The sequence below is a fragment of the Enterococcus sp. DIV1444a genome (assembly GCF_051712125.1).
Classification (GTDB): Bacteria; Bacillota; Bacilli; order Lactobacillales; family Enterococcaceae; genus Enterococcus; species Enterococcus faecalis.
Genome location: NZ_JBIOOG010000001.1, coordinates 440,515 through 498,185, shown reverse-complemented (window position 1 = coordinate 498,185; position 57,671 = coordinate 440,515). Strand labels below are relative to the sequence as shown.

Genomic DNA, 57,671 nt, shown 5'->3' with positions numbered 1-57,671 from the left:
ATTGATCAATTTATCGGGGTTCCTCAAGATCAATTAGCCAACTTAGGTAATTACAATGACGTAGCTAGCTGGTTTAACCAAATTGGTGGCGCAGCATTTGGCTTTATGTTACCTGTCTTAGCTGGTTTTATTGCTTCTAGTATTGGGGATCGTCCAGGCTTAGTTGCTGGTTTCGCCGCTGGTGCGTTAGCAAACGCTGGCGGAGCTGGGTTCCTTGGTGCCCTAATCGGTGGTTTCTTAGCTGGTTATGTAGTGGTTCTTTTACGTAAAGTCTTCAAAGGCTTGCCAAAATCATTAGATGGAATTAAAACCATTTTATTCTATCCAGTTTTTGGTTTGATTATTACGGGCTTATTAATGTTAGTCATTAACATCCCGATGAAAGCAATTAACGATGCGTTAAATCATTTCCTACTTGGCTTAGACGGCACAAATGCAGCTTTACTTGGTGCCTTATTAGCTGGTATGATGGCCATCGACTTAGGTGGACCAGTTAACAAAGCTGCTTATGTTTTCGGTACAGCTACGCTAGCAAGTACTGTCGCAGAAGGTGGCAGCGTGGTCATGGCTTCTGTAATGGCTGGCGGAATGGTTCCTCCATTAGCAATTTTCGTAGCAACTCGTTTATTTAAAAACAAATTTACAAAAGATCAACAAGACGCTGGCTTAACCAATATTGTAATGGGCCTTTCTTTTGTCACTGAAGGGGCAATTCCTTTTGCAGCAGCTGACCCATTACGTGTGATTCCAAGTTTCGTGGTAGGTTCTGTCTTTACTGGTGCGTTGGTTGGTGCGTTTGGTATCAAATTATTGGCGCCACATGGAGGAATCTTCGTTGTCTTCCTATTAAGTAATCCATTACTATATCTATTGTTCATCTTAATTGGTGCAATTATTTCAGGAATTGTCTACGGACTTTTGAAAAAACCTGTCGAAGTACCTGCTTAAAAAAACAGCAAAAAAGCGATTCAACCATGGTTGAATCGCTTTTTTATTATTTTCTCTTTATCGCATAATTTTCTAAATACTCAGGATTTCCTTTGCTTCTGATATACGTATACACGCCCATCACAAAGGCCCCAAGCGTATTGGTAAATAAATCCCCCATCGTATCCATCAAAGCAGCACGCCCAATAAATGGTTGGCCGTTGGACATATTATAGCGTTGTAAGTTCATGTTTCCTAATGAATCGCAGATAAATTCCCAGAATTCCCAGAAGACGCCACAAAGCCCTGCAAATGCAAACCCAAATAATAAAAATAACCACGGGGAAACATCGGCGTACTTCGTTTTCTTCAATAGGAAACCAGCAATACCATAACCAACAGCAGTTAACAGCATCGGACTAACAAAGTGTAAAATTTTATCCCAGAACGAAATGATTGAAATCATATGCAACGAGGTTCCTAGGAATACTGAAATAAATAAGAAAAACCAGTAAAAATAAACGATAGTCGGTGGCATAATAATTTTTAAAAATTTATTGACAAGATCCGGTAAAAAGATCAGACCAATTCCAAGTAAACATTCGATAACAAACGTCACACCTTGTTTTGTTGAATACTTAGCCGTAAAAAATTCCCAGAGATTGTACGTCAAGCATAAGATGCCAAACACCACTAATCCATATTTAATTTTCGAATAATTTTTATCCATTTTGACACATCCTTTCAAAAGTTATTTTATATGAAAAAAACTGTAGATGAAAGACACCTTCCATCTACAGTTTTAGAAAACTCTATCGAATGAAGAGCTTATTAAAAATGTTTATTTTTCAACAGCTGTTTCAGTAATTGTTTCAACAGCACGTTTCATACGAATATCGTGTTCTAACATGTCGTTGTTTAATACTTTACGTACTTGCGCTTCAGGCATGTTGTATTGTTCTGCTAAATCTTTCACTTCAGCATCGATGTCTTCTTGTGTTACTTCGATGTTTTCAGCTTTGGCAACTGCTTCAATCACTAAGTTTGTTTTTGTGCGTGTTTCTGCTTCGCCTTCAAATTGTTTGTGTAAATCTTCTTCTGTAGAACCAGTTAATTGGTAGTACATTTCAGGAGAAATTCCTTGACGTTGCATGTTGTTTAAGAATTCATCCATTGAACGGTGAACTTCGTCGTGAACCATGACGTGTGGTAATTCAACGATTTCAGCATTTTCAACAGCTAAACGAATCGCTTCTTCGTCTTTTGCTTCTTCAGCAGCTGCTTCTTTTGCTTCTGTTAATTCTTTACGGAATTTTTCTTTTAATTCGTCTAATGATTCTACTGAATCGTCAACGTCTTTTGCAAATTCATCATCCAATTCTGGTAATTCTTTTGCTTTTACTTCATGAACAGTAACTTTGAAGACTGCTTCTTTACCAGCTAAATCTTCTGCTTGGTAATCTTCAGGGAAAGTAACGTTTACTTCTACTTCTTCGCCAGCTTTTTTGCCAACTAATTGGTCTTCAAAGCCAGGGATGAATGAATTAGAACCTAGTTCTAATGAGTAATTTTCGCCTTTGCCGCCTTCAAATGCTTCGTCGCCTAAGAAGCCTTCAAAGTCGATAACTACAGTGTCGCCATTTTCAGCAGCGGCATCTTCTTTGATTACTAATTCAGCTTGAGATTCTTGTTCGCGTTTCAAACGTGCTTCCACGTCTTCATCTGTTACTTCACGGTCTTGTTTAGACACTGTTAAGTTTTTGTATTCACCTAATTTTACTTCAGGTTTGACAGTTACTTCAGCAGTGATAACCCAGTCTTCCCCTTTATTCATGCTTTCAACATCAATTTTTGGTTGTGCTACTGGTTCAATTCCTGCTTCTAATACAGCCGCTTCATATGCTTCTGGTAAAACAGCGTTTAACGCATCTTCGTATAACGCTTCTTCTCCATACATACGGTTAAAAACAGTACGTGATACTTTTCCTTTACGGAAACCAGGTACGTTTAAGTTTTTTTTCACTTTATTGAACGCTTGCGTTAATCCTTTTTCGATTACTGCTTGTTCGATTGAAAAAGTTAATACACCATCATTAGTGCCTTTTTTTTCCCATTTCGCAGACATTTGTTTCCCTCCGAATAACATTTAATTTTATACATCAAACTTTATTTATGCATACCTTTAAATAGTACACTATCCCTAGGAAAATGTAAATATTTTAAGTGCTAAGAAGTGAAAGAAAGACGCGATTTTTAGCAAACTATCAGTTTTTTAATTTTTTCGGATTAAAAAACATAGAATTTCGAGAAATTCCCTTCTTAAAATCCTAAAAGATTGTGAACAAAATATCTTGTTTCCTACCCGATGTAATCGCTTTACTTTATTGATGGACCATTATAGAATGTATGTACTCAATATTCACGTATTATATATTTTCATCATTATACATATAATATCAAAAAAGGAGGTGATGGTTTTGAATAAGTTCGTCTGGGGCATCTTTTCTTGCATCATATCATGGCTTTTTTTATTGCTGACTCAACCGTTGATTACTCATTCTGAAACACTGGACCCTGCAACTCATGCCTCTACTTTTAGTGAAACATTTACCTCAGTTTCAACAGAACAACAAACAACTCAAATAACCGATATTGCGAATCAAGAAACCGAGCAAACACACACTTCCTCTGAAAACGATGAACCTATAGCACCTGCGCCAGCTAGTGTTTCTGTTGGTAATAGCAGCTTGAAAAGTACCTTAAGCACGGGAACGTATAACCAAGATATTATCATGCTTTCGTATGAATACAGTGTGACACTTATCGGCTTAGCAATTAATGATCGGCCGATTATTGCTATTCAACTTCCTACAGAAATTTCAAACCAGTTAAATAACGACCCTCTAAAGCAACAAGATTTTCTGACTCTTTTAACAGGAACCGTCAGTTATCCAGGAACAGCCACTCAAGATATTCACAGTTCAACTAACGGTGTCAGCCTCTCTTATAGTAGCACGTATCATTCTGTTTATCTGACTTTTCCAAGTAGCACCTTGGTGTTGCTTCCCGGAACCAAATGGTCTGCCGCCATTTCGTTTGATGTCGGCGCACTTTATAAACGAGGAATTTCTATCCCTCCTGCTCTTAACGGCAAAGATTATCCGATTCGAGGGACCTTTACAGATGTCGGCACTGGATTAGGCGCAATTAATATTATTATTGGGAATAATACAAAAACAGGTGTGATTAGCAAAGCTCAACTTAGTTTAGGTAATTATCCCGTTCCTCAAGTCACACCAGCCAAACTAACTCAACCAAACCATCTGGAAACTACTGTAGCAGGAACCATTCAACAAGTCCAAGATCCAAACTATAGCTACTCTGTTCAATTAATCTTGAACCGCCATGATGGGACCACTACCCCCATTGTGGTAAAGGGGATTTCTGTTGAGGCAGCCGGAAATTTCTCGACCACTTTAGCTTCACCATTAGAATATGGCGACACGCTCTCTACAATTGTCTTTGCTCGTTCAAAAACGTCAACCGACTATATTCAAAGCAGCCCCTCAGCTGAACAAAGTGTCAATTGGTCAATCCAACCAGTCACAAATGTAGTCGCTAATGCCGGCTCAACTCAACTTTCAGGTAAAGCTTCTCAAGCATCTAACGGAACCTATCAAGTTAAAGTACAAATAAATGGTGGTTCTATTTACACAACGTCCTTAGATTCCAATGGCCATTTTCAATTTGCTAATTTACCTACTTTCCAAGGAGGAGAAACGGTCAGCTTGTGGATTCAAGGTCTCAGCAATCGCACTGGTCTGCCTTTGCTAACCAGTTCTACTGTTTCTCAAACAGTTGCTTATCCTGTGCCTCAGCTAGCGGTCACGCAAACCATTGAGCGGAAAAATGCACAAGGGCTCTGGGAAGCCGCAAACTCTGTCTTAAGTGGTCAAATCATTCGTTTTACGTTAACCACACGTTTAACCAATCAACCAGCAACGTGGATGAATCAGCAATTACGAGCAACGGTGCCTAAAGGACTGACCCAACTTTCAGCTGCTACATTAACAAAACAATCAGCAACAGGTTTAAGTACGCCAATAGCTGGGCTTCAACTTTTAACTGATAGTTCCACTGGTTTGCAGTATTGGAGTTATCATAATTCGCTGCCAGCAGATAATTTTACGGAAGCCAATACACAATTCACCTTGCAATATACAGCAACGGTTACAGAAGAATTGATAAACCAATTTCTTTTATTTTCTAGCACAGTTACTGGCAATGATGGTGGCGGAACACCAATTACACCAATCACTAAGGAACAGTCTCTACCCATCAAAAACGGTACCCTCCGTTTTGTGCAGATGCCAACTACAGTTTCCTTTAAAAATTTACCTTTTCCCAGCAAACGAACCATATACTCACCATCGACCATCAGCGCTCCTTTCCTCATTGCCGATGGTCGAGTTGCAAAAACACCGTGGCATTTGTTGGTAAGAGAAAGTCAGCCCATGCATTCAACTTCTACAAATAAAACGATCCAACAAGCTTTCATTTATCGAAAAAATGGCAGTGATTTTCCTATCACCTCTTTAGCAACCGATGTTTATCAATACACCGCAACGGACGATAACAATGTAGAAATTCCTTGGAACCAACAAAATGGACTTTTTTTAAGCGTTGCTCCTGACCTTAATTTAACGGTCAAAGAATCTTACACTGCCGAATTACAATGGATTCTTTCTGATACACCCCTCTAATTAGGATTTAGCTTTTTTAAAAGTTAAAAATAAACAAGAAAGAAGGAACAAAAATGAAAAAGATCGTGCGCATTTCAAGCATTTTGTTCGTTGCTACGCCTCTTATGCTTTTAAATAGTCCAAAAGTTGAAGCTGCTCAAGTCGCTTCTATTCAATCTAACGCTGATATTACTTTTGCTCTTGATAATACTGTCACGTCACCTGTCAGTCCGACGAACCCGTCTCAGCCTGTGACACCTAATCCTGCTGATCCTCATCAACCTGGTACAGCCGGACCCCTTAGTATTGACTATGTTTCAAATATCCATTTTGGGTCAAAACAAATTCAAGCCGGAACAGCAATCTTTTCGGCACAACTGGACCAAGTGCAAAATAGTACTGGCGATTTAATTAGCGTGCCAAACTATGTTCAAGTAACTGACAAACGTGGTCTAAATCTTGGCTGGAAATTATCAGTTAAACAGAGTGCGCAATTTGCTACAAGTGATTCAACACCCGCTGTTTTGGATAATGCGTCCTTGACCTTTTTAGCAGCAACACCCAATTCAACACAGTTACTTTCTTTGGCGCCATTAACGGTTCCAGTAACCTTGGATCCAACTGGTACCGCCACTTCTCCTGTGGCGACTGCCGCTCTTTCAACAGGAATGGGCACTTGGACATTAGCTTTTGGTAGCGGAGCGACCGCTGCTCAAGGCATTCAATTAACGGTTCCTGCGACAACAAAAAAAGTTGCAGCTAAACAATATAAAACAACGCTTACTTGGATTTTGGATGATACACCACTTTAAAAGAAGACAAACAAGGTATTGCATGAAACAACTTCGTGCAATACCTTCTTATAAAATATTGTCAAAAAGGAGTGCACACTATGAATCAGCAGCTTTTTAAATGGCTCCATGCTATTAGCGTCATCATTTTTTTATTTTTTATTGGCTCTTATTCTGTAGAAGCAAGCGAAATGACTTTTTCTATAAAAGCCATTTTACCCGACAATCAACGAACCAAAGAGACCAGTTATTTTGATTTACGTGTCGCTCCAAACCAAACACAAAAGCTACAAATCGAACTAACGAATCAAACAGCCAACGACATTACCGTGCTAGCTTCAGCCAATGCAGCGATTACTAATGATAATGGCTTGGCAGATTATTCTCATGCTAAAACAAAAAAAGACCCATCTGCACCTTTTACCTTTAATGAGATTGCACAATTACCAAAAGAAATCCACCTACCTAAACACTCAACAAAGATTGTTGAATGTCAGCTTACTTTACCGGAAAAACCATTTAATGGGTATATTTTAGGAGGACTCTACTTTGAACAAAAGTCAGATGAACAACCTGCTCACTCAGAAAACGGCGTGGCCATCAATAATCGTTTTTCTTATGTAGTCGGCGTCTTACTTAGTGAAACAGATGAACCTGTTCAGCCAGAATTATCTTTAAATGAAGTAAAAACCGATCAAGCTAACGGTCGTAACCGCGTATTAATGAATCTCCAAAACAAACAAGCGGCTATGATTAAAAAATTACAAGTCGATGCCTCTTTATATTATGAAAAAGAAACCAAACCTCGCTACGAAAATCACCAAGAGTCGTTAACAATGGCTCCTAATACAAATTTTAATTATCGGATTGACTTAAAGGAACAACCTTTTGTCCCTGGAAATTATACTGTAAAAATTAAAGCAAACGATGGTTATCAAGACTATTCATGGGAAAAACACTTGGTCATCCAAGAAAAAGAAGCTAAAAAATACAATGCTACCGCCGTCAACCTCCCACCCGAAAAGCACACCAATTTTCCTTGGAAACTGGTGAGTAGCATCACGCTGGTTTTTCTATTCATTTTGGGGAGCACGATTTATTATTTCAAGAAAAAAATACGTGAATCGCAACAATAAAAAAGCACATCGACAATTGTCGATGTGCTTTCATAATCACTTAATTATTTTGTATATTCTTCAACTAATGCAACGACTTCTTCCATCGTGTCGCATTCTTTTAATGCGCGGTCAGCAAGTTCAGCCATTTTAGTTGTGTCTAGACGTTTCATCAAGCTACGTGTTTTAAGGATAGATGTAGCACTCATTGAGAACTCATCTAAGCCCATACCCAATAGTAATGGAACAGCTGTTTGATCGCCCGCCATTTCACCACACATACCAGCCCATTTACCTTCAGCGTGTGCTGCATCAATTACATTTTTAATTAAACGTAAGATTGATGGGTTGTATGGTTGGTATAAGTAAGACACGCGTTCGTTCATGCGGTCTGCCGCCATTGTGTATTGGATTAAGTCGTTGGTTCCAACACTAAAGAAGTCAACTTCTTTGGCAAATTTATCAGCTAATACGGCAGCTGCTGGAATTTCAATCATAATACCTACTTGGATATCGTTTGAAACTTCAACACCTTCGTTGACTAATTTTTGTTTTTCGTCTTCAAAGATTGCTTTCGCTGCTCTAAATTCTTTCAAAGTAGCAACCATTGGGAACATGATACGTAAGTTACCGTGAACAGACGCACGTAATAATGCACGCATTTGTGTACGGAACATGCCGTCACCTAGTTCTGATAAGCTAATACGTAATGCACGGTAACCTAAGAATGGGTTCATTTCGTGTGGTAATGTTAGGTAAGGAAGCTCTTTGTCCCCACCGATATCCATTGTACGAACCACAACTGGTTTTCCTTCCATTCCTTCAAGAACTGCTTTATACGCTTGGTATTGGTCCTCTTCAGTTGGAAAGTCAGATGAATCCATGTATAAGAATTCTGTACGATATAAACCAACAGCTTCGCCGCCGTTTTTGTGTACGCCTTCTAAATCTTTTGGTGTACCAATGTTTGCAGCTAACTCAACATGTTTACCGTCAGCTGTCACTGTTTCTGCATTTTTTAGTTTATCCCATTCTGCTTTTTGATCTGCATAGGCTTTTGCTTCTGCTTCAAATTCAGATTTTTCAGCATCTGTTGGGTCAATAATAACATCCCCAATGATTCCGTTCACTGCTAAAATATCGCCTGCTTTTACTTTGTCAGTAATTTCTTTTGTACCAACGATTGCAGGGATTTCTAACGAACGAGCCATGATTGCTGAGTGAGAAGTACGTCCGCCGATGTCTGTCACAAAGGCTTTAACATACGTACGGTCTAATTGTGCAGTATCACTAGGTGTTAAGTCGTGGGCAACCACGATGACTTCTTCGTTAATCATTGAAGGATTTGGAAGAGTCACACCTAATAAATGTGCTAAGATACGTTTGGCAACGTCACGAATATCTGCTGCACGCTCTTGCATGTAAGCATTATCATCCATTGCTTCAAACATACCAATATACATATCCGTAACTTCTTTCAAGGCAGCTTCTGCATTGACTTTGTTATCTTGGATATTTTGTTTGATTTGACCAACCATTTCTGGGTCAGATAAAACCATTAAATGAGCATCGAAAACTTGCGCTTCTGCTTCACCAAGGCTTTGAGCTGCTTTGTCGCGAATTGCTTGCAACTCTTCAGTAGATTTTGCTAAAGCATCGTCTAAGCGAGTTGCTTCTGCTTCAGTATCTTCTACGGAAGTTTTGTTGAAAGACAAGTCAGGTTGAACTAGCAGGTAAGCTTTAGCAACAGCAACGCCATCACTTGCGGCAATCCCTTTTAGCATCTCAGACATTATTCAGCCAATCCTTCTTTTTGTAATGTTTCAACGATTGCTGCCATTCCTTCAGCTTCGTCAGCACCATCAACAGTGATTGTTACGTCAGAACCTTGACCAACGCCTAAAGACATAACACCCATGATTGATTTTAAGTTAACAGATTTACCTTTGTATTCTAAGTTAATATCTGAGTTAAATTTGCTTGCAGTTTGTACTAATAAAGTAGCTGGACGTGCGTGAATTCCTGTTTCTGCTACAATGTGAAATTCTTTCTTTTCCATATAAATCGGTCTCCTTCGTAAATAAAAAATTTTTATGTTAGGGTTTTCCTTTCTTGACACGCTAAAATCAAACGTCTACTCGAAAAAAGACCCTTTCAGTTTCTAAGATTACCATTTTTTTCTATCTTACACAACACTTTTTGCTTAAATTTCGTGATGTTTTGCACTGACTATTCTTCCTCTTTTTGGTAACGATAAATGATTCGTCCATTTAATCCCGCTTCTCCAACAATTTCCGCGCGATCAGGCAAAGAAATCCAAGCATCACGAAATTGGAAAAATTCATTTTGCTCCACGATTAATTCAGAGATTTCTCCAGCTTTTAATGAAGCAATTTTTTCTACAAAAGGATTTTCAGCCATTGATTTCACCACTCTTTCTCTTAAATATCAACTCTTACAGTTTACTTTAAAACGGCGCAATTGTCTGTAAAAAAATCGAATCTTTGCCTTTTTTTAAACAAGGTCTTTTACTTGATTCTCTTACAAAAAATGCTATAATAACCTCAAAGGTCAAAAATGGTCAAGTGGTTTTATAGACAGAATTTATTCCTGCTATCTAGTACTTGGCTGGTTTGAGGAAAAACGGTCTGTTTACTAGAAATAATAGAGCAAACAACTATTTTTCTGGCCTCAGTTATTTTGAAAGGATGTGTTTCATTCAATGATTTGTCAAAATTGTCAACAAAATGAAGCAACAATTCATTTATATGCAAATGTGAATGGTCAAAGAAAACAACTGGACTATTGCCAAAGCTGCTATCAAAAATTAAAAAATCAAGCAAATAATTCCCCTCAAAATATGGGACAAGACCCTTTTGGCTTTGGGAGTTTAGACGATTTATATCGCTCGCTTTCTCGTCAAATGCAACAAGGTAATCCTTATGAACAACAAACACCACCCACTCAATTTGGTGAGGGTGGCAATGGCGGTCAACCCCCTCGGGGAGGCGCTGGCGCTGGTCAAGGTTTACTAGGCGAGTATGGGATTAACATTACCGAAGCGGCACGCCAAGGAGATATCGATCCTGTGGTAGGACGTGACCAGGAAATTAAGCGGGTCATTGAAATCTTAAATCGCCGCACAAAAAACAATCCCGTTTTAATCGGTGAACCAGGTGTCGGTAAAACAGCCGTTGTCGAAGGTTTAGCCCAAAAAATTGTCGATGGCGATGTGCCCCAAAAATTATTGGACAAAGAAGTCATTCGTTTAGATGTGGTTTCACTTGTTCAAGGAACTGGTATTCGCGGACAATTTGAAGAACGGATGCAAAAATTGATTGAAGAAATCACTGAAGCTGAAAATGTCATTTTATTTATTGATGAAGTCCATGAAATTGTGGGTGCTGGCGCTGCTGGTGATGGCAATATGGATGCTGGCAATATTTTAAAACCAGCCTTAGCACGTGGTGAATTACAATTAGTCGGTGCCACAACTTTAAATGAGTACCGTATTATTGAAAAAGACGCTGCCTTAGAACGTCGGATGCAACCAGTCCAAGTCGATGAGCCAACCGTTGCCGAAACCATTACGATTTTACGTGGTCTGCAAAAACGTTATGAAGATTATCATCATGTCAAATATACAGATGAAGCGATTAACGCAGCAGCAAACTTATCCAACCGTTACATTCAAGATCGCTTTTTACCAGATAAAGCGATTGACTTGTTAGATGAATCTGGTTCTAAAATGAATCTAACCATTCAACTCGTCGATCCAAAAACAATTGATAAAAAATTAGCAGAAGCGGAACAACAAAAACAACAAGCTTCCGCAGAAGAAGATTTTGAAAAAGCGGCTTACTATCGTGATCAAATCAATAAATTACAAGCAATGAAAGAAAAACAAATCAGCGATGAAGAAACACCAGTCATCACTGAAAAAGATATTGAAGCCATTGTGGAACAAAAAACTGGTATTCCTGTTGGTGACTTAAAAGAAAAAGAACAAACCCAATTGAAAAATTTAGCTGTTGACTTAAAAGCTCACGTTGTCGGACAAGATGATGCCGTCGATAAAGTAGCTAAAGCGATTCGCCGCAATCGTGTAGGCTTAGGCAAGCAAAACCGTCCAATTGGTTCCTTCTTATTTGTAGGGCCAACAGGCGTTGGTAAAACAGAATTAGCGAAACAATTAGCCTTTGAGCTATTCGGTTCAGAAGATTCGATGGTTCGTTTCGATATGAGTGAGTATATGGAAAAACACAGTGTTTCTAAACTGATTGGTTCTCCTCCAGGCTATGTTGGGTATGACGAAGCTGGACAACTCACAGAAAAAGTCCGCCGTAATCCTTATAGTTTAATTTTATTGGATGAAATTGAAAAAGCGCATCCTGATGTTTTACACATGTTTTTACAAATTCTCGACGATGGTCGTTTAACAGATGCACAAGGTCGTACAGTCAGCTTTAAAGACACCATCATTATCATGACAAGTAATGCTGGAACAGGAGCTGTGGAAGCCAACGTTGGCTTCGGTGCTGCCCGTGAAGGTGTGACTAAATCTGTTTTAGGTCAATTGAACAACTTCTTCACCCCCGAATTCCTTAATCGTTTCGATGGTATCATCGAATTCAAAGCATTAAGTAAAGAAAACCTGATGAACATTGTCAGCTTGATGTTAGAAGAAGTAAATGGCTTATTAGCTAAACAAAAATTACACATTGAGGTTCCAACAGAAGTCAAAGAGAAACTCGTTGATTTAGGTTATGATCCTGCAATGGGCGCTCGTCCTTTACGTCGAACAATTCAAGAACAAATTGAAGACGGCATTGCTGAATACTATCTAGATCATCCTGAAAATCATCAATTAGTCGCAGCGTTAGATAACGAAGGTAAAATTATCGTAACTGGCGCACAAGAAGTGACTAAAACAGAAACTTCAACATCTGACCAAGCAGAATAATCAAAAATCCACACGCATTAATAACAATGCGTGCGGATTTTTTTTATGCTTTTCACTTTTTATTTTCATCAAAAAAAACTATAATAGAAGAAAGATCTTCGTATACTTGTTCCTCAGAGAAAAAATTCAATCTGGAACTCCTGTACATAATTGGAAACGCTCTTTTGCAGCACACAACTATAATGAGGTGATAAAATGAAATTAGTGAATGTGACCAATAGCTACAAACAATTAGTAAATAAACAATTGGAAAACACGGATGCTTACTTTGTAAAAGTCTACTCAGCAGGAAACACGACCGCTGTCTATTCGGAAGCAGCTCACCATGTGGAAGTTCTGATTATGAATAAAAATCGTCGTATTCGTCCGACAGAAGTAAAAGAAATTTTAGCAAAATTGTTAAAACGATTACCTAAAGAGGCTTATGACCCAGATGAAATTTCTATCATTGAGTTAAACCATGTGACCGAAGTGTCTGTTCCGTTAAAAGTTTCTCTCATGGAAAACTAAAAAACTGCCGAAGTTTCCCCACTTCGGCAGTTTTTTAATTTATTGTGACGTTATTTTTTTACAAGGCTTTGATAATTTTCCGACCAGGCTTCCTCATTTGTCGGACTGACTAATTTGTTTTCCTCAATTGCTTTTTTTCTTAAGTCATCCACTTCTTTTTTGAAATTTTCTCCCGATTTTTGAGCATAATCTTTTGAAAAATATTTTGATTGGCGGGAATAAGCCTTCAGTTTCGCATCTTTAATCTCTTCTTCTGTATCTGCAAAATATTCATCATAACGAAGATCTGTTATTTTCCCTGAATCTTTTAACGTAATAACAGTTAAACGTCCAGAAAGTCCCTCCCCAAAATCTTCTGTTAGACTTGTATAATGTTCTTTTGAGGGTTCTTTGATTTCCTTGGCTAAAGCCCTAGCAGCAGGAAGATAGCCATTATTAGCGCTATTGGATTGACCTTTGGCTGTCTGGAAGGCACCGTCTAGACGATTTTCGGCAACCATTTGATTTTCTAAAAAAGTCATCGTATTAACAACGGTTACTAACGATTGATCGGTTCGGGCGTTGTTCGCTTGAAAATTTGCATAGCCGGATAAACGTTTTGTCACTCCTGCCCATTCTTCAGAATAATAGTTTTTAGGTCCGCGTTCATCAAATTCCACGAACTGAATTTGTTGATCCTTAACAACTACATCAATTAAAGCCGTATAGCCGCCATCAAACACGACTTCATGATGATAATAATCCCCTTGAACTTCCCCGATTTCTGGACGACCTGACCAATACATCTTCTGGGCTTTTTCTTCTGGACTAATTCCTGATTGTCCATTATTAGCTTCTACTGTAGCGCCAGAAACAGCATCAACTTCAAAGGTATGTCCATTACGCTCATAACTCACTTTGGCAGCACTCTCCTTCGGTTGATTATTCGTATTTCCCTGCGCCTCCTGCTTTACAGAAGTGGCATTAGTGGCTGCCGAGGCACCACTCGTTACTTGGACTGCTTCTGCTTCAGTACTTTCTTTCATTATTTCAGTTTGTTGATCTGGTTGGCACCCCATTAAAATAATTATTGAACAAAATAACCCGACAGCTATCTTTTTAGTTTTCATTTGTCCTCCTTTTAAAACTCATTGAATTACCATTTAATTTTAATATAAGTAGGATGAAAAGTATAGCTACGCAATTGTTTTTTCTTCATATGGCGATAAACTTAACTGTCCAGATAAATATTCACCTAAATAGATTTCCTGTAATCTTTGGAAGCCTTGTTCTTGAATTTGCGTTAATAGCCAGTGCTCATCTTTTTTGATTAACTCCAGGACATCCATGTTGGCTTGACCGTCCACAATAATCGGGTAACGAATACTTTCATCGCCGTATTCGACGATCGTTAATTGACCGTTTTGTTCTAAAACCGCCCGTTTAACAAGCTGGACTTCATAAATACCATTTGCTCGTAGTTTAAACATCAGATCATTTGCAGAAATACCATTTTTCAAACATTCCTTCACCTCAACCTGTCCATCCTTAATTAAAGTAATGGGTTTACCATCCACAATTTGTTTCACATAGCGATTGTGTTCTTTTGCAAATTTTAAAATTAAAACTAATAATGTCCACAAAATTAACACTAATACAAATTGGAGTACCGTAATTGAATCATTATAAATGACACCACCAATAATGCCCCCCAATACATAGTTTTGCACTTGATCCATGGCCGATGTGGGCGCCAAATTGCCTTTTCCCATCAAATTAATTTGGACAATTAAACAAATAATACCCAAAGCAAATTTAATAATAATTGGACTATAAAACTGCATTAATTTTCCCTCACTTTACTTTATTATTTCAATCGTTGGCGTTAATAAATAGGTTTCTTGTAACGTATAAGACTGCTGGTCTGCACTTAAACTCATTTTATAAAACACTTCGTCAATTTTAACAATGGTTCCATCAGCCAATTGTGTACCATTGACATAAACTTTTTCTGGAGAAACCTTTTTTTCCTGTGCCACTTGTTCAACAAAATGTACCATTTGTGAAGATTGTGAATGCTGATTTTGGTTCAGTTGATAATTGGAATATTGAACTCCTAAAACAAATAACAATGATAAAAAAATAATAATACTTAATTCACGATATTTCGTTTGAATTTGATGTCGCACATAGAAACTAAACACAATGACTAGCCCGATTAACAAAGCAAAAATAAAAAAATACTTTAAGTAATCATTTAAATTAGATTGGCCTTTTAAATACTCGATGCCATAAAAATTCATGTTCTTGTCCACTCCTTGATAGGTTCGTTATAGTAATTATTCTATCTCAAAAAAAACAATCACGCTTGCTTTAGTGCTTTATAAGAAGAAAAAGCTCAGCGCAATCATCTTGAGAATGACTACGCCGAGCTTCAATCTTCTAAAGATTCAGCTACTGATTGATTACAAATTAATTTTACATCAAACTTTTCAGTTCAACATCTGGATATTTATCCGCAAACCAGCGTTCCGCAAATTGGTTTTCAAACAAGAACAATGGTTGGTCGAAACGGTCCCGTGCCAAAATGTTTCGGCTAGAGCTCATGCGTTCATCTAAATCTTCTGGATTAATCCAGCGGGCAATTTTAGAACCCATTGGCGTCATTACCACTTCGGCGTTATATTCATTAGACATTCGGTATTGGAAAACTTCAAACTGCAATTGACCTACCGCGCCAATGATGTATTCTTCCGTTAAATATGTTTTATATAATTGAATGGCTCCTTCTTGAACCAGTTGGTAAATGCCTTTGTGGAAAGATTTTTGTTTCATCACGTTTTTGGCAGTCACTTTCATGAATAATTCAGGGGTAAATGACGGTAACTCTTCATATTGAACATTCATTTTCCCTTCATACAAAGTATCGCCAATTTGGTAATTTCCCGTGTCGTACACGCCGATAATATCGCCTGCAACAGCTTCTGTGACGTTTTCGCGGGCATCCGCCATAAATTGCGTCACGTTACTTAATTTGACTTTTTTACCTGTTCTACCTAAGGTCACGTCCATGCCTCTTTCAAAAACACCTGAACAAATTCGAACAAAGGCAATTCGATCACGATGGGCTGGGTTCATATTCGCTTGAATTTTAAAGACAAAGCCTGAAAATTCTTTTTCGTAAGGACTTACTTCGCCGCCCTCTTCTGTTTTATGCGCATGTGGTGCAGGCGCAAATTGTAAGAAGGTTTCTAAAAATGTTTGAACCCCAAAGTTTGTCAAAGCAGAACCGAAGAAGACTGGCGTTTGATCACCGCGAGCGATTTTTTCCTCGCTAAATTCATCACCTGCTTCTACCAATAACTCAACATCTTCCAACACTTGTTGATAAACACTGTTATCGTGCAATGGTAAATCGCTTGGGATATCGCCATATTTTAAGGGAATAAAACGCTCCCCACCATTATTTTCTGGACGATATAATTCCACACGTTCATTATAAATATCGTATAGACCTTCTAGGCCTTTCCCCATACCAATTGGCCAGTTCATTGGATAAGATTCAATATCCAAAAGTTCTTCCAATTCTTCTAAAAGTTCCAATGGTTCCCGTCCGTCACGGTCCAATTTGTTAATAAAGGTAAAAATTGGAATACCACGTTTTTTAACAACTTGGAAAAGTTTTTTCGTTTGTGCTTCAATCCCTTTGGCACTATCAATAACCATTACAGCACTATCCACGGCCATTAATGTCCGATACGTATCCTCTGAGAAATCCTCATGCCCTGGGGTATCCAAGATATTAATCCGTTTGTCTTGATAGTCAAACTGCATCACAGAACTCGTTACCGAAATTCCCCGTTGTTTTTCAATTTCCATCCAGTCAGATTTGGCAAAGTTGCCTGTTTTTTTCCCTTTGACTGTTCCAGCTTGGCGGATGGCGCCCCCAAATAATAGTAATTGTTCAGTAATCGTTGTTTTCCCAGCATCCGGATGGGAAATAATCGCAAACGTACGGCGACTATCGACTGCTTCTTTTTGATTGATCGTCATAAAAATCTCCTTATCACTTGTGATGTCTATTTATTTATTTTCTTCAGCATAATTTTTGTTTAACCTTTGCTAGTATATCATGTCAAGCCTTGAGAATAAAGAGCGGCTATTGGCTGTTTTTTAAAAGGAAAACCTGCGACATTAGTCAAAATGACTGATGCCACAGGTTATTTTTAACGTCTTGGTTCGTCATCTTCCAACTCTTTACGGAAAAAACGACGATTTTCTTCTGGTTCTTCATCGACAGTTTCTTCATCATAGAAATAAACGCGTAAGACTAGCAAACGTGTGCCTTCCATTTCTTCAGCAGTTAACTTAATATTGCCCACTTCAAAAGAAGGTTTTTCTCCTTCATCAGGAATGGTTCCTAACGCTGTAATTAAGTAACCTGCCATCGTATCAACATCGCTCATGTGTAAATCTGTTTCGAATACTTCATTAAATTCGTCAATTAACATGCGCCCTTGAACCAAATATTCATTGTCATCTACTTGTGTATATAAATTTTCTACTTCATCTGTTTCATCATCAATTTCACCAACGATTTCTTCTAGTAAGTCTTCCAGTGTTGCTAAACCAACAACACCGCCATATTCATCTAGTAAAATCGCCATTTGGTTTTGTGTTCGTTTTAACTCATAAAGTAAATCATCAATAAAAATGGTTTCTGGAACAAATAATGGTTCTTGAATGATTGCGCCTAATTCAATGTTTTCAAAGCCTAAATTACGTGCAGCTTTTAATAACGTTTTGGTATGTAAAATACCAACAATTTTATCTTTGTCTTCACTATAAACAGGAATCCGAGAATAATTTTCTCCTAAAATTAAATTGATGTTTTCTTGGACATCATCTTGGATATCAACCATGAATGCGTCTGTCCGAGGAACCATTACTTCTCGTGCCACTTTTGTATCTAATGAAAAAACACCTTGTAGCATTTCTAGTTCTTCGTTTTCCAAAACACCTTCTGTTTCAAGCATGTAACGCATTTCATCTCGTGTCATCTTCGAATCAGCATCATCGAAAGTCATTGGTGTGATTTTAGATAATAAATCGGTCGAAGCCGATAGCAACCAAACGAAGGGACGCGCGATGACTCCTAAAAAGCGGACTGCACCAGAAGTCAATTGAGCGACTTCTTCTGATTTATTCATAGCAATTCGTTTAGGATATAATTCACCAAATACAATAGAAACGTACGTTAACAATGCTAAGATAATGATACTGGCAAGACTCTTAGCTGCGGCGCCACCACCTAATACAGGGGCCAAACGACTAGATAAAGTCTCTGCTAATGAAGCACCAGATAGGATATTAACCAAAGTAATCCCTACTTGGATTGTGGATAAAAAGTTATTGGGGTCTTGCAATACCTTAAGCAATTTTTGAGCTTTTGCGTCGCCGTCTTCCGCTTTTTGTTCCACACGATTCTTGTTAACAGATACGACTGCAATTTCCGCCGCTGCCAAAAAGGCATTGATAAACGTCAACACGACTAATAATAGAAGTTGCGCAATTAGCGACTGACTCTCAGGGTCAGCATTATTCATAATGTTCTCTCTCTCCTTAATTGTTGATAATTCTGAGGCTGTACTTTCGTACTCTTTTAACGTTCTTCCTCTTTTTATGGTTAGGCTTAGAAACAGACACAATCAGTATTATGACAGGTTATTTTCTATCCTAATCCATAAAATCATAGCACGAAAGATTAGCGGATTCAATCATTAACCGTTATTTTCTTTCGTATTTGTTTCATTCCCTAAAAGAACGGCATTGGTAACTTTTTCACTACGACCCGCTTTGACCATATCAATAACATAGTAGATAATGGTCCGGCAGATTGCGTAAAATGGGACACCGAGGAAAATACCTAGCAAACCTGCTAAATTTCCTGCTACCAATAAAATTAAAATAATCGTTAATGGATGGATTTTTAGAGATTTTCCAATAACGTTTGGATAAATAATATTTCCGTCCAATTGTTGAACCACTAGCACCACTAAACAACATAAGGCTGCTTTGACGGGTTCATTAAAGATGGTCACTAAGACAGCGGGCGCTAAGCCTAAATAAGGGCCTAGATAGGGAATCAAATTCGTAAAGCCGGCAATGACACCAAATAAAAAGGCATAACGAACGCCAAGTAATGAATACCCAATAATCGTAAATGTACCGACAAATAAACATTCAATCGCTTGTCCACTAATATAACTAGATAAAGTTTGGTTCAATTGTCCTAAAAGATCTACAATATCATCTTTTCTTTTCTCAGGTAAAAAACGCTGAATCGCTGGTACTAGCTTATCACCATCTTTTAACATATAAAATAAAATAAATGGCGCAGTGACCAAAACAATAGTGGTTGATGCCACCGTTGATACGATTGAACCTAAGCTACTTGATAAACTACTTAAAAATTGTTGGATAATGTTTGCATAAGAAATATCCATTTTTTCAATATAGCTTGTTAAATCAATTTGTTTAAAAATAGGTAACTCCGCAATCTCATAAATCCAGGTCTCCACTTGTTTAAAGAAATCCGGCATACTTGATGCTAAACTAGCTAGCTGATCTGCCAACTTAGGGATAATTGTTAATAAGATCAGAACTAAGGCGATGATTAGTAATAAGAATACCAGTAAGACGGCATAAATTCGTTTCATTTTCGTCTTCATTAGTAGATTGACCACAGGATTTAGTAAATAATACAAAAAGCCTGCTACTAAGACTGGGGCAAACAACGTTGAAAAGAATGTCCCAATCGGTGCAAATAAGAAATTAATTTTCGAAGCAATAAATAATAGCATGGCCACGACAAGTAATTCAACTGACCAGAAAAATAATTTCGATTCTTTAAATCGATTAATCACAGCGGCTCCTCCTTTATTTTTATTCAATTGTTGCTGTTTTATTTTATCACACCTTCCCCCCTCAGTCATTGAGAATACTTCATTGCTAGAACTTTTTCGTGGTATAATAAAATAGAAACAGATTCTGAACTTGGGGGTTTTTCTATGCATGTAGCTCAAACCAAAGATACCATGAGTGATCTTTATTTAGATGCTGTCCGGCTTCGCCAACGCGTATTCGTAGCGGAACAAGGGGTACCAGAAGAGATGGAAATCGATGAATATGAAGCACGTTGTATTCACTTTGTTTTGTATACAGATCATGTAGCTGTCGCAACTTGTCGCTTACTTCCACTAGAAAATGGCGTTATAAAATTACAACGAATGGCCGTTGAAAAAGCTTACCGTGGCGCCGACTATGGACGAGTGATTATGGAAGCGGCGGAAAATTTTGCCAAAGAACAAGGCTACCACAAGATTACACTAGGGGCACAAGTCACCGCTGTAGGCTTTTATGAACGTTTAGGCTATCAAAAAACAGGGGCGCCTTTTATGGATGCTGGCATTGAACACTACGAAATGAATAAAGAACTATAACATCATTTAAATCGGAAAATTTAGAGCTTGGAGCATTAGCCATTTTGGCTAATGCTCCAAGCTCCTTTTGTGGGCTGTTTACATCGGCTATTTTTTTGATAGCTGTTGATAACGTTGATACCAGATATCTACATATTCGGGCGAGAAGGGGCCTTTTTCGTTATTAATCCAATCCACTAAAGTCTTGACATTTTCTTTTAAAATGAAGTCAATATCTTCTGGATAATCCATTAGTTTACTATGAAATTCATATTCATCAACGTCTAGTAAACGTTTTTCACCATCTGGAAAAACCTTGATATCTAAATCATAATCAATATACTTCAACGCTTCGTCATCTAAAACATACGGCGAAGCCAGATTGCAGTAATACGAAACCCCCTTTTCTCTAATCATTGCTATTATATTGAACCAATATTTCTTGTGAAAATAAACAATGGCTGGTTCACGAGTCACCCACCGACGTCCGTCGGATTCCGTTACTAACGTGTGATCGTTCACACCAATTAAAGAATACTCGCTCGTTTTTAGTACCATCGTATCACGCCACGTTCGATGTAAATGTCCGTCATGTTTATAACTCTGAATGGTTACAAACTCGCCTTCTTTAGGAATTCCCATAATACCCCAACTTTCCCCAAATAAAGTAAAGCACTGTTACTTTTTGGGTGTTCATACATCGATATCGAAATAATTATATCATATCTTTTGAGTTTGCGTACATTGAGTTCACTTAAAGAAGACGATTTCTGAAAAAATTTAATTTAGATGACCAATTAGTTCAAATTCAGTAAATATTTTCAGCTTAATTATTGTATTTTTTCAAAGACTGATACTGCGTTCTCTCTTAAAACCTGATTTAATTCTTCAACATTTGTTTTACCTGTTGTTTCAAGCCACGCAATGGTTTCTTCAGCACCTTGTTGGACAAATGGAAGCACACCGTCTGCCCAAGTTGCGCGACCACATAAAACTCCATTAAACGAGGAACCTGCTTTTTTTGCAAATTTCAATGTTTCCTGAAACATCGTAGCACTAACCCCTGCACTCAAGAAAATAAATGGAAGTTGTGTTGCTTCACTTTGCATTTTGAAAAAAGCCTGCGCTTCATCTTGGCTATAAAGACTTTCAGTACCAAAACCTTCTACAAAATTCATGTTCACCGGAACTTCTACTTTTAAAACATCAACATTATAGCGATCTTTTGAAAATTCTTTCATCGCTTCAATTACTTTGTGCGGTTTTACTTTAGCATATTCTTTTGAAGCACTATCCGAATTGCTTGCATCATAAGAGACAATTTCTAAAAAGAATGGAATTTCTTCGGCTAAACACTCTGAACCAATCCGTTCTATATAAGCTTTCTTTCGTTCATTGATTGCTTCACTTTCGTCAACATCGTAGTAAAGTAAAAATTTACACGCGTCTGCGCCCGCTTCTTTTAAACGCTTAACCGACCAAACATCAAGACTATCGGGTAACCGTCCTGGTGTCGATGCATCGTAGCCCGTTTTTTCATACGCAAGTAACAAACCTGAAGTCTGTGCTCGATTTTCAGCAGCAGCTAAGCCATATTCTGGATCCAACAAAATTGCTGAAGTCTCTGGCGTTAAGCAACGAGATACTAATACTTTAAAGTCACTAATTTCTTGCGCAGTCACCTCTTTGTAATTTCCCATCATGCGTTTTAAGGCCCCACGTTGATCAATGGCTAGTGCTCCAATAATCCCTTGATTATCTACCAGATTTTCTAAATGTTTACGTTTTTGTTCACTAATTTTTTTCATTCTGTTCCCTCACTCAATTGATTATTTAGTAACGTAGCGATTTCAGCTGGCGAACTTGCTTGTTTCAGGCCAGAAGTAATTTCTTCTCTTAATAGGAGGCGCGCAACGGAAGAGAGTAATTTCAAATGTGTCGTGCCAGCTTCGGCATCAGGAATAAATAGCGCAATCACAAACTCCGTTAATTGGTTGTCAAGGCTCTGCCACTCAACACCTTGGTCCAAGGTAACAATGATAATGGCTGCTTGTTGAATCGTTGCTGCTTTTGCATGAGGTATCGCAAACCCATTCATCATCCCCGTTGTTCCTTCTTGTTCTCGCTCGTTCAGCTTATTGAAAACTTCCTGTGCGTCCTGAGCAACTTCCAATTCTGTTGACTTTTTTGCTAAAAAGCGAAAAATATCCTCTTGCGTTTGTAAATGTTGATTTAAAAAAATATGATTTTCTTTAATAAAAGCCATTCCACCCACTCCTAATTCCTGTTATTTCGTTTTTATGATAACGATTGCTCTTGTTTGGCGATTCTACTTTTTTGTACAAAGCCTAGCAATAAACCGCCTACCAATGAACCAGCTAAAATTGCTAGAACCCATTGAACAGCGTGAGTAACAACTGGTAAAACAAGAAATCCTCCATGAGGCGCTGGCACTTGTACCCCAAACATATACGTTAGGACTGCTGCAATTGAAGATCCGAGCATCATAATCGGTAAAACCTTCAATGGATCTTTTGCTGCAAACGGAATAGCGCCTTCTGTAATATGTGTAGAGCCTAAAATAAAGTTCACTAATCCCGCATTGCGTTCATTTGTGTCAAAGTATTTTCCAAAGAATAATGTTGCAAAGCCTGTAATTAGAGGTGGCGCTATGCAGGCAGCAGAAACTCCTGCCATAAAAGAAGTATTTCCTTGAGCTAAGAGAGCTGTCCCAGTAACATAGGCCGCTTTATTAACTGGACCTCCCATATCAAACGCGCACATACAACCCACAATAATTCCTAAAACCAATGGACTTGAGTTTTGGAAACTAGCTAAAAAGCTCATCATTCCTTCGTTAACAGCTTTCATCGGATCTGCTAATAAAGACATAGTGATACCAATCACTGCAACGCCAATAACTGGATAAAGGAAAATTGCTTTTAAACCATCTAATGATTTAGGCAAACCTTTAAATACTCTTTGTAATAACAGAATGAAATACCCAGCAAGGAAACCAGATAATATCCCTCCTAAAAAGCCTGTGCCACCAGTGTTAGCAATCAGACCACCGACAAAACCCACAACCAAACCAGGCCGTTTTGCAATCCCCTCTGCGATATACGCAGATAAAATCGGCACCATCATTCCCATTGAAGCATCGCCAATACTTTTTAACATAGCGGCGGTAGCATTATACTGACTACTTTCTGGATCAAATGAATAAATGCCCCAAATAGCAAAAGAAAGAGCAATTAAAACGCCACCTGCTACTACAAATGGCAACATGTGAGAGACACCATTCATTAAATTTTTATAAATACTATGTCCAACATTTCCTGAAGAAATCTGTGTTTCCTGTTCAAGTTCGTCCACTGCTTGATTTTCGGCCGCAATCGTTCCTTTGCCTGCGAGCGCTTCTTCAATTAAGCGATCTGCTTCTTTAATACCCACACTGACAGGGACATCAATGATTCGTTTCCCAGCAAAACGTTCTGCTTGAACGTCTTTGTCGGCGGCAATAATGACTGCCTCCGCTCCTTGGATTTCTGCAGGTGTTAACTCGTTTTCTATGCCAATCTGACCATGTGTTTCAACCTTAATCGTAATACCTTTACGCTTCGCAGCTTGTTCCAATGCCTCTTGTGCCATATACGTGTGCGCTATTCCCGTCGGACAACCTGTAGCAGCTATTAATTGATACGTAGCCATCTGTTTATTCCTCCTCTTGAATCCTTATTTGTTGCTCTAACTCCTGAACATCTGAAAAATCTGTCAATCCTTTGCGAAATGCTGTTGAACTACCTGCTGCAATACTTCTTTTTAAATTTTTTTCTAATGAAAGTCCTTGATGCCAGCCAGCTAAAAAGGTACCTAACATTGCATCCCCGGAACAAGCTGTATTCACGACCATTCCAGTTGGTGAATTACCTGAAAGGACCTTTTCATTATTCATAAATAGGGCCCCGTCACTACCTAAAGAAAGTAAAATGTTTTTGGCTCCCCGCTTCAGTAATTCTTGTCCGTAAAAAATGTAATCATCCTTAGTCTGCACTTCTGTATGAAACCACTCTTGAAGTTCTTCTTCATTTGGTTTCAATAAAAATGGTTGATATGGCAAACAATCTAAAATTTCTTCATAACTACTGTCTAAAATTAAGAACACCTGCTTTTCAAAACAAATTCGGCTAATTTCAATCAAAATACTTGGCGAAACCCCTTGTGGTAAACTTCCTGATACGCACAAATAATCCCCTTTACGTAACTCTGAAATTTTTTTCAAAAAACGCTGTACATGTTCTTCAGATAATTTTGGTCCCTTATTGACTAATTTGTATTCCTTTTGATCGTTGGTAACTTTTGTAAACACATTGATTCTCGTTGTGCCAGCGACTTCGATAAAGTCAGTGGTTATCTCTTTTTCTTTTAAATAATCCTCGACATAATTCCCAGTGAAACCAGCTTTGACTCCCAAAGCGGTATTATCAATCCCTAACATCTTTAAAATTAGGGAAACATTGACTCCTTTCCCGTTTGCTTGAATATCATCTTCCTTCGTGCGATTCACGACAAAAGGAACTAGCTCTTCTGTTTCGATAAATAAATCAATGGCTAAATTTAATGTACATGTATAAATAGTCACTGTAGTTCCTCCTTTCTCCTCTTTATTATGTCTCAAAATGCTATGTAAAGGTTTTCATTCTTTCGCAAAAATATAGAAAACATTTACAATTTCATAATTTCTCTAGCTTTTTTATTTTTTTTCATTAAAAATAGGCTTATAAATGTTTTTTTAGTGAAAGAAAGAAGGGCTGGCCATTATGGAACAAAAATTGAGTGAGTCAGAGCAATATCTCTGGCATTTTATCGAAACACATATTTTAGAAATCCCTGATTATTCCATTGTAAAATTAAGCGAACGAGCCAACGTATCAACTGCGACGATTGTAAGAACCATGAAAAAGAAAGGCTATGAAGGTTTCACATCCTTCAAGCATCACTTGAAAGATAAAGAAAACCAAAATATAAATTTTTCAGCATTAGAAAAAGTAGACCGAGGAATTCGGACGGCCATTTTAAAGAATGAAGAAGAAGTAACTCGTACGATTAACATGATTGAAATTGGTAATATCGAAGATGCGATCCAAAAAATCAAAGCTTCTCGACGGATTATTATCTTTGCTAGAGGGTTTTCAGAATTAATTGCTCAGGAAATGATGGTTAAGTTTCAATTGGCTGGCAAATACTGTGAACTGCATACGGACCCAGAAATTATTAAAAATATTAGTAAAAAGTTATCAAAAAAAGATGTGGCTCTTTTTGTTTCTTTAAACGGGGAAACCCAAGAATTAGTTGTCGCTGGTAAAAACTGTTACGACTCAGAAATTGGGACGATCCTTTTAACCGCAAGCAAACACTCTAGTTTAATGAAATACATTGAAATTCCGTTCGTGGGCTTCAAATCAGAAGGCTCCTTTTTCCCCGATTATGAAGTGCGTTCACGGTTACCATTATCTATTCTGGCAAGAATTTTATTGGACGCCTATGCTTTAAGAACGACAACTTAGGCTTTCTTAAATAATAAAAAACAAGCATTCCTTCACTTAAAATAAAGGAATGCTTGTTTTTATTTTGCAACAAAACGTGCTTCTACTCGATAAATTCGTTGACCACGACTAGAAAATTTTTCTTCATATTCTGTCATGATGTTGCCTTCAAACTCGCTATTATGCAAATCCAGCCACACACGTTCAATAATCATGCCATATTTAGAAAAGCTACTTAATGAGTATTCGAAGAGACCTTGATTATCCGTTTTAAAATGAATTTCTCCATTTGGTTTTAAAATAATTTCATCTGTCACTAAAAAGTTTTTATACGTTAAACGACGTTTTTCATGTTTTTTCTTTGGCCAAGGATCTGAAAAATTTAAATAGATTAAATCTACTTCATTTTCAGCAAAATATTCTGTTAATGCTTCGCCGTCTACTCGCAATAACTGTAGATTAGGTAACGGCTCGGCCACTAGCTTATCTAATGCAATCGATAAAATACTTAATTGCATATCGATACCAATATAATTAATTTCAGGATGTGCTTTAGCCATTTCATAAATAAAACGACCTTTACCTGAACCAATTTCAATGTGGATGGGATGATTATTGCCAAAACGTTCTTGCCATTTCCCTTGCCATTTTTCAGGACCTTCTACCACATATTGTGGATATTTTGCCATATATTCTGCTGCTCCGGGTCTATTTCTTACACGCATATTTAAAATTCCTTTCTTTTAAAAACAGACTGGTGAAATTCGCCAGCCTGTGTGGATGTTAAATGAATTAGTTTAACTACTAAACATTCGTTTTAATTGTAAAATTTCTGCAGTCATTGCTCTTCTTTCGCCCTCTTGGTGATGACGAACAATCTCTTGTAAAAAGCTAAATAAACCATACCAATAAATTCGTTGAACCGTACTTTCATTAGGAATTAAACCATAAGATAGTAACCATTGATTCCAACCGGAACGAGGCACATAATGACTCAAAATCATTCCTAAATCTACCGCTGGGTCCGCGACCATCACAGAATCCCAATCTACTAAATAGAGATAATTATTCGAGACTAACCAATTCCGATGATTCACATCGCCGTGGACAGCCACATAGCTAGTTTCTGGATATTCTGGTAAATGATTATATAAATAAGTGATTACTTCTTTTAAATAACTGTTTCGTTTTAATTCTTTAGGTAGTTGGCGCTTGTACTCTTTCAACATTGTTAGCGGGGTACAAACTTCACCACCAATTTTTTTCAACATGTCTTTCAGCAAATTGGAATGATGCAATTGGTATAAGACGTCAATCACGTCATTGCGTTTGCCAATTTCGTCCGCCTGTAATAAACGTCCTTCCAGCCATTCTTGGGCTGTTAGTACGTCGCCATTCGCTGTCCGCTTTGTCCAAATCATCTTCGGGGCTAACCCTTCTTTAGACAATGCTGCAAGAAGTGGAGAAGTGTTTCGTTTAATGAACACTTTCTCTGTTTCTTTTATTCCCATGTATGTTTGACCAGTTGCGCCCTTTATCGGCTGCAGACGCCAGTCTTTATCCAACTGAAATTCCATGGAAATTATCTCCTATCTCAACACAATTTTATTGCAATTTTTACAGCAATTACCATTTTAGTCGCCAAACCTTGCTTCGTCAAGCTTCTATGTGGTTCTTTTGTAAATTTTGCTTGGTTTTCTCATCTTTATAGCTTATTCAAGCGCATTGGAACATACATTTTAGTGAAAATCACAACTTCTACAATTAAGGCACCCAGAATGAGCAAGCTATTTTGCAAACTGCCTAAACGAAGGCAGACAATCCCACCAAAAATAATGGCCGCAACAGATAATGCGCCGCTAATTAACCGGCGAATCGCTGCTTGTTTTTTTTCTATTGAAATTGGATATAGCTGTGTCATCACCATATAATCAAATTGCGTATACATGGGAATCAACTGGAACCCGATTAAATAGATGAACAATAGAGCAACTACCAACGCAATCCAGAATTCTTGTAAAAAGAAGAGTAGCACGCCACCAACCAAAATCAAACGAAACAATAAGCCGCTATATTCGCTACCTCGTAAAAAGCTCCGAATGAATAAGTAAGCATACGTGTTCTCAGACGTTTTTTTGACTACTCCGAGGAGAGGATCTAAGTATTTACGACGTTTCACTGTACTACTCACTTCAGGAATATCTGTAAACAGCTGAATGAATTTATAAATTCTATGCATTCTATTTTGCTCTTTTTGAATCATTTTTTCCCAATCCAAGAAACTCTGTTTCATCTTATTTTGCCAAATATTCGATAAACAAACGGCCAGAACGATACCACCAATCACACCAACCCAAGGCGTCCAGTAAATGGCTCCCGTCATAATCAAGAGACTACTGATCAACCAAACGAACCACCAACTACGGTAAGTGGTTGGCGAAAGATGATAGAGCCCATAGCTTTGTAAACTAAGATGTGTATAAATCATACAAACTAGCATGACCAAAAATAAAAAGAAGGTTTGAAACGACCAACCTGTTGTCACTACAATCAACGGCATCAATAGGCCACTTCCTAGAAAGCTGACCACAATCGGTAAAAGTAAAGAGTAGCGCAGTGCTCGTTTCAGATAAGCAGCGAATTGTTTTTCTTTTGGTAATAAAAACACCTTGTCTGGCTCTTCTGTCAAAGTGGCCAACTTACCAACTTGAATGAGTAGCAGCCAACCCAACAGAATTAACGGCCTGCCCCAAACAAAATCACGAGGTAATTCTTTTAACAACTGGGAATAGTACAGACCTAATCCGCCTAATAAAAACATACAGACTAAAACAAAATGATCATTTAAAATATAGCGCAAGTACTTGGACATTTTTTGGAAATGCCGTGACAAACGTTGACTAAAAAATTCGCCCATGTTACCCCACCTTTTCTTCCTTCGTCAAGGCAAGATAAATATCATCTAAAGAAGACTCTGGTAAATTAAATTCTGCACGTAATTCAGCCATTGTGCCGTTTGCCCGTAATTTCCCTTCGTGTAGCACCACAAAGCGATCACAATATTTTTCAGCTGTTGCTAAAATATGCGTGGACATTAAAATCGCTGCCCCTTGCTTACGCATCGTATCCATTAACTCTAACAAAGCATGAATTGCTAAAGGATCTAAGCCTAGAAAAGGTTCATCAATAATATATAAACTCGGTTCAATTAAGAATGCACAAAGTACCATGACTTTTTGTTTCATGCCTTTTGAAAAATTAGCAGGAAACCATTCCAATTTATTGTCTAAACGGAACGTTTTTAGTAATGGTTCCGCTCGTTTGAATGCTTCTTCTAATGGAATATCATAAGCCAACGCCGTGACTTCGATATGCTCTTTCAATGTTAATTCTTCATATAAAGAAGGTGTTTCCGGAATATACCCGATTTTTTTGCGATATTCTTCGGGGGCTTGTTGCAATGTTTCCCCGTCAATCATAATTTTGCCTTTTTGCGGCGTAAGTAACCCAATAATATTTTTGATGGTAGTGCTTTTCCCCGCACCATTCAAGCCGATTAAACCAACCATTTCACCAGACTTGACGTCAAAATTAATATCTTTTAAGACAGGAATATGGCCGTAACCTCCTGTTAAATGTTCAATTGTTAAGCTCATTTCTTTTGCCTCCAACCTTTTCTCTCTACCATTATTAAACCCTAAGCGAACCAAGAATTCAAAAATTACTCCCTTAATTAAATGGATTTTTTTCTTTCTCTTATTATACACGAAATGAAACGAACTTTTTAGCGAACTCACGTACTTTTTCATCCACAGAGAAATCAACTTGTGGTAAAGTAAAGGAAAGAACCTAGAGAAAAGAGGAATTTTTCATGAATGATTGTATTTTTTGTAAAATTATCAACGGCGAAATCCCAAGTTATAAAGTCTATGAAGACGAGAAAGTCTACGCGTTTTTAGACATTACACAAGTGACCAAAGGGCATACCTTAATGATTCCAAAACAACACGTTGCTGATATTTTTGAATATAATGACGTTTTAGCAAGCGACGTCTTTGCTCGTATTCCTAAAGTAGCACGAGCATTAGAAAAAGCTTTTCCAGAAATGGAAGGATTAAACATTTTAAATAACAATAAGGAAGTGGCTTATCAATCCGTTTTCCATTCCCACGTTCATTTGATTCCCCGTTATTCAAAAGAAGATGATTTCTCTATTCATTTTGGCAATCATCAAGAGGACTACTCCGCCGAAGCGATGCAAGAAATTGCTGAGACCATTGCAAAGCAGGTGAACTAAATGAAAAAATTTATTAAAGGTCTCTTTTTTGGCGCAGCTGCTGGTACCATTGGCGGCTTGTTGGCAGCTCCAAGAAGTGGGAAAGAAACACGCCAACATTTAATCAATGAGCTAGAGGACTATCGTTCACTGAAAAATCAAGTCACGAATGACTGGGATCAAGTGCAACAAGATTTGGCAGTTGTCGAAGAAAACATTCCACTGGCAACTGAATTTTCAAAAGACCTGCAACAAGAAATCACTGATTTCAAATTCCAAGCGGAACCGCGGATTGCTCAAATTAAAGAACAAATTGCCAAAATCACGGCTGAATTACCTGACACACAAACTAACAAGCAAAAGTAAAGTCTTTGATGTTAATTATTTCTTTTATTATTAAAAAAATAAAAAGTGTGACGTAAATACGAATTTTGTTTGAAACTATGCCTGAGACTCTTTCTTTTTCAAAATAAGGTATGGTATAGTTATATCAGAAATAAAACTAAAAAAAACAGGAGTGCATAAGAGAATGAAGAAAAAACTAATCTTAGCTGCAGCGGGCGCAATGGCCGTTTTTAGTTTAGCAGCGTGTTCAAGCGGTTCAAAAGATATCGCAACAATGAAAGGTTCAACAATTACTGTTGATGATTTTTATAACCAAATTAAAGGGCAAAGCACGAGCCAACAAGCGTTTAGCCAAATGGTTATCTATAAAGTCTTTGAAGATAAATATGGTAATAAAGTCACTGATAAAGATGTTCAAAAGAAATTTGATGATGCTAAAGAGCAAATGGAAGCACAAGGTGCAAAATTCACTGATGCTTTAAAACAATACGGCTTAACTGAAAAAGATTTCAAAAAACAATTAAAACAAACTGCTGCTTTCCAAGAAGGTATGAAAGCACATCTTAAAATTACAGATGAAGACTTAAAAACAGCTTGGGCAAGCTTCCATCCAGAAGTAGAAGCACAAATTATCCAAGTTGCTTCAGAAGATGATGCCAAAGCTGTCAAGAAAGAGATCACTGACGGCGGCGATTTCGCAAAAATTGCCAAAGACAAATCAACCGATGCTGCAACGAAAAAAGACGGCGGTAAAATTAAATTTGATTCACAATCAACAACTGTTCCTGCCGAAGTTAAAGAAGCAGCCTTCAAACTAAAAGATGGCGAAGTATCAGAACCAATTGCTGCAACAAACGCACAAACGTACCAAACAACTTACTATGTAGTGAAAATGACGAAAAACAAAGCAAAAGGCAATGACATGAAACCTTATGAAAAAGAGATCAAGAAAATTGCTGAAGATACAAAATTAGCCGATCAAACATTCCAAGCAAAAGTTATTAGTGACGAATTAAAAGCGGCCAATGTGAAAATTAAAGATGATGCCTTCAAGAATGCTTTAGCAGGCTACATGCAAACTGAATCTTCAAGCGCTTCTTCAGAGAAAAAAGAATCAAAATCAAGTGATTCTAAAACAAGTGATACCAAAACAAGCGACTCTGAAAAAGCAACAGATTCTTCAAGTAAAACAACAGAATCTTCTTCTAAATAAACATACAAAAGGGAGTGGTCAATTGACCACCCCCTTTTTTTATTTATCTTTTGGAACATAGAAACTGCGATTGTCTAAACCAAAGATTCGTTCTGTATACTCCCCAGGCTGTGTTTGACGAATGGCCCCTAGCATCATTTGAATGGACGCATCCATGGTATCAATTTGATGTAAGATTTCCGCTTCCATAATTCTTGGTCGCACAGGTGAGCCATATTCCAATAACCCATGGTGGGCTAAGACCATGTGTCGCAGGACGACAACGTCTTCTTCTCGATCATCAATTTTCAAGGCCAAACACGCCTTGGTAATTTCCTCATCCACCAAAACTAAATGACCAATTAAGTTCCCTGCCACCGTATATTCTGTCGTAATAGCGCCAGATAACTCTAAAACTTTGCCTAAGTCATGTAAAATAATCCCCGCGTATAATAGTGACGTGTTAATTTCAGGATATTCCTTAGCAATTGCTTTGCCTAGGCGCAACATTGAGACAGTGTGGTAAGCTAAGCCATTTGCAAAGGCATGATGGTTCCGTTTGGCTGCAGGAAATTCATAAAATTCTTGTTGGTATTTCGTCATAAGATAGCGCACAATACGATTCCAATGAGCATTGGTAATCTCAAAAATTACTTGATTGATTTCCTCGACCATCTCTTCTTTTTTCAAAGGCGCTCGTTCCATATATAAACTTGGCTGGCTTGGTTCCTCTGCTGTCGCTAAACGCATGTGTAAAATTTTTACTTGGGGTTTATTTTGATAAACTTCTCGTTTTCCATTCAGTAAAACAACGTTCCCCGCAGTAAATCGTGTAATTTCATCCTCAGAGGCGTCCCAATATTTTCCGTCAATCGTGCCAGATGTGTCTTGAAAAGTAAAGGCAATAAACTTTTTCCCATTTTTAGCTACACGCACATCGGCATTTTTAATTAGAACAAATGATTCAAAAAGTTCTTCTACTGTTAATTCACGTAATTTTTTCACTTGACGCTTCCTCCTTCTAACGCAATTACTCTTTGTTGTAGGTCCTGATAATAGCTTACCATTTCTTGATCAGAAGAAAAACAAATGACTTGCTGTTTTTGACCAAACTTAGTAAATAATTCAGCTAATTGGGCTTTTCTTTGATGATCATAGTGTAACCAACCGTCATCAATGATAATTGGACAAATCAGTTGTTCGCCTTGAACTGCTAAAAAGGCAAAACGAACAGCCATCATCAATTGATCTTTAGTGCCAGTTGATAATTCATGTAAATAAAACATTTCTTGTTCTTTCGTTACCGCGACTAGTTGACCTTCGGCTACTTGGATTGATTGATAGCGTTGGTTTGTTAAAAGTGCAAAGTAGCTTGATGCATACTGTAATAAGCTGGGCAATTGTTGTTCCGAAAGCTCTGTTAATAAGTCCATTAACAGTTGTCCCGCTAGTTGATAACCCGACCAACGTTGAGCTAGTTCTTTGATTTCCGCTTTTAAAATTGCTTGGCGTTGATACAACTCATCTAAGGTACCATCCATCATTAATTGTTGTTTTTCATAAATCAGCGCTTGATACTGCTCTTGTAATTTATCTAACCGACTTTCTTCCAGTGCTTGTTGCTGCGCCAGTTGTAAAGAACGGTCTTTTAACGTTGCTTCTGTTACCGCTTCTGGAAACAGATTGCCTAATTGTGTCGCTAATTCTTGCCCACGACCAACTTGAGCTTGCTGAGTGGTCAGCTGTTGAATCCTCATTGGAACATCAGCGATTGATAGAATCCGATAACGAATCAGTAAAGGCTGAATTCGTGTTAATGCTTCTTGCTGTTTAGTTTTCAACTCTCGTAACTGCTGTTTGAGATAGCCATCTGCTTGATACTCCTGAGCAAAACGAACTTTCTCCATTTCTTCAGCAAATCCTTCTAAAAAGTGTAACTTTTCGGAAAGGCTCTTTCCTTGTAAGGGTAAATGCGTCATCAATGGGGCGACTTGCTCTTCAAATACTTGGCGTTTTTGTTGGTTTTCTTTCAATTGACTCATGAGTTCTTCATTTGTTTGAACAAGCAATAAATAGCGCGTAATCAATTCCCGCTGATTCATTAATGTATCAATTTGCTGCATTTTTCCTAATTGATGAAGGTGAGCTTGCTCCGCTACTGCTTGTTCAAGTTGTTCCACTTGCAGTTGTGCCTCACGTTCTTGATTCAGCGCTTGTTGGAACTGTTCATTTAAATAATCTAGTTGCGAAAGTTTCGTTTGCCATTCTTCTTTCACTTCATCAGAAGAAGCTTCTTTTCTAGTGGCGTAGCTAAGCACTTCTTTTACGATAAGACTAACTCCCACGAGAACTAGGCCCCATTTTAAAGGGCTTGGTAAAAAGAAACCGAGTAATGCAAGGATACTTCCTAGCAATAACCATAGTGGCTGTCTTGTTTTCTGCGCTTTTTGAGCACGTGTCGCTTCACCAAAAAATGCAGCGTGCTCTTTTTCAAAGTCCGTTAACTGGTCTTCCAGATTTTCAATTTGAGAAGCCAAGAATGCTTTTTGTTCTTGGCTTTTTTGAAAAGCCTGGGTATATGCAACTTGTTGTTGGCGCCACTTTTGAACGGTTTCGTTGTCATAAAAAAGCTGTGGTGGTCTTTCAGGCGACCATGACCATTCGTTCTCCAAAAGGACCATTTCTTGACGATTTTGATCAAAGGTTTGGGTCATCCATTCCGATTCGGTCATCAATTGTTGCATATCATAGCGTTGATTCAACAATTGTTGAATTAATGCTTCTTGTTCTAGGTAAAAAGCATAGCCTTCTGGAACATCGAGTGCTTCTGACTGAAGGGATAACTCTTTGGTCAAACGTTGTCGTTCTTTGTCTAGGTACATATATTCTTGAAAGGTTTCTTCTAATTGAACTTGGTCTTCTTTTACTAAAACAACGTTCTCTGTTTCTTCAGGTAGCGACTGCCATTCTTCGTACAAGGGAAAGTGACGTTGCTGTTCCGCAACCTGTAACAAGTCCTGTTGCGTTTCTTTTAGTTGCTGTTGCAGTGTCACTCGCTGTTGTTCTGTTTCACGAATCGTTTCTTCTAATTGTTGAAAAGTTTGTTGCTGCGCTTCTTTCTCTTGAATTTGTTCTTTTAATTCTTGATAAGCCGCCAACTTCTGATTAAGTAATGGCTGCTGCCCTTTGCCTTTAAAGATTTTTTGTGCTTCTTTAAAGTACGCATTTCGGTAAGTCAAAAGTTGTTGACTACCAGAAACACCAATGGCCAACAAGGATGTTTGCAGTTCCTCTTCTGTCAACTTATCACTCATAATCAATTGTTCTTGTTGAAAAGTAAAAACCTCTTGAAACAACTTTTTCGTTAGCGGATGTAACATTTGCTGTAATGTTTTTTCATCCCCCATTTGTTGTTGATAATAAATGATTGCTTGCCCTTTATTTTTTTCTTTAAAACGCTCGACTTGAACTTCCCCAAACACAGGATGTTCCAACCACAAACGACCACCATACGAACCACCATTTTTCGGTGCGTAATCGCGTTTTCTTTTGCCCTTTGTGGGAAAGCCAAACAGCATTGCTTGAATGAATTGATACAATGTGGACTTGCCAACTTCATTTGCGCCGTACAGCAATTGATTACCAGGTTCAAATGTAATTTTCTGTTGTTGCCATTTTCCAAAGCCCACAATCTCTACTGCGAGTAATTTCATAGTGGGTCCTCCTGAATAGTAAAGTCTTCATTAATTTGCTCATGTGCTAGGCGCAAGCTCTCTAATCGCCACTGCTCATCCATTGAAAAAATTCCCGCAAATTCTGGATAACGTGACAATTCCTTGGTGGTATCTTCAAAAATAACTGGATCTAAGTATGTTTTTTCTAATGCTGTTAATAAGTTGGGACTAGCGGCTAAATAGACCGGTTCTTTCGTTATTTCCTCTTCTTGCAATACTAGACGATAAACAAAAAAATCACCTTGCGTTTTTTGTAGAAGCTGCTGCTGTAAGTAGCTTAATAGTTCACCATTGACAATGGCTTGCACCACGGTCACATCCAAATGTTGCGTTTCTTTCAGTGTCAACTCCATCAATTGCTGTTGCTGATGCTCGTGCCACTTCGTCAGCAAACTGGTTTCAAGATAAGACAAAACGCTTTGGGTATCACGGCATTGCGCAAGAGATACTTCTTCATTCGTCCAATCTACTTCTGCGACTTTTTCAAATTGAACAGTCGCTTGATTTTGGGAAAGTGTGACCACTGCAACCCCTTGTAAAGACTGTTCTTTTTTCGTGTGCCCTTGAGGTGTTCCAGGATAAACAATTAGCGGTTGTTCACTAACAATTTGCGGCTGATGAATGTGGCCCAATGCCCAATAATTATAGCCAGTGGCTTTTAAATCCTTCCATGTAAACGGAGCATAATTTTGTTGCGCTTGCCGACTGGTGTCTCCATGATAAATCCCAATATGAATGTCAGAATCTGCTTGTTTGATAGGAAATTCTAATGCCTTATTTTCGTCAATCCAGGGATGCTCATAACTAAACCCTGAAACAGCCACTTGCTCGCCAGCTTTTGTTACAAAATACAGTGTCTCAACCGTTTCTTTTTCAAATAAAAAAACATTATCCGGAAAAGAAAACCAATAGCGGTCTTTTTTATAGTAATCATGATTCCCAAATGTTAAAATCACTGGGATTTCTGCTTGTTTCAACTGTTCTAATGCGGCCATTAATTGGGCTTGCATTGAAATAGAGGTCTGACTTTGATGAAACGTATCTCCTGCAAAAATAACCAAGTCCACCGCTTCTCGAATGGCAACTGTTACGATATTCATTAACAATTGTTGGTTAACTTCTCTTAAGCGCTTCGCTAATGTTGACGGGATCTTAGTTAACCCTTCAAAAGACCGATCCATGTGTAAATCAGCTGTATGCAATAGTTTCATCTTTTTCCCTCCTTTTCTCCTTCCTTTATCATATCATTTTCTGCTAGCTTGGTCAGTAAAAACATACGAAAATTTGTTCGTTTTTTTATTTTTAGTAAAAGAAAAACGAGCGTGGGACAAAAATCCAAAGTGATTTTTGTCCCACGCTCAAAAACTGATAAACGGCGGAAACAGAAGCAACTCCTTCTTATTTCTCGGAGTTAAACACTTCTGTCCCGACCTCTTCAATTACGTAAATTAATCGTTATGCATATCACGCACAGGTGTCATGATAATTCGGTTTAAATCATTGACAACTAAGCTAAACGCTTGTTCTTTTTGCATTAATTCGTTGATAACGGCTGTTTCTTGTACTTTTGTTGCAATGTTTTGTGCTTTTTCAGCATCTTCATCCGTGAATTCTTCGCCGCGCATTTGTTTTTCTTGTAGTCCTTGTTGGAATCCTTGGAATTCTTTAAACAATGTGTAAGCTGCTTCGTCTGCTTTTACTTCTTCATACGCTGCTTGTAATGCTTTAAATTCGTCTAACTCACGTAGTTCACGTTCAATCTGATTGGCTGTATCATAAATGTTACTCAATGGAATCCCTCTTTTCTCAATAGTTTCATCTTTATTGTACCATTTCTCTTAAGTTTTCCCAACTAATTTCCTAATAAGCCTCCGAAAATTCCTTCAATCTTGTCTTTGACTTTTTTTGCGCCGTCTTTAATTTGTCCTCCAACTTCATTCAATGTATCTCCGAAATTGCTAGCGCCATCTTGAACAGAGTTTCCAAAGTCTTTTAAGTTATCCCGCCAATTAGAATTGGCACCACCAGTTAAACTATCATTGCTATCAACAACTTTCCCACCTGTGGCATAAGCATCTGCGACAGGAAATTGTGCTTGTTTGACTTGTGGCAAGATGCCACTGGCTTGACTGTTGAACACCTGAGAGGCATATGTGGCGCTACTGCCTTCCAGATAATGGGTTTTACTGGTTTCTTGGAAGCCTAACCAAGTAGCAATGACAACTTCTGGTGTATAACCAATCACCCACTGATCGTTCGTTTTACTACTATCGAAGTTGGTTTCTGTCGTACCTGTTTTACCAGCCATTACGTAGCCTGCTGGTTGTGCGTTGACCCCGCTCCCAGAACTAAAGACCCCTAGCAGCATACTTGTAATCCCATCTGCAACATCTTTGGTAATGACTTGCTCTTTCTTGACTTTCGTATTATCAACTACAATTGCGCCAGTTGAGTCGACGATTTTTGTAATTAAATGCGTTTCAGTTTTATAACCTTCATTGGCAAAGGCACTATAAGCTCCCGCCATGGTTAGTGGCGAAACACCCGTTTGTAATCCCCCAAGGGCTAAACCATAGTACCGATCTTTTTCTGATAACGGAATGCCAAATTTCTCTGTTTTTTCATAGCCTTTATCTAAACCAATTTGATGTAATAACCACACCGCTGGTAAATTTAAGCTTTCTCCTAAGGCTTGATACATAGGAACTTCTCCACTGTACGTGCGGCTATAGTTTTGCGCTGGATAATAATCTTGTGGTTTATCTTCTAAAACAGAGTCTGATTTATAGCCAGCCTCTAAAGCTGGTGTATAGACAGAAATTGGTTTTAAGGACGAGCCTGGTGAACGTTTTGTTTGCGTTGCAAAGTTAAAGCCTCGATAAACGTGTTCCCCTCGACCGCCCACCAGTGCTTGCACGCCGCCGGTTTTCGGATCAATGGCTACAGAACCACTCTGAACCATGGCACCATCTTCTGCATTGGGTGGAAATAGTGCATCATTTTTATAAGTTGCATCCATCGCATCTTGATACCCCTGATTTAAAGAAGTGTAAATCTTGTAGCCTTTATTTAAAATATCTTCTTCTTTAAATTTATAACGATTGACCGCTTCATCAATTACCGCATCAAAATAATATGGATATTTGTAACTATTTTCGTCGCCAACATAGGTGTCATTTAATAGACTCGCTAAGTTAACATTCGCTTCTTGATTGGCTTCTTCTTGAGATAGTTTTTTATTGTCGACCATTAGTTGTAAAACGGTATTCCGTCGCGCTGTGGCATTGTCAATGTAATCAATTGGGTTATAAATTCCTGGCCCTTTTAACATGCCCGCTAGCGTTGCGGCTTCCCCCACTGTAACTTGGGATGCATCCACGCCAAAGTATTTACGAGCTGCATCTTGCACGCCCCAGACACCATTACCAAAATAAGAATTATTTAAATACATTGCTAAGATATCTTTTTTCGAATATTTCTTTTCGATTTCAATCGCTAAAAATAATTCTCTGGCTTTCCTATCTAACGTTTGCTCTTGCGTTAAGTAAGCATTTTTGGCTAATTGCTGCGTAATTGTACTTCCGCCACCACCGCCACCGATTTTCCCGAAGGTCAATTTGCCAACAACCGCACGGGCAATCCCTTTGATGGAATACCCTTTATGTTGATAAAACCCGCGATCTTCAGTTGAAATAACCGCGTCTTGAATATAAGGAGAAATATTATCCAGTTCCACAAAAGTCCCTTTTTGCCCGAATAACTTTCCGACTTCTTTTCCTGATTCATCATAAACGCGTGTTGATTCACTTAGCCCCGATTTTAGGGTCTCAACGTTTGCGGACTTGGCTAAGTAAAATAAATAAATACTGGCACCTAAAGCGACGACCAAACCAATTAACAAGAAAATTTTATTGATTTGATACTTTTTCCAAATCCGCTTTCTGGCTTGATGGAATTGTATTAAATAAGGCTTCATCCACGTCCAAAAATGACGTAATCCGACACCGACTTTACTAAAAAATTGTTTAAGATTGTCCATAGTACTCCCTCTGTTTACGTTTCTTGGCTAAGTCTACCATATTCTTGTGGGTACGACCTAGGTCTAAAGCATGAAAAATTCTTGAAAAACAATTTCAATGGTCTTTTCGCTGTAGCAAAGGAAATGTGGCCTTCACTAGAGGTAAATAATTGCTTACGCTTAGAAACGAGTCTTTATTTAGCCTCTATTCTATCATGCTTTTCTTCGTTTTTTATGTAAATTTGTTTAAGAATCTCTCAAGGAACTGCCTTTCTAACAAATTTCAGCTTTTTTCCCGTTCTGGCTTGACCTTTTGAGTAGCTTTGTTACACTAAATAGCGAATCAGTGAAAGGTGGGATTTGGTGGAATATTCAATGAGATTACCTGAAAATTTTTCAACAATGACTATAAAAGAACTATTAGAAAATGAGTGGCTAGTCCCTCGAAAAGTGCGCCATTTTTTACGCACGCGAAAAAATGTCAAAATCAACGGGGAAACAGCTGCTTTTCATTTTCCCGTCCAAGCTGGCGATTGTGTCACCTTAACGTTTGAAGAAACCGATTATGTACGTCCCGCTATTCATTGGGGGGAAGCAACGCGTGTGACGGTTTTATATGAAGATGAACATTTAATGATTGTAAATAAACCTTATGGCATTAAAACTCATCCAAATCAGCCACAGGAAACAGACACCTTGTTAAATCATGTTGCTGCCTATTTAGCTGAGAAAAATCAGGTCCCTTATGTCGTTCATCGATTAGATAAAGAAACCAGTGGTGCGATTGTCTTTGCTAAAAATCCTTTTGTCTTACCTATTTTAGGGCGTTTATTAGAAACAAAACAAATTTACCGTCAATATCAAGCGATTGTAGCTGGTCACTTTAACCAAAAAGAACAGACAATCAATCAGCCGATTGGTCGTGATCGGCATGATCGCCGGAAACGACGGATTGATCCTCAAAAAGGGGATTCAGCGATTACACATGTCCAAGTGGTCAAAGCTCTTTCTAATAATCAAACCGCAGTTACCTGTGTTTTAGAAACAGGTCGGACGCACCAAATTCGGGTCCATTTAGCTAGCGAAGGGCATCCAATTATTGGTGATCCGTTATACAACCCAAAATCGCAGGCAGCTCGTTTAATGCTCCATGCTTCACAACTTCATTTACGCCATCCGTTTACAAAAAAACAAATCGTTGTGACTGCAGCGCCTGGACTATGGTAAAAAAACAGAAGAAATCGGCGGCTACCGTCCAATTTCTTCTGTTTTTTGTTTTACCGCACATTCACTGTCGAGAACGGCATATCTGCGTTTGCTAGTGTCTTGGTGTTAAACAGTCCCTGAACTAACTCTCAGCCTTAACCATTTGTAGCCACTCTTTTTGTAAAATTCCGTAATTGTAGATATCCAGCCATTGGCCATCTTGAAATAATACTTCTCTATCAATTCCTTCTTTTTTGAAACCTACTTTTTCATAAACATGAATCGCTTTTGGATTGTTACTATTGACAGCTAATCTGATTTTGTGCAAACCCAGTTCATAAAAAGCAAATTTACAAATTAAAGACACCGCCTCAAAGCCATATCCTTGACCACGTTGCTCTTTTTGTAAAATAGCAATCCCTAAATTGGCCCCTCTATTTTTCAACTGTACATCAGACAACGAAACCCAACCAATAAATTCCTCTGTCGTATTTTCTAAAATAGCAAATAGAAATCGATCATCTTCTCCTTTATTAATTGTGAAATCTTTCCATTCTTCAAGCCCCCACGGATGTAAAGCATCCCAGCTCAAATGCCGAAGCAATTCATTATCCCATTGCTGTTTTGCAATATGTTCGATATATTCTTCTCTAAAATGAGAAAAGCCAACGTGTTTTCCTTTTAAAACATTTTCCATAAGAACACCTTTAATTTCCTAGATTATTTTTCTATTTGCTGACTATCTATTTCCTCGTATTTTTGTAAAAAAGTGGCAATTTTTTCGATGACACACGCATTTTTATCGCTTTGGTCATTCTCTACCTGAAGAACAAGCAACGGTTCATGCAGACTTAAGCGTAGCAAAAACCAACCACTGCCATATTGACCAGACACGTTTCCCCGAACACCTTCTTGATTTTCACGGTCCACAGCAAAGTCTGCTTGATTTTCTACAAACAATTCAAAGTCTCGCAAGACTTGTTGCCCATAACAAGTAACATCCTCCGCAGTAATTTTGAAGCGAAATTCGTTGGTTTCTGCCGGTTGCTTCAATGTAGCAATCAGATCACCTAACGTTTGAATGTTTTGTTTCAATTCTGGTAACAACATTAAAATTTTTGCCACGACATATGCACCATCATCCAGATTGTAGTTTTCTTGAAACGCTGCATGACCACTGGTTTCAATGGCTAACGGTGTCTGAAAGCCCCCATGATTCAATTCAATCATTTTATTAATGACATTTCGGTAACCAGAAATATAACGAATCTGTTGGCCGCCTTTTTCTTCAATAAATGTTTTTAAATGACTTGAGGTTGGCGAATTTGTCACAATATAACTACCGGGCGCTTCTTTTAAAACGATTGCCGCTAAAACAGCAATTAAATTATTTCGATTTAGTACCTCACCTGATTGGTCCACCACGGCCGAACGATCTACATCTGTATCAAAAATAATGCCCAAATCTGCCTGATTAGCTAAAACAGCCGTTTGAATACTTTTCATTGCTTCAGAATTATCTGGATTAGGTACATGATTAGGAAAATGCCCATCTGGTTCTAAAAACTGTGACCCCGTCGTATCAGCGCCCAAAACTTGAAGAACCTGCTCCGCAAAGAAGCCCCCAGCCCCATTACCTGCATCAACGATAATTCGAAAGCCCTGTAAAGGTTTCTCTTCTGGCGAATGAATTCCTTGGCGAATTTTTCCCACCAAATGCTCCGCATAAATTGGCAGTAACTCTTGCTTCATCAGGGTGCCATTTTCATTGGCTGTCAGCGGATCAGTATGAGATAAAATATACCGAATATCTTCTTTCTCTGCTCCACCTTCTGCTGTGAAGAACTTCAAGCCATTAAAGTAGTAAGGCAAATGGCTAGCTGTAATCATAATCGCTGCATCACATTGAAACGTTGGAAATTGAGTAGCCATAAACATAGCAGGCGTCGTAGCTAAACCAACATCAATCACCTGAATACCTAATGAAAGAAACGTATCTACTAATACTTGTTTAATTGGCTCCGCCGTTAGACGACTATCATGTCCGATTGCAATTGACAGGCGCTGTTGTGCCTTTCGTGGCAGCTGTTTTTTATCCTGTAACCAACGAACCACGCCCACCGCAATTTCGGCTACTGCTGTTGCGGTTAATGTTGCCGTTTGTTCTTCCGTATCCAAAGCAATTCCCCGAATATCCGAACCATTTTGTAGCGCTTTCAATTCTACCAAGAAAAAAACTCCCTTCTATTGATGCTTTCAATTTTAAAAAATCATATTTTCGATGCGTTCGATAAAGTGTTCCGCATCCTCTTCTGAACGTGTAATCACAATAATTGTATCCGCACCAGCCACGGTACCAGCCACTTCTGGATAAGCTACTTCATCTAAAAAGTTACTCACCACATCGGCATTTCCCATCTCTGTATGCAAGATGACAATAAATTGTACTCGCTCCATTCGAACAACGGAATCTTTCACTGATTCTCGTAATTTCTCTTCACTGCTTGTGCCGTGTGCTTGAGAAAAAATTGCATATTTGACACGACCATCTGCACCATGTGTTTTAACAATACTCATTTCACGGATATCTCTTGAAACAGTCGCTTGAGTGGCTCGGACGCCAAGTTCTTCCAAACGAGTGATTAATTCATCTTGTGTTTCAATTTCTTGTTGCATAATTAATTGTTTAATCAAACGTTGACGTTCTGCTTTTTTCATATAGACCACTCCTCTCCATTCATTTCTTTTATTATATCCAAAAATGAGTAAAAATACAGGTACTTTTCACATTAAACTCTTTATTTATCTGAAAAAGACTGGATAAACGTTTATATACCAGTCTTTTTCAGTAAAAAATACTTATTTAAGAAGATTCTTTTCTTTTAAATAGTCTTTCGCCACTAGGCTCGGATCTTGCCCTTCCACATTGACTTGATAATTCATTTCACTCATTTCTTCTTCGCTGATTTTCCCTGCCAATTTATTCAATATTTCTGCTAATTCTGGATATTTTTCCAACGTTGCTGTTTTAATAAGTGGTGCTCCTTGATAAGGCGGAAATAGCGCTTGATCATCTTCTAACGTTACTAAATCGTATTGTTTCAATTCACTATCCGTTGAATAGGCATCAATCACATTTACCTCACCATTATTAATCGCTTGGTAGCGTAACGCCGGTTCCATCGATTGGACATTCAGATTTAAATGATATTTTTCTTGTAATCCCTTATAGCCATCTTGCCGATCAATAAATTCTAACGTAAACCCCGCTTTTAGCTGATTGCTAATTTTCTGTAAATCACTAATCGTTTTTAATTGATGCGCTTTTGCAAATGAGCGCTTGACTGCGACGGCATACGTATTTTCATAGCGCATCGGTTTCAACAAAGTAAGGTTTTCTTGTTTTTTCAAGCCAGCGCGTGCCGCTTCATAGACTACTTGAGGTTGATTGTCTAGCTGAGGAGGATTTTTTAAAAAGGTTTCGATCACTGTTCCTGTAAATTCTGGATAAAGATCGATTTCATCTGATTTTAAGGCATTGTATAAAAAAGTAGTCTTGCCAAAGTTTGGCTTTAACGTCACCTGAATGTCGCTATTTTCTTCAATTAAGGCTTTATACATATTAATAATAATATCTGGTTCCGCCCCTAATTTCCCAGCAATTGTCAGCTGTTTTTCCTTTGAACTAGTTTGTTGATTCCAGAAAAATGAACCACCTAACAAAAGGCCTAAAATAGTGCCACCAATGATTAGTCGCCGTCCATTCGCTTTTTCCAACCAATGAATTCCATAATTAAATAAGACTGCTAGTGCAGCCGATGAAAGGGCTCCAATAAAAATCAACGATAAATTATTTCGATCAATTCCTAATAAAATGAAGGTCCCTAAACCACCTGCTCCAATTAACGCCGCCAACGTGGCCGTACCAATAATTAAAACGGTAGCCGTTCGAATCCCAGAAATAATAAATGGTAATGCCATTTGTAACTCAAACTTAAACAGTTTTTCTTTTTTACTCATCCCAAATGCTTCTGCGGCTTCTTCTAACGAAGGATCAATTTCCGTCAAACCAGTATAGGTGTTTTGTAAAATTGGGAATAAGGCATAAATCACTAGCGCAACAATTGCCGGTGGTCGACCAATACCAATTAACGGAATCAGTAAGCCTAGCAAAGCTAAAGAAGGGATTGTTTGGAAAATCCCAGTCACTTGTAACAGACTTTCCGCTAACTTACGATGGCTCGTTAAATAAATGGCTAAAGGAATTGCAATCAACGCAGCGAATAATAACGAGATAAAGGACAATTGCATATGCTCGATTAACGCTTGCAGATATTCTTCTTTTCGAGCGAAAAAAGTTTCAATCAATGTTTGCATCTACTGTCCCTCACTTTCCAACAGTTGTTCCATAAAACGAGTAATCGTTTTTGAAGTGATACACCCTAAAACTTGTTGTTTTTCTACTAAATTTGCTTTCTCTTGCGCATTAATGAGTTGGACAATCTCTTTTAAATTGGTTTCCATGAAAACAGTCGGCACTGGCTCAATCGTCTCATCCGCGGCTTCTAAAAATGCAGTCAAGTCAGCGCCACAATAGTTCGCTAGTTCTGGCGAAGATTGTTTGAAAAATTGACCGACAAAATTATTTTTCGGATGTTTTTGAATAGCTTCTGGCGTATCGACTTGAATAATTTTGCCAGCATCCATAATACAGATGCGCTCACCTAACAGTAAAGCTTCATTCATATCATGGGTCACAAAAACAATGGTACTCGCTAATTCCTGATGAAGTTCTTTCACCAAACGTTGAAGATGATGCCTTGAAATCGGATCTAGCGCGCTAAACGGTTCATCCATTAAAATCACTTCTGGTTCGGCTGCAATGGCACGTAAAATCCCGATACGTTGTTGCTCGCCTCCCGAAAGTGCTGCTGGCTTACGATGCAGATATTCCTCAGGATCCAGCTGAACTTTTTTCAATAGTTCAATGGTTCGCTCTCTGCGTTGCTCTTTGGGCCATTTTTTCATTTCAGGAATCAACTCAATATTTTCCGCCACGGTTAAGTTAGGAAATAAGGCAATTTGCTGAAGAACATAGCCAATTTTTAGTCGTAATTCTCGTAATGGGTAATTGGCTACCGCTTGTTCATTGAGAGCCACTTCACCTGTCGTTGGCTCAATGAGCCGATTAATCATTTTCAAGGTCGTCGTTTTTCCACTACCACTCGGCCCTACTAATACAAAAAATTCGCCTTGTTGGATTGTTAAATTCACATCGGACAAAACGGCATTTTCTTGATATACTTTTGAAACATTTTGAAATTTTATCATTTATTTTCACCGCATCTTTCACTTCTTAATAAACAAAATCTTTGGAGGATCGTCACTCTTTCAGTATAATTTAAGACTAACATCCTGCCTAATTTTTTGTTTTAAGCGCAAGTATGTGGGGGGGCTCATTTAATGGCTGCCGGTTCGTATCTACAATTATCTACTCAATGAATGGAAAAATTGTCCTCTTCTGCCTTAAACAAAAGTGAACTGTTTTCTACTAAAAGGAGTGATCATTATGGAAAACGACAAGCGAATTTACAAATGGGACAACGTGAAACTTTTTTTAATTTTCTTAGTGATTTTTGGGCATATTTTAGATCGTGAAGCTTCTCCTTCACGACTCATGGAAACGATCAACTTTTGGATCTATTCATTCCATATGCCAGCCTTTATTTTTGTCTCTGGACTCTTTAGTAAACATGCAATTAAACAACGAAAATATCTACGCTTACTTTCCTTTGTTTGGCTTTATCTCTTAGCGAAGTTGTTGATTACGCTTGCTAATTTCGCCTTTGCAAATAAAATGAATTTTGATTTACTGAATGAAACAGGCGTTCCTTGGTACTTACTTTCCTTAGCAAGCTTCTACTTAATTACCATCTTTCTGCAGCGCGTTCAGCCGAAAATCATGTTGCCCATCATCATTGTTATCGGCTGCGCCTCAGGCTATTTGCCTGTGGAAGGTTTCTTGTCTTTAGGACGGACTCTGGGCTTTTTCCCTTTCTTTTACTGTGGCTACTTAATGGATATTCAAAAGCTGCAAACCTTTTTAGATCATCGCAAAGTCAAATGGGCAGCGATAGGCGTAATTTTATGCTCCTTTTTATTTGTAAATAGTCAATGGTCATTGGCAACGAAATTTTGGGGCTTCTTAACTGGTTGGGCTTCCTATGCTGAAATTAGTCCAGCCTTTGAATACAGTAGTTTCATTCAGCTGTTCTTTTACGTTGCTGCAGCCTTGATGTCTCTTTCTTGGTTTGCATTATTGCCTAACCGAAAGTTACCTTTAAGCGCCCTCGGAAAAGATACCCTCTACCCTTATCTCTTACATATGCCCTTAATTATTCTGTTGGAAAGTGGCTTACAACTAGACACACTCTTCAAAGAATGGTTTACTTTCCGAATCCTGGCACTCTTCTTCTTAGCCCTCTTCATTTTAGCTATTACGAATATGCCTGTGGTGAAACGGGGAGCGGATTATCTTTTTAATCCGATTGCGTATGTATCGACAAAACAATGGTTAAAAGTTAAATAAAAAAACATACTAAGATTAGAGGGTAAATTCATCGACGGATGAATTTACCTTCTATTGCTCTTTTAAGCGTATAGTTGGATGTGAAAGGAAGACCGACCACAGGCTCTTGGACTTCGAGTCCCAAACAAAAAATGGTCTCCTTCACTGTCATTTTAAAATCTGGTTTAAGTATGTTGGGGCTTCGAGCCCGTGTGAAGGAAATTAGGAACGAAATGAAGCAGTGAAGAACCTTTCAATACTTTTTAGGAGATGAAAATCATGTATGTACTTGCTTTAGATGTCTCAATGGGAAAAAGTTATGCCGTTATTTATCATGAAAATACTTGTCTTTTTGAACAAGAAATTCTTCACGATAAAATACATTTCAATGCACTTCTTCAAGAAATTTATGCTCTTCCAGAACGACCACAAATCGTTTTTGAAGCAACGGGTGTTTATTCAAGAGTCATTGAAACGTTTTGTCAAAAGAATCATTTCGCCTATTGTTTACTAAACCCTTTAGAAGCCAAAAGACAACTGAATATTGACTTACGTTCAGTAAAAACGGATAAACGTGATGCCCATCGTCTCGCACAAACACACGGTCAATTTTTACGGAAACAAAAACAATCGCAATCAGAAATCTATGAACAAACACGTGATTTAGCACGTTTTTATCAACAAGTTGAAGGGGACATTAAACGCATGAGAATGAACCTGCATACCGCTTTACAATTAACTTTTCCAGAATTGGAAACACTTTTCACCAACAGGTTATCAAAACTCGCCTTAAATCTTGTCGAGCTGTTCCCGCATCCTACTTGTTTAGAAGGTTTGAGTCAAACAAAAGTAAAAAATCTTTTGAAGAAAAATACCGATAAAAAAATCTCCGATCAAAAAGCATTGAATAAAGCCCAAACCTTACTTTCACTGGCGCAAAATTCTTATCCAGCAGAATCTAGACAAAGTATTTCTGTTCAAAAAGTGGTGTACTATGCCCAACAATTGAAACAATTACTGGTGACGAAAGAGCAACTCGCTCAACAATTAATTGAAACTGCGCAACAAACAATAGAATTTGATTTGTATCAAAGTATTCCAGGGATTGGTGAACTTTCTGCTGGACTCATGATCGGTGAATTAGGGGACATTCGTCGTTTTTCTTCTCATAAACAATTGAACGCTTTCGTCGGTGTTGATACCAGGAGGTATCAATCTGGAAAATATATTGCCCAAGAACACATGAATAAACATGGGAATCCAAAGGCACGAAAGAATTTGTATTTTATTGTGATGAACATGATCAGGCAACAAGCGGCGGGCCCCAATCATTTGGTGGACTATTACTATAAACTAAAAACGCAACCTTCGCCCAAAAAGCATAAGGTTGCGCTCATCGCCTGCATCAACAAGCTCTTGAAATGTCTCCACTCAATGGTACGACATTCAAGTCCGTATGATTACTCATACACGGCCTCTAACGACCAATAAGGAATATATCCTTAAATAGATTATAGCACACCTAATAAAAAAAATTCTAATTTATTAGGCTTATTTCGTATACTTTTTTTTCGTGATAAAAATAAACGAAAAAACACTTGACTAAACGTAGGAAGAAGAGCGTGGGACAAAAATCACTTTGGATTTTTGCTCCACGCTCAAAAACTGATAAACGGCGAGCACAGAAACAACTTCTCAGGTGACTTCTCGACATACGTCTCGTCACAGTCCAGCCTGCAAAAGAGCTACAGCTCTAAGAGTTGCGATGTTTCACTGTGAAGCATGAACAGATGAAATCATCGTACCTACTTGGTTCTTAGAACTAAACACTTTTGTCTGAGCCTCCACGTTTATCTCAGATTTTTTTCGACTATTGAAACAAGCCTTTAATTTTATCAAACAAACCATCGGTCGTTGTATCAGCTAACATCGCTGTAATTTTATGATAGTGTTCGCCTAATTCATCTTTATGTTCTTCAATGAATTGTTGGGCATGTTCCACGTTGCCTTCTCCAATTAAATCTTTTGCTTTTTGAACTAATTCTTCTACGTTCATCTTCACACGTCCTTTGATTAAATAGTTAACAATAAGTGTTTCACTCATTGCGTTTTCTCCTATTTATCGTATCGTGGGATCCTTTGATTTGCAAGAAATTTTCAGTAAATTGACGGTTCTGATTTTGGGTTTTTAAAAGGCAAAAATTGCAAAAAAAAAGCTGTTTTCGAAAATCGAAAACAGCTTTTTTACTTTACTTCGCTAAACGATAAATCGCATCTGCATAAATAGCAGCTGCTCGGAATAAGTCATCTAATTCCATAAATTCGTTGGCTTGGTGCATTGTGTCTGTGTAGCCAGGGAACATTGCACCATAGGCAACACCACGTTTTAATAAGCGGCCATAAGTACCGCCACCAATGATTTGTTCTTGGCCTTTTTCGCCTGTATGGTCTTCGTAAACTTGTAGTAACGTTGCCACCAATGGATCATCAACTGGTACATAATGCGGTTCTTGGTTGCGATCTCCTTGTGTTGCAGTGACCGTTTCACCGACTGTTGCTTGAACTTTTGCTTGTAATTCTTCTGCTGAAGTTCCTTTTGGATAGCGGAAGTTTAATGTTACTAAGCTATTTTCAGGATTTTCTGGATCAAAGTTAACAATCCCAGCGTTCATTGTCAATTTACCCATTTTTTCGTCTTCAAAAGCCACGCCTAATTTTTCGCCATAAAAATCTTCATGGATAAATTCAGCAATGGTATTAATAAAGCTGTATGCACCTTCTGCAAAGCTGTAATCATTTAAGAAAGTTGCCAAGAAAGTCGCTGCGTTAATTCCAGACTGTGGGCTAGCACCGTGAGCACCTTTACCAACTACATGGAAAGTCACTGTTTTATCTGAAAGTTCTGCATTACCTGAAATTTTTGCTTCTTGTTTGATGAATGTTTCAAAGCTAGCAGCTAGTGAAGCCGCTTCGTCTGCTGAAGCAGCCGTTACAACAGCATCTGCTGTTCCCGGAACCATGTTTTCACGTAAGCCAGATTTGAAGCTTTCTAGTTTATAATCAGCGCCGTTACCGCCTCGGAAAGTTAAACGAATAGTCACATTTCCTTTTTCCCCATTAATAATTGGGAACTCAGCATCTGGTGAGAAACCAAAGTCTGGCGCTTCTTCATGTTGGAAATAGTAATCCATATCGCCCCAGCCGCTTTCTTCGTCACTCCCTACTACGAAACGAATTTTTTTAGACACGGGTAAGCCTAATTCTTTGATAATTTTCATTGCGTAATAAGCAGCCATACTTGGGCCTTTATCATCACTCGCACCACGTGCATAAATTTTGCCATCTTTAATGACTGGTTCATAAGGATCTGTTTCCCAACCATCACCAGCAGGAACAACGTCCATATGACCAAAAATTCCTAACGTTTCATCGCCTTCACCATATTCAATATGTCCAGCGTAATTGTCGACATTTTTCACCGTAAAGCCATCACGTTCACCATACGCTAACATGTGTTTTAAGCCAGCAACTGGCCCAGGTCCAAAGGGCGCTTCTGGTGTTGCTTGTGCATCATCACGTTCACTGTTGATCCGTAATAAGTTTTGTAAATCTTCTAATAAGTCGTCTTTACGTGCTTCGACTTCTTTTGTCCAATCAATTGTCATTTGTTGTCACTCCTATTCATAAAGTTCTACATAGTCAATCATACCATTTTATGCAGAAAAAGAAAGAAACCCGACACTATTTTTCGAGAAAATTTTTATCTTTTCCGTAGAAAGTGCTGGGTTTTTGTTTATTTTAATTGAGGTATGATTGTTTAGGTTGTAGTTGTTGCAATTCGTCTTCTGTTAAGGGCCGATATTCCCCTAGTTCTAAGGTTTCATCCAACCATAGTTCGCCCATTCGTAATCGTTTTAAATACGTCACAGGTTTGCCTACAGTGGCTAACATCCGTTTGACTTGATGGAATTTTCCCTCTTGAATCACCAAACGGACTACGGAAGTCCCTTCTTCCTGATTGGTCGTCTCAATGACTAGGCGACTCGGTTTAACCATTTCTCCATCTTTTAAGGCAAATCCTTGCGCAAACAGTTGACAATCTTCCGCTGTCACAAGTCCCTCAACTTCAGCTAAATATTCTTTATCCACATGCTTTTTGGGCGATAATAATTGATGCGCTAACTGGCCATCATTTGTTAATAGAAGCAAGCCTTCAGTATCTTTATCCAAGCGACCAACTGGGAACAAGTCGGCACGGTAATCCTGATCAGTTAATAAGTCAATTACCGTTTCATCTCGCTGATCTTCCGTCGCAGAAATGACACCTTGTGGTTTATGCAACATGTAATAAAAGAATTTCTGATACGTAAGAATTTCTCCCATCAAGGCAATTTGATCTGTTTCTTCATTTACTTGTGTTTTGGCTTCTTTTACGACGTCACCATTCACCGTAACGACTTTTTTCTTTAACAATTGTTTGATTTCTTTACGACTACCGATACCAACATCGGCTAAAAATTTATCTAAACGCATTGTCCTTCCTCTTTCCTTTAAAAAAATAGCTTGGGACATAAATCGAATCGATCGATGTCTCAAGCCTTGTCTCTTATGAGAATCTGCTGAAAGGAGTTCAATCAGCTATTATTTAATATTGAATTTTGCACGTAATTTTGCGGCATTTTTCCCTAATAAACGATCAGCTAAGCGAATCTTCAAGACAGAATAGCCATAAAAAGCGCCTCCTACAGCAGCCACAATTACAACGATAATGAAGGCTTGGAAACGTCTAGTTGGATCTAAAAATAGATACAAGAACTGACGGAAAATCAAAGCGATAATCATCATGATGACTGTAATGCAGAACATTAACAATGTTCGCCGTAAGGTTAATTTGTAATTAAAACGTGTCACTTGACGAATTCTTCTTAGAATCAATACGCAAGAAACCGTAAAGCCAATCATCGTTGCTAATAAAGGACCGTAAACTTCAAATAAACGGATTGCGGGGAATTGCACGATTAATTTCACAGCTAAACCAATTCCTAAATAACGCATTGCGTCACGATTTTCATACATCCCCATCAACATATTTGACACTAACATATACAAGCCCAAGAATAAACTAGCGTAACAAGCTTGCACTAATAAAGAAGTGCCTAAAGCATCTGGCATGTAAAAAACAGTGTATAGTGGTTGCGCTAAAACAATCATGCCGAACGTTGCTGGCAACATTACAAACACAAAAAGTTGTAAATTATTACTAATCAAACGCGCTAACTCACGGTGATTTTTTAAGGTGACCGCTTCTGTAATCAACGGCAAGCCAGTAGCCGAAATCGAAGTCGCTAAAGCCACGACAATCATGGTTAATTTGTCCGGATTGGCATTAAAAATACCGAAAAGCTCTCGTAATTGGGTATCTGAATAATCCGTAAACAAACGCATAAAGTTTGAGAAAGTAAACTGATCGACAAGTTTAAAGACCGTCACTCCTGAGCCAACTACGATAAAAGGAATCGCCTCTTTAAAAGTTTCAATCAATAACTCTTTTGGAGCAATTTCATGTTCATTGGCGCTGTGTTCTTCTAAATAATCAAATAATGGTTTTTGCTTGTACATGTAATAACCTAAAACCGCAAAACTTGCGAGCATCCCAATAAACGCTGCGAAAGTGGCTTGGGTCACCGCTGTAACATAATCACCTTCAAAGACTTTCATGATAATAAAGGCGGTTAATAACATATAAAAAACTCGTGCTACTTGTTCAACAATTTGTGATAAAGCAAAGGGCATCATTTCTTGATTTCCTTGGAAATAGCCGCGAATGACACTCATGCTTGGGAAAACTAAAACGGCTAAACTTAATGAACGCATCGTTGGGACTAATTCAGGACCTCCACCAGACAAAGCTGCTAATGCAGGAGATGCCAAATACATCACGATAGCAAAAACCACACCTAAGCCACCCATTAGTTGTAAGGCACGATAAAAGAGCTGTCGACTAATTTTATATTCGTTCAATGAATTATAATGCGAGGTCTGCTTGGCAATCGCACCTGGAATTCCGGCGGTAGAGATCATTAGGAATAAGGCATAAATCGTATACCCCATTGAAAACAAACTGTTCGCTTCGTTTCCGTGCTCGCCCATCCAAGCGTACCAGGGGATGATGTAAATCGCCCCTAACATGCGGGAGATAATATTACTAGCTGTCATCCAAGCTGAGCCTTTGACCATTTTTTCTTGGTTCGTCAGGATTGGTTGATCAACTGAATTTGGTTGATTGATCATTTTGTCCTCCAATATTCTTTGAGTATGCTTTCTTTATTTTAATTGTTCATCTTGGGATATGCAACGACTTTCTCGAAGAATTATCCTATTTTAACATTTCTCATGGATTTTCTCACGCTAACGAGATGGTTTTTTTAAAAGAAAAATAATGCTATAATGACATCAGTTTTGAAATTTCGTTGAAACGTTTGGAGGCAAAAAAAGTGACGATTTCATTATTCGCAATTCGCGATTGCTTAGAAAAAGAAGATTTATTAAAAGAATTTATTTCACCAGAAGGCTGGCACTTGACCCTTTCCGACACGTTAGGTCAACGAGAAGTAACGGCTCTTTCTTACGATTCGAGAGACGTAACAGCAGAAACACTCTTTTTTTGTAAAGGATTAAACTTTAAAGAAATCTATTTAGAAAATGCCGTAAAAGACGGCCTAGAAATCTATGTTTCTGAGGTGCCTTATGAGGTTCCAGCGCAACTAGGAATTATCGTGACTGACATAAAAAAAGCAATGGCTGTGTTAAGCATGGCTTTTTATGATTATCCACAAAATAAATTAAAACTGATTGGCTTTACTGGAACCAAAGGTAAAACAACAGCGGCTTATTTCACCAAATATATTTTAGATGTTGCTACACAACAAAAAACAGCCTTGCTTTCTACCATGAATTCGACATTAGATGGCAAAACATTTTTTAAATCTGCATTGACTACGCCAGAATCTTTGGACTTGTATCGAATGATGGCGACCGCTGTTGCTAACGGGATGACCCATTTTATTATGGAAGTTTCTTCCCAAGCCTACAAAACCAATCGCGTTTACAAGCTATTTTTTGATGTCGGCATTTTTTTAAACATTACCCCCGACCATATCAGTCCAATTGAACATCCAACCTTTGACGATTACTTTTATTGCAAACGTCAATTGATTACACATTCTAAAGTCATTGTGTTGAATCACGAAGCTGATTATTTTCCATTACTTAAAGAAACCGCACAACAACAGAAAGTCCCAGCCATTGTCTATGGCAGTCAGCCAGCTCCAGAAGTTGACTATTCATTCGCTGTTTCTTCAGAGGATTCCTTACGTTTTATCGTTGAAAGTCCCGCAGATGCGTTAGGATTAGCCGGCTCTTATCACCTTCGTTTAGGTGGTGATTTTAACAAAGGTAATGCGTTAAGTGCGGCGATTGCTAGTGTCCTTGTGGGAGCCTCAAAAGAAGAGTGTCAACAAGGGATCGCAGCAACCACCGTCCCTGGCCGAATGGAATCTTTAACGAATACTAATGGCGCAACCGTCTATGTTGATTACGCTCATAACTATGACAGTTTAAAGAATCTTTTAACCTTTGTCCGCGAAGAACATCCTGACGGCCGCTTAATTGTTCTTGTCGGCAGCACAGGAGACAAAGCGATTTCTCGCCGCAAAGACTTTGGTACGGTTCTTTCTGAATTGGCTGATGTTGCAGTCCTAACAACCGATGACCCAGCCAGTGAAGATCCAGCAAAAATTTGCCAAGAAATCCAAGCCCATATTACCAAAGAAATGCCTGTTTACACCGTTTTAGATCGTGGCGAAGCAATTGCTCACGCATTATCTTTAAGCACAACGGCTGATGATGCGATTGTCTTAGCTGGTAAAGGCGCCGACCTTTATCAAAAAGTAAACGGCGTAGATGAACCTTACGCAGGAGACTTTGCTCTTGCGGAAGCTTTCATTAATAAAAAGAACTAAATCATTTAAACACACATGAAAAAACAAGCTGCAACCACTTCTCAGCAAAGGTTGCAGCTTGTTTTTAAAGAACTTCTTTTATTTTCGTTACTTCTTCTTCCGATAAACCATGACCGCCATCCACTAGTAAAAAGTCGACTGGAAAATGTTTCTTTAATTGATTAGCTAAAGAAAGAACTTGTCCCGGAATACTCAACTCATCCTGAGCCCCTGTTGTGACAATCACTTTTGTCGCAAACTCACCAGATACATATTGATAGCCTAAATTGCTTGGATGCAGTAAAATAACAGTGTTAGCAATAGTCGGGTTCTTTTCTAACAGGCCTAAAATAAAATTGGCACCGTTAGAGTACCCTATAAAAATAACTTCATCGTATAACTTTTGCGGTTGCCAAACTTCTTCTAGAAACGCAGTCACTCGCTCATCAAAGTTAGCACGAGGTAAGGCTCCATTAACTAATGGCGCAAAAAAGCGTCGCTGTTCGCCTACACCTTCTGTCCCTAAGTAACTTAGAACACTCGCTTCTGGATAAAGGGTTGCGATGGTCGTTAATAATTGATATTCATTGCCACCAGTACCATGGAAAGCGACAACTAATTGATTAGGTTTCGACCCTTTTTGAAAAAATTGTTTCATTTAATAAACCTCCAAGAAAGGAATTTTACTATGTATGCACAAATTCATCACATCTCTATTTTAAATCGATTGATAAAGCCTACATTTGACTTCTATCATAATACACTGGGATTAAAATTACTAATGAAAACGATCAACCAAGATGACCACACCATGTATCACTTATTTTTCTCAGATAATGAGCAACGAACAGGTACCGAATTAACTTTTTTTGAATTGAATGATGGCCAAGATCAATCATTTGGGACAAATACAATTGAACGAACTATTTTAAAAGTACCAACGCGCGCCTCTTTGGATTTTTGGGCAGAACATCTTGAGCAAGCGGATATCTGCCACTATGGTGTGGAAATATTTAACCAACATCCAATTTTGCGTTTTGAAGCGCCCGATAATACGCAAATGGCGCTTGTCCCTTTACGTGAATTTGAAAACGTGGAAGATTATTTTCCAGCTGAGCATGCTGAAATTCCAGTAGAACATGCAATTTTAGGCATTGATGCAATTCAATTACGCGTCCAATATGCCGCAGCTACCAAACAACCTTTAGTGGATTATTTACATTGGCATGAAAAAGAAACAGTACCTTTTTTTGAAACTGCGCATGAAGTCACCGTTCTGGAAAATCATCATCCACAGTTTTATCAAGAGGTTCATATCATTGATGACCGTACCAATCCGCTTGCCATTGAAGGAATTGGTGGCGTTCATCACGTCGCCTTTGGGGTGGAAGATACGCAAGAATTAACGCAAGTTGATAGTCTGTTAGAGGAAAAGAATTTTACAAACTCAGGAATTAAAGACCGCGAATTTTTCAAATCATTGTATTTTAGAGAACCGAACCACTTATTATTTGAAGTAGCCACACAAAAAGGCCTGCTAGATGCCGAAGCCTATGAAAATCAAAGTCCAAACTTTGATGAAATCCCCCTTTATTTGCCTCACTTTTTGGCAGATCAAAGAGAACGAATCGAAGCGATTTTAGCACAACAACGCCATGAGTAAACAAAAATAGCGGTTAGAACCGCTATTTTTGTTTTTTAATATCCTATTATTGCCCTTTTTTGAAAAAAAGGAGTACACTAATAGTAGATGAACTGCGCAAGGAGGTGAGTACATGTTATCTAAGGAAGAAGTTCTACACTTATTGAACGAAGCAAAAAAAGAAGTCGATCGTTTAGAAACAAACCGCCAAGAAGATTTAGGTAATTCAATCAACTATATTGAAAATGAATTACAGCTCCAACGTGTCTTATCTCAAGTGGAAGCTTATGAAAAAGTACTTGGTTAATTGATTACGCATTAAATGAGAGAGGAGCAACCAGATTCAGGTGAATGAATCTGGTTGCTCCTCTCTCATTTTTTACTAGACTAATTCGTAAGCAAGTTCTCGTGCAATAATTTTTGCGGTTGTTTCAGCGATTTCTCCAGTAAAGCCAATGCATTGTTCCATATGCTCAGGTGAGCTCATCGTCATTTTACTTGTCAAAATACTACAGCAAACCACTCGATGCTTTTGTCGAAAACTTTGATGCAATTCGTTGGCTAAAGCCATCGTTTTATTTACTTGTTCTCCTTTGGCTTCTGTCCGACCAAAAAAGTAACCCAGACACATAACCC

53 protein-coding genes (2 of these 53 only partly in view) are annotated in these 57,671 nt (G+C 38.3%); 17 read left to right on the top strand and 36 right to left on the bottom strand.

From position 1 onward, the window contains the following. Positions 1 to 948, top strand: the 3' end of a protein-coding gene (locus IGI87_RS02635; RefSeq protein WP_438736182.1) for a PTS fructose transporter subunit IIABC. It extends 975 nt beyond the left edge of the window; the window shows 948 of its 1,923 coding nt (coding positions 976-1,923); its start codon lies beyond the left edge, outside the window; its stop codon occupies positions 946 to 948. Between the two features lie 46 nt (positions 949 to 994). Here IGI87_RS02635 and IGI87_RS02630 read toward each other — a convergent pair whose 3' ends face one another. Next, positions 995 to 1,657 (bottom strand): hypothetical protein, encoded by a 663-nt coding sequence (locus IGI87_RS02630; protein WP_002366175.1) that lies wholly within the window; start codon positions 1,655 to 1,657, stop codon positions 995 to 997. Between the two features lie 111 nt (positions 1,658 to 1,768). Beyond that, entirely contained in the window at positions 1,769 to 3,052 is a 1,284-nt protein-coding gene (gene tig / locus IGI87_RS02625) for a trigger factor (protein ID WP_002355556.1), read from the bottom strand. Positions 3,053 to 3,314: 262 nt separating this feature from the next. Here tig and IGI87_RS02620 point away from each other — a divergent pair, with 262 nt between their 5' ends. The 3 genes from IGI87_RS02620 (at position 3,315) to IGI87_RS02610 (ending at position 7,596) form a co-directional block, all read left to right on the top strand. Continuing rightward, complete coding sequence (locus IGI87_RS02620) at positions 3,315 to 5,690, top strand: hypothetical protein (RefSeq protein WP_438737385.1); 2,376 nt, start codon at positions 3,315 to 3,317, stop codon at positions 5,688 to 5,690. A 53-nt stretch (positions 5,691 to 5,743) separates the two neighbouring features. After that, the gene (locus IGI87_RS02615; protein ID WP_438736181.1) at positions 5,744 to 6,481 is read left to right on the top strand and encodes a WxL domain-containing protein; all 738 of its coding nucleotides are present in this window, start codon (positions 5,744 to 5,746) and stop codon (positions 6,479 to 6,481) included. Positions 6,482 to 6,561: 80 nt separating this feature from the next. Further along, entirely contained in the window at positions 6,562 to 7,596 is a 1,035-nt protein-coding gene (locus IGI87_RS02610; RefSeq protein WP_438736180.1) for a DUF916 and DUF3324 domain-containing protein, read from the top strand. 44 nt (positions 7,597 to 7,640) lie between these two features. Here the strand turns inward: IGI87_RS02610 and ptsP are convergent, their stop codons facing one another. From ptsP to IGI87_RS02595, 3 genes are all read right to left on the bottom strand, one after another. Beyond that, complete coding sequence (gene ptsP / locus IGI87_RS02605; RefSeq protein ID WP_002363173.1) at positions 7,641 to 9,368, bottom strand: phosphoenolpyruvate--protein phosphotransferase; 1,728 nt, start codon at positions 9,366 to 9,368, stop codon at positions 7,641 to 7,643. Further along, the gene (locus IGI87_RS02600) at positions 9,368 to 9,634 is read right to left on the bottom strand and encodes a phosphocarrier protein HPr (protein WP_002355551.1); all 267 of its coding nucleotides are present in this window, start codon (positions 9,632 to 9,634) and stop codon (positions 9,368 to 9,370) included. Before IGI87_RS02600 ends, ptsP begins: the two co-directional genes overlap by 1 nt. 170 nt (positions 9,635 to 9,804) lie before the next feature. After that, positions 9,805 to 9,996 carry a hypothetical protein gene (locus tag IGI87_RS02595; RefSeq protein WP_002366170.1) on the bottom strand — a complete coding sequence of 64 codons (192 nt, stop codon included), beginning with the start codon at positions 9,994 to 9,996 and terminating at the stop codon, positions 9,805 to 9,807. A gap of 301 nt (positions 9,997 to 10,297) precedes the next feature. Between IGI87_RS02595 and IGI87_RS02590 the strand changes: the two genes are divergently transcribed. Then, entirely contained in the window at positions 10,298 to 12,538 is a 2,241-nt protein-coding gene (locus IGI87_RS02590; protein ID WP_438736179.1) for an AAA family ATPase, read from the top strand. Between the two features lie 195 nt (positions 12,539 to 12,733). After that, positions 12,734 to 13,048, top strand: coding sequence for a DUF1827 family protein (locus IGI87_RS02585; RefSeq protein WP_002355547.1), 315 nt, complete (start codon positions 12,734 to 12,736; stop codon positions 13,046 to 13,048). Positions 13,049 to 13,098: 50 nt separating this feature from the next. Here the strand turns inward: IGI87_RS02585 and IGI87_RS02580 are convergent, their stop codons facing one another. From IGI87_RS02580 to IGI87_RS02555, 6 genes are all read right to left on the bottom strand, one after another. Beyond that, positions 13,099 to 14,157 carry a hypothetical protein gene (locus IGI87_RS02580; RefSeq protein WP_438736177.1) on the bottom strand — a complete coding sequence of 353 codons (1,059 nt, stop codon included), beginning with the start codon at positions 14,155 to 14,157 and terminating at the stop codon, positions 13,099 to 13,101. Positions 14,158 to 14,223: 66 nt separating this feature from the next. Then, the gene (locus IGI87_RS02575) at positions 14,224 to 14,871 is read right to left on the bottom strand and encodes a DUF421 domain-containing protein (protein WP_104853950.1); all 648 of its coding nucleotides are present in this window, start codon (positions 14,869 to 14,871) and stop codon (positions 14,224 to 14,226) included. Between the two features lie 15 nt (positions 14,872 to 14,886). Next, complete coding sequence (locus IGI87_RS02570; RefSeq protein WP_280211334.1) at positions 14,887 to 15,330, bottom strand: DUF3290 domain-containing protein; 444 nt, start codon at positions 15,328 to 15,330, stop codon at positions 14,887 to 14,889. Between the two features lie 175 nt (positions 15,331 to 15,505). Beyond that, entirely contained in the window at positions 15,506 to 17,080 is a 1,575-nt protein-coding gene (locus IGI87_RS02565) for a peptide chain release factor 3 (RefSeq protein WP_438736175.1), read from the bottom strand. A gap of 173 nt (positions 17,081 to 17,253) precedes the next feature. After that, a complete protein-coding gene (locus tag IGI87_RS02560; protein ID WP_104853947.1) occupies positions 17,254 to 18,633 on the bottom strand; it encodes a hemolysin family protein in 1,380 nt (459 codons plus the stop codon). Positions 18,634 to 18,807: 174 nt separating this feature from the next. Beyond that, entirely contained in the window at positions 18,808 to 20,022 is a 1,215-nt protein-coding gene (locus IGI87_RS02555) for an AI-2E family transporter (protein WP_002384914.1), read from the bottom strand. A 75-nt stretch (positions 20,023 to 20,097) separates the two neighbouring features. Here IGI87_RS02555 and IGI87_RS02550 point away from each other — a divergent pair, with 75 nt between their 5' ends. Continuing rightward, entirely contained in the window at positions 20,098 to 20,529 is a 432-nt protein-coding gene (locus IGI87_RS02550; RefSeq protein WP_280211332.1) for a GNAT family N-acetyltransferase, read from the top strand. A gap of 87 nt (positions 20,530 to 20,616) precedes the next feature. On the opposite strand, the gene bph is transcribed toward IGI87_RS02550, so the two are convergent. The 5 genes from bph to pfkB form a co-directional block, all read right to left on the bottom strand. After that, positions 20,617 to 21,150: a biofilm phosphatase Bph gene (gene bph / locus IGI87_RS02545; RefSeq protein WP_002355538.1), complete on the bottom strand. Its 534-nt coding sequence runs from the start codon at positions 21,148 to 21,150 to the stop codon at positions 20,617 to 20,619. A 188-nt stretch (positions 21,151 to 21,338) separates the two neighbouring features. Continuing rightward, entirely contained in the window at positions 21,339 to 22,316 is a 978-nt protein-coding gene (gene lacD, locus IGI87_RS02540; RefSeq protein ID WP_438736174.1) for a tagatose-bisphosphate aldolase, read from the bottom strand. Next, positions 22,313 to 22,774: a fructose PTS transporter subunit IIA gene (locus IGI87_RS02535; RefSeq protein ID WP_438736173.1), complete on the bottom strand. Its 462-nt coding sequence runs from the start codon at positions 22,772 to 22,774 to the stop codon at positions 22,313 to 22,315. The genes lacD and IGI87_RS02535 overlap by 4 nt, the downstream gene beginning before the upstream one ends. Positions 22,775 to 22,806: 32 nt before the next feature. After that, a complete protein-coding gene (locus IGI87_RS02530; RefSeq protein WP_438736171.1) occupies positions 22,807 to 24,219 on the bottom strand; it encodes a PTS fructose transporter subunit IIC in 1,413 nt (470 codons plus the stop codon). Positions 24,220 to 24,223: 4 nt separating this feature from the next. Then, the gene (pfkB, locus tag IGI87_RS02525; RefSeq protein ID WP_438736170.1) at positions 24,224 to 25,150 is read right to left on the bottom strand and encodes a 1-phosphofructokinase; all 927 of its coding nucleotides are present in this window, start codon (positions 25,148 to 25,150) and stop codon (positions 24,224 to 24,226) included. A gap of 178 nt (positions 25,151 to 25,328) precedes the next feature. Here pfkB and IGI87_RS02520 point away from each other — a divergent pair, with 178 nt between their 5' ends. Beyond that, entirely contained in the window at positions 25,329 to 26,075 is a 747-nt protein-coding gene (locus IGI87_RS02520; RefSeq protein WP_002363162.1) for a MurR/RpiR family transcriptional regulator, read from the top strand. Positions 26,076 to 26,134: 59 nt separating this feature from the next. Here the strand turns inward: IGI87_RS02520 and trmB are convergent, their stop codons facing one another. From trmB to IGI87_RS02500, 4 genes are all read right to left on the bottom strand, one after another. Beyond that, positions 26,135 to 26,779 carry a tRNA (guanosine(46)-N7)-methyltransferase TrmB gene (gene trmB, locus IGI87_RS02515; protein WP_438736168.1) on the bottom strand — a complete coding sequence of 215 codons (645 nt, stop codon included), beginning with the start codon at positions 26,777 to 26,779 and terminating at the stop codon, positions 26,135 to 26,137. A gap of 72 nt (positions 26,780 to 26,851) precedes the next feature. Then, positions 26,852 to 27,631, bottom strand: a complete 780-nt coding sequence (locus tag IGI87_RS02510; protein ID WP_104853940.1) for a phosphotransferase family protein — start codon at positions 27,629 to 27,631, stop codon at positions 26,852 to 26,854. A gap of 128 nt (positions 27,632 to 27,759) precedes the next feature. Then, a complete protein-coding gene (locus IGI87_RS02505) occupies positions 27,760 to 28,971 on the bottom strand; it encodes an ABC transporter permease (protein WP_438736166.1) in 1,212 nt (403 codons plus the stop codon). 1 nt (position 28,972) lies between these two features. After that, a complete protein-coding gene (locus tag IGI87_RS02500) occupies positions 28,973 to 29,710 on the bottom strand; it encodes an ABC transporter ATP-binding protein (RefSeq protein ID WP_002363160.1) in 738 nt (245 codons plus the stop codon). A gap of 215 nt (positions 29,711 to 29,925) precedes the next feature. On the opposite strand from IGI87_RS02500, the gene IGI87_RS02495 reads away from it, so the two are divergent. The 3 genes from IGI87_RS02495 to IGI87_RS02485 all read left to right on the top strand — a co-directional run bounded on the left by IGI87_RS02495 (position 29,926) and on the right by IGI87_RS02485 (position 31,888). Next, on the top strand, positions 29,926 to 30,351 hold the full coding sequence (locus IGI87_RS02495) for an HIT family protein (protein ID WP_002355527.1): 426 nt from the start codon (positions 29,926 to 29,928) through the stop codon (positions 30,349 to 30,351). Then, positions 30,352 to 30,696 (top strand): YtxH domain-containing protein, encoded by a 345-nt coding sequence (locus IGI87_RS02490; RefSeq protein ID WP_113794880.1) that lies wholly within the window; start codon positions 30,352 to 30,354, stop codon positions 30,694 to 30,696. 163 nt (positions 30,697 to 30,859) lie between these two features. Beyond that, positions 30,860 to 31,888, top strand: a complete 1,029-nt coding sequence (locus IGI87_RS02485; protein WP_438736165.1) for a peptidylprolyl isomerase — start codon at positions 30,860 to 30,862, stop codon at positions 31,886 to 31,888. 39 nt (positions 31,889 to 31,927) lie between these two features. On the opposite strand, the gene IGI87_RS02480 is transcribed toward IGI87_RS02485, so the two are convergent. From IGI87_RS02480 to IGI87_RS02460, 5 genes are all read right to left on the bottom strand, one after another. After that, positions 31,928 to 32,872: a 3'-5' exoribonuclease YhaM family protein gene (locus IGI87_RS02480; protein ID WP_002355522.1), complete on the bottom strand. Its 945-nt coding sequence runs from the start codon at positions 32,870 to 32,872 to the stop codon at positions 31,928 to 31,930. Then, a complete protein-coding gene (locus IGI87_RS02475) occupies positions 32,869 to 35,580 on the bottom strand; it encodes an ATP-binding protein (RefSeq protein WP_438736164.1) in 2,712 nt (903 codons plus the stop codon). The genes IGI87_RS02480 and IGI87_RS02475 overlap by 4 nt, the downstream gene beginning before the upstream one ends. After that, complete coding sequence (locus IGI87_RS02470) at positions 35,577 to 36,812, bottom strand: metallophosphoesterase family protein (RefSeq protein WP_280211320.1); 1,236 nt, start codon at positions 36,810 to 36,812, stop codon at positions 35,577 to 35,579. The genes IGI87_RS02475 and IGI87_RS02470 overlap by 4 nt, the downstream gene beginning before the upstream one ends. 237 nt (positions 36,813 to 37,049) lie before the next feature. Then, the gene (locus IGI87_RS02465) at positions 37,050 to 37,391 is read right to left on the bottom strand and encodes a YlbF family regulator (protein WP_438736163.1); all 342 of its coding nucleotides are present in this window, start codon (positions 37,389 to 37,391) and stop codon (positions 37,050 to 37,052) included. A gap of 62 nt (positions 37,392 to 37,453) precedes the next feature. Beyond that, complete coding sequence (locus IGI87_RS02460; protein ID WP_438736162.1) at positions 37,454 to 39,640, bottom strand: PBP1A family penicillin-binding protein; 2,187 nt, start codon at positions 39,638 to 39,640, stop codon at positions 37,454 to 37,456. Positions 39,641 to 39,982: 342 nt separating this feature from the next. On the opposite strand from IGI87_RS02460, the gene IGI87_RS02455 reads away from it, so the two are divergent. Continuing rightward, positions 39,983 to 40,846 (top strand): RluA family pseudouridine synthase, encoded by an 864-nt coding sequence (locus IGI87_RS02455; protein WP_438736161.1) that lies wholly within the window; start codon positions 39,983 to 39,985, stop codon positions 40,844 to 40,846. Between the two features lie 121 nt (positions 40,847 to 40,967). Here IGI87_RS02455 and IGI87_RS02450 read toward each other — a convergent pair whose 3' ends face one another. From IGI87_RS02450 to IGI87_RS02430, 5 genes are all read right to left on the bottom strand, one after another. Continuing rightward, entirely contained in the window at positions 40,968 to 41,522 is a 555-nt protein-coding gene (locus IGI87_RS02450; RefSeq protein ID WP_438736160.1) for a GNAT family N-acetyltransferase, read from the bottom strand. 23 nt (positions 41,523 to 41,545) lie between these two features. Further along, positions 41,546 to 43,054: a phosphomannomutase/phosphoglucomutase gene (locus tag IGI87_RS02445; RefSeq protein WP_438736159.1), complete on the bottom strand. Its 1,509-nt coding sequence runs from the start codon at positions 43,052 to 43,054 to the stop codon at positions 41,546 to 41,548. 33 nt (positions 43,055 to 43,087) lie between these two features. After that, positions 43,088 to 43,543 carry an arginine repressor gene (gene argR, locus IGI87_RS02440; protein WP_104853931.1) on the bottom strand — a complete coding sequence of 152 codons (456 nt, stop codon included), beginning with the start codon at positions 43,541 to 43,543 and terminating at the stop codon, positions 43,088 to 43,090. A 141-nt stretch (positions 43,544 to 43,684) separates the two neighbouring features. Beyond that, complete coding sequence (locus IGI87_RS02435) at positions 43,685 to 45,202, bottom strand: ABC transporter permease/substrate-binding protein (RefSeq protein WP_104853930.1); 1,518 nt, start codon at positions 45,200 to 45,202, stop codon at positions 43,685 to 43,687. Continuing rightward, positions 45,203 to 46,156 (bottom strand): ABC transporter ATP-binding protein, encoded by a 954-nt coding sequence (locus IGI87_RS02430; protein ID WP_104853929.1) that lies wholly within the window; start codon positions 46,154 to 46,156, stop codon positions 45,203 to 45,205. Between the two features lie 238 nt (positions 46,157 to 46,394). On the opposite strand from IGI87_RS02430, the gene IGI87_RS02425 reads away from it, so the two are divergent. Together IGI87_RS02425 and IGI87_RS02420 are read left to right on the top strand one after the other, a co-directional pair. Continuing rightward, positions 46,395 to 47,414, top strand: a complete 1,020-nt coding sequence (locus tag IGI87_RS02425; protein WP_280211308.1) for an acyltransferase family protein — start codon at positions 46,395 to 46,397, stop codon at positions 47,412 to 47,414. 249 nt (positions 47,415 to 47,663) lie between these two features. Continuing rightward, positions 47,664 to 48,884 carry an IS110 family transposase gene (locus tag IGI87_RS02420; protein ID WP_438736158.1) on the top strand — a complete coding sequence of 407 codons (1,221 nt, stop codon included), beginning with the start codon at positions 47,664 to 47,666 and terminating at the stop codon, positions 48,882 to 48,884. Positions 48,885 to 49,263: 379 nt separating this feature from the next. Here IGI87_RS02420 and IGI87_RS02415 read toward each other — a convergent pair whose 3' ends face one another. The 4 genes from IGI87_RS02415 to IGI87_RS02400 form a co-directional block, all read right to left on the bottom strand. Further along, positions 49,264 to 49,497 carry a hypothetical protein gene (locus IGI87_RS02415; protein ID WP_002355504.1) on the bottom strand — a complete coding sequence of 78 codons (234 nt, stop codon included), beginning with the start codon at positions 49,495 to 49,497 and terminating at the stop codon, positions 49,264 to 49,266. A 145-nt stretch (positions 49,498 to 49,642) separates the two neighbouring features. After that, positions 49,643 to 51,058: a dipeptidase PepV gene (pepV, locus tag IGI87_RS02410; RefSeq protein WP_002358655.1), complete on the bottom strand. Its 1,416-nt coding sequence runs from the start codon at positions 51,056 to 51,058 to the stop codon at positions 49,643 to 49,645. 133 nt (positions 51,059 to 51,191) lie between these two features. Next, complete coding sequence (locus IGI87_RS02405; protein WP_280211303.1) at positions 51,192 to 51,926, bottom strand: pseudouridine synthase; 735 nt, start codon at positions 51,924 to 51,926, stop codon at positions 51,192 to 51,194. Between the two features lie 108 nt (positions 51,927 to 52,034). Beyond that, positions 52,035 to 53,684 (bottom strand): putative polysaccharide biosynthesis protein, encoded by a 1,650-nt coding sequence (locus tag IGI87_RS02400; RefSeq protein WP_438736156.1) that lies wholly within the window; start codon positions 53,682 to 53,684, stop codon positions 52,035 to 52,037. 203 nt (positions 53,685 to 53,887) lie between these two features. On the opposite strand from IGI87_RS02400, the gene IGI87_RS02395 reads away from it, so the two are divergent. Further along, positions 53,888 to 55,414 carry a UDP-N-acetylmuramoyl-L-alanyl-D-glutamate--L-lysine ligase gene (locus IGI87_RS02395; RefSeq protein WP_010775579.1) on the top strand — a complete coding sequence of 509 codons (1,527 nt, stop codon included), beginning with the start codon at positions 53,888 to 53,890 and terminating at the stop codon, positions 55,412 to 55,414. 64 nt (positions 55,415 to 55,478) lie between these two features. Here the strand turns inward: IGI87_RS02395 and IGI87_RS02390 are convergent, their stop codons facing one another. Next, a complete protein-coding gene (locus IGI87_RS02390) occupies positions 55,479 to 56,051 on the bottom strand; it encodes an alpha/beta hydrolase (protein WP_002358653.1) in 573 nt (190 codons plus the stop codon). A 30-nt stretch (positions 56,052 to 56,081) separates the two neighbouring features. Between IGI87_RS02390 and IGI87_RS02385 the strand changes: the two genes are divergently transcribed. Both IGI87_RS02385 and IGI87_RS02380 read left to right on the top strand, forming a co-directional pair. Further along, entirely contained in the window at positions 56,082 to 57,056 is a 975-nt protein-coding gene (locus IGI87_RS02385; protein ID WP_438736155.1) for a ring-cleaving dioxygenase, read from the top strand. A 112-nt stretch (positions 57,057 to 57,168) separates the two neighbouring features. Then, positions 57,169 to 57,342, top strand: a complete 174-nt coding sequence (locus tag IGI87_RS02380; protein WP_002355495.1) for a hypothetical protein — start codon at positions 57,169 to 57,171, stop codon at positions 57,340 to 57,342. 75 nt (positions 57,343 to 57,417) lie between these two features. Here the strand turns inward: IGI87_RS02380 and IGI87_RS02375 are convergent, their stop codons facing one another. Next, on the bottom strand, positions 57,418 to 57,671 hold the 3' portion of the coding sequence (locus IGI87_RS02375; RefSeq protein ID WP_438736154.1) for a C-GCAxxG-C-C family protein. Its footprint extends 217 nt past the window's final position; only the last 254 of its 471 coding nucleotides appear in the window; its start codon lies beyond the right edge, outside the window; its stop codon occupies positions 57,418 to 57,420.

What these genes read in the sequence shown, in the direction of transcription:
- IGI87_RS02630 (WP_002366175.1), bottom strand. Translation starts at nt 1,657, where the DNA reads ATGGATAAAAATTATTCGAAAATTAAATATGGATTAGTGGTGTTTGGC.
- tig (WP_002355556.1), bottom strand. Translation starts at nt 3,052, where the DNA reads ATGTCTGCGAAATGGGAAAAAAAAGGCACTAATGATGGTGTATTAACT.
- IGI87_RS02620 (WP_438737385.1), top strand. Translation starts at nt 3,315, where the DNA reads ATGGACCATTATAGAATGTATGTACTCAATATTCACGTATTATATATT.
- IGI87_RS02615 (WP_438736181.1), top strand. Translation starts at nt 5,744, where the DNA reads ATGAAAAAGATCGTGCGCATTTCAAGCATTTTGTTCGTTGCTACGCCT.
- IGI87_RS02610 (WP_438736180.1), top strand. Translation starts at nt 6,562, where the DNA reads ATGAATCAGCAGCTTTTTAAATGGCTCCATGCTATTAGCGTCATCATT.
- ptsP (WP_002363173.1), bottom strand. Translation starts at nt 9,368, where the DNA reads ATGTCTGAGATGCTAAAAGGGATTGCCGCAAGTGATGGCGTTGCTGTT.
- IGI87_RS02600 (WP_002355551.1), bottom strand. Translation starts at nt 9,634, where the DNA reads ATGGAAAAGAAAGAATTTCACATTGTAGCAGAAACAGGAATTCACGCA.
- IGI87_RS02595 (WP_002366170.1), bottom strand. Translation starts at nt 9,996, where the DNA reads ATGGCTGAAAATCCTTTTGTAGAAAAAATTGCTTCATTAAAAGCTGGA.
- IGI87_RS02590 (WP_438736179.1), top strand. Translation starts at nt 10,298, where the DNA reads ATGATTTGTCAAAATTGTCAACAAAATGAAGCAACAATTCATTTATAT.
- IGI87_RS02585 (WP_002355547.1), top strand. Translation starts at nt 12,734, where the DNA reads ATGAAATTAGTGAATGTGACCAATAGCTACAAACAATTAGTAAATAAA.
- IGI87_RS02580 (WP_438736177.1), bottom strand. Translation starts at nt 14,157, where the DNA reads ATGAAAACTAAAAAGATAGCTGTCGGGTTATTTTGTTCAATAATTATT.
- IGI87_RS02575 (WP_104853950.1), bottom strand. Translation starts at nt 14,871, where the DNA reads ATGCAGTTTTATAGTCCAATTATTATTAAATTTGCTTTGGGTATTATT.
- IGI87_RS02570 (WP_280211334.1), bottom strand. Translation starts at nt 15,330, where the DNA reads ATGAATTTTTATGGCATCGAGTATTTAAAAGGCCAATCTAATTTAAAT.
- IGI87_RS02565 (WP_438736175.1), bottom strand. Translation starts at nt 17,080, where the DNA reads ATGACGATCAATCAAAAAGAAGCAGTCGATAGTCGCCGTACGTTTGCG.
- IGI87_RS02560 (WP_104853947.1), bottom strand. Translation starts at nt 18,633, where the DNA reads ATGAATAATGCTGACCCTGAGAGTCAGTCGCTAATTGCGCAACTTCTA.
- IGI87_RS02555 (WP_002384914.1), bottom strand. Translation starts at nt 20,022, where the DNA reads ATGACTGAGGGGGGAAGGTGTGATAAAATAAAACAGCAACAATTGAAT.
- IGI87_RS02550 (WP_280211332.1), top strand. Translation starts at nt 20,098, where the DNA reads ATGCATGTAGCTCAAACCAAAGATACCATGAGTGATCTTTATTTAGAT.
- bph (WP_002355538.1), bottom strand. Translation starts at nt 21,150, where the DNA reads ATGGGAATTCCTAAAGAAGGCGAGTTTGTAACCATTCAGAGTTATAAA.
- lacD (WP_438736174.1), bottom strand. Translation starts at nt 22,316, where the DNA reads ATGAAAAAAATTAGTGAACAAAAACGTAAACATTTAGAAAATCTGGTA.
- IGI87_RS02535 (WP_438736173.1), bottom strand. Translation starts at nt 22,774, where the DNA reads ATGGCTTTTATTAAAGAAAATCATATTTTTTTAAATCAACATTTACAA.
- IGI87_RS02530 (WP_438736171.1), bottom strand. Translation starts at nt 24,219, where the DNA reads ATGGCTACGTATCAATTAATAGCTGCTACAGGTTGTCCGACGGGAATA.
- IGI87_RS02520 (WP_002363162.1), top strand. Translation starts at nt 25,329, where the DNA reads ATGGAACAAAAATTGAGTGAGTCAGAGCAATATCTCTGGCATTTTATC.
- trmB (WP_438736168.1), bottom strand. Translation starts at nt 26,779, where the DNA reads ATGCGTGTAAGAAATAGACCCGGAGCAGCAGAATATATGGCAAAATAT.
- IGI87_RS02510 (WP_104853940.1), bottom strand. Translation starts at nt 27,631, where the DNA reads ATGGAATTTCAGTTGGATAAAGACTGGCGTCTGCAGCCGATAAAGGGC.
- IGI87_RS02505 (WP_438736166.1), bottom strand. Translation starts at nt 28,971, where the DNA reads ATGGGCGAATTTTTTAGTCAACGTTTGTCACGGCATTTCCAAAAAATG.
- IGI87_RS02500 (WP_002363160.1), bottom strand. Translation starts at nt 29,710, where the DNA reads ATGAGCTTAACAATTGAACATTTAACAGGAGGTTACGGCCATATTCCT.
- IGI87_RS02495 (WP_002355527.1), top strand. Translation starts at nt 29,926, where the DNA reads ATGAATGATTGTATTTTTTGTAAAATTATCAACGGCGAAATCCCAAGT.
- IGI87_RS02490 (WP_113794880.1), top strand. Translation starts at nt 30,352, where the DNA reads ATGAAAAAATTTATTAAAGGTCTCTTTTTTGGCGCAGCTGCTGGTACC.
- IGI87_RS02485 (WP_438736165.1), top strand. Translation starts at nt 30,860, where the DNA reads ATGAAGAAAAAACTAATCTTAGCTGCAGCGGGCGCAATGGCCGTTTTT.
- IGI87_RS02475 (WP_438736164.1), bottom strand. Translation starts at nt 35,580, where the DNA reads ATGAAATTACTCGCAGTAGAGATTGTGGGCTTTGGAAAATGGCAACAA.
- IGI87_RS02470 (WP_280211320.1), bottom strand. Translation starts at nt 36,812, where the DNA reads ATGAAACTATTGCATACAGCTGATTTACACATGGATCGGTCTTTTGAA.
- IGI87_RS02460 (WP_438736162.1), bottom strand. Translation starts at nt 39,640, where the DNA reads ATGGACAATCTTAAACAATTTTTTAGTAAAGTCGGTGTCGGATTACGT.
- IGI87_RS02450 (WP_438736160.1), bottom strand. Translation starts at nt 41,522, where the DNA reads ATGGAAAATGTTTTAAAAGGAAAACACGTTGGCTTTTCTCATTTTAGA.
- argR (WP_104853931.1), bottom strand. Translation starts at nt 43,543, where the DNA reads ATGAAAAAAGCAGAACGTCAACGTTTGATTAAACAATTAATTATGCAA.
- IGI87_RS02435 (WP_104853930.1), bottom strand. Translation starts at nt 45,202, where the DNA reads ATGCAAACATTGATTGAAACTTTTTTCGCTCGAAAAGAAGAATATCTG.
- IGI87_RS02430 (WP_104853929.1), bottom strand. Translation starts at nt 46,156, where the DNA reads ATGATAAAATTTCAAAATGTTTCAAAAGTATATCAAGAAAATGCCGTT.
- IGI87_RS02425 (WP_280211308.1), top strand. Translation starts at nt 46,395, where the DNA reads ATGGAAAACGACAAGCGAATTTACAAATGGGACAACGTGAAACTTTTT.
- IGI87_RS02420 (WP_438736158.1), top strand. Translation starts at nt 47,664, where the DNA reads ATGAAAATCATGTATGTACTTGCTTTAGATGTCTCAATGGGAAAAAGT.
- IGI87_RS02415 (WP_002355504.1), bottom strand. Translation starts at nt 49,497, where the DNA reads ATGAGTGAAACACTTATTGTTAACTATTTAATCAAAGGACGTGTGAAG.
- pepV (WP_002358655.1), bottom strand. Translation starts at nt 51,058, where the DNA reads ATGACAATTGATTGGACAAAAGAAGTCGAAGCACGTAAAGACGACTTA.
- IGI87_RS02405 (WP_280211303.1), bottom strand. Translation starts at nt 51,926, where the DNA reads ATGCGTTTAGATAAATTTTTAGCCGATGTTGGTATCGGTAGTCGTAAA.
- IGI87_RS02400 (WP_438736156.1), bottom strand. Translation starts at nt 53,684, where the DNA reads ATGATCAATCAACCAAATTCAGTTGATCAACCAATCCTGACGAACCAA.
- IGI87_RS02390 (WP_002358653.1), bottom strand. Translation starts at nt 56,051, where the DNA reads ATGAAACAATTTTTTCAAAAAGGGTCGAAACCTAATCAATTAGTTGTC.
- IGI87_RS02385 (WP_438736155.1), top strand. Translation starts at nt 56,082, where the DNA reads ATGTATGCACAAATTCATCACATCTCTATTTTAAATCGATTGATAAAG.
- IGI87_RS02380 (WP_002355495.1), top strand. Translation starts at nt 57,169, where the DNA reads ATGTTATCTAAGGAAGAAGTTCTACACTTATTGAACGAAGCAAAAAAA.